57 protein-coding genes (2 of these 57 cut by a window edge) are annotated in these 56,874 nt (G+C 69.2%); 22 read left to right on the top strand and 35 right to left on the bottom strand.

The annotated features are described in order from the left end of the window. Window positions 1-118 carry the beginning of an SURF1 family protein gene (locus Microterr_RS02430; RefSeq protein WP_263796334.1) on the bottom strand. It extends 725 nt beyond the left edge of the window, so 118 of the gene's 843 nt are visible here — the first part of the coding sequence; it begins with the start codon at window positions 116-118; its stop codon lies beyond the left edge, outside the window. Next, window positions 115-1,233, bottom strand: a complete 1,119-nt coding sequence (locus tag Microterr_RS02425) for a GuaB3 family IMP dehydrogenase-related protein (RefSeq protein ID WP_263798845.1) — start codon at window positions 1,231-1,233, stop codon at window positions 115-117. The genes Microterr_RS02430 and Microterr_RS02425 overlap by 4 nt, the downstream gene beginning before the upstream one ends. A 111-nt stretch (window positions 1,234-1,344) precedes the next feature. Between Microterr_RS02425 and Microterr_RS02420 the strand changes: the two genes are divergently transcribed. Further along, entirely contained in the window at window positions 1,345-2,460 is a 1,116-nt protein-coding gene (locus Microterr_RS02420) for an FAD-dependent oxidoreductase (RefSeq protein WP_263796335.1), read from the top strand. A 25-nt stretch (window positions 2,461-2,485) separates the two neighbouring features. On the opposite strand, the gene guaB is transcribed toward Microterr_RS02420, so the two are convergent. Further along, the gene (gene guaB, locus Microterr_RS02415; protein ID WP_263796336.1) at window positions 2,486-3,991 is read right to left on the bottom strand and encodes an IMP dehydrogenase; all 1,506 of its coding nucleotides are present in this window, start codon (window positions 3,989-3,991) and stop codon (window positions 2,486-2,488) included. Between the two features lie 233 nt (window positions 3,992-4,224). On the opposite strand from guaB, the gene Microterr_RS02410 reads away from it, so the two are divergent. From Microterr_RS02410 to Microterr_RS02395, 4 genes are read left to right on the top strand one after another with little or no spacing between them, the layout of a single operon-like run. Beyond that, entirely contained in the window at window positions 4,225-5,493 is a 1,269-nt protein-coding gene (locus tag Microterr_RS02410) for an ABC transporter permease subunit (RefSeq protein WP_263796337.1), read from the top strand. Between the two features lie 5 nt (window positions 5,494-5,498). Then, window positions 5,499-6,479 (top strand): branched-chain amino acid ABC transporter permease, encoded by a 981-nt coding sequence (locus tag Microterr_RS02405; RefSeq protein ID WP_263796338.1) that lies wholly within the window; start codon window positions 5,499-5,501, stop codon window positions 6,477-6,479. Next, on the top strand, window positions 6,469-7,458 hold the full coding sequence (locus Microterr_RS02400) for an ABC transporter ATP-binding protein (RefSeq protein ID WP_263796339.1): 990 nt from the start codon (window positions 6,469-6,471) through the stop codon (window positions 7,456-7,458). The genes Microterr_RS02405 and Microterr_RS02400 overlap by 11 nt, the downstream gene beginning before the upstream one ends. Window positions 7,459-7,511: 53 nt before the next feature. Continuing rightward, on the top strand, window positions 7,512-8,222 hold the full coding sequence (locus Microterr_RS02395; protein ID WP_404810204.1) for an ABC transporter ATP-binding protein: 711 nt from the start codon (window positions 7,512-7,514) through the stop codon (window positions 8,220-8,222). Between the two features lie 281 nt (window positions 8,223-8,503). Here Microterr_RS02395 and Microterr_RS02390 read toward each other — a convergent pair whose 3' ends face one another. Then, a complete protein-coding gene (locus tag Microterr_RS02390) occupies window positions 8,504-9,853 on the bottom strand; it encodes an ABC transporter substrate-binding protein (protein ID WP_263796341.1) in 1,350 nt (449 codons plus the stop codon). A gap of 240 nt (window positions 9,854-10,093) precedes the next feature. Between Microterr_RS02390 and Microterr_RS02385 the strand changes: the two genes are divergently transcribed. The 3 genes from Microterr_RS02385 to Microterr_RS02375 are packed head-to-tail and all read left to right on the top strand — an operon-like array spanning window position 10,094 to window position 12,917. Further along, window positions 10,094-10,303, top strand: coding sequence for a heavy-metal-associated domain-containing protein (locus Microterr_RS02385; RefSeq protein ID WP_263796342.1), 210 nt, complete (start codon window positions 10,094-10,096; stop codon window positions 10,301-10,303). Further along, window positions 10,303-12,618, top strand: coding sequence for a heavy metal translocating P-type ATPase (locus Microterr_RS02380; protein ID WP_263796343.1), 2,316 nt, complete (start codon window positions 10,303-10,305; stop codon window positions 12,616-12,618). The genes Microterr_RS02385 and Microterr_RS02380 overlap by 1 nt, the downstream gene beginning before the upstream one ends. Further along, window positions 12,615-12,917, top strand: coding sequence for a metal-sensitive transcriptional regulator (locus Microterr_RS02375; RefSeq protein ID WP_263796344.1), 303 nt, complete (start codon window positions 12,615-12,617; stop codon window positions 12,915-12,917). Before Microterr_RS02380 ends, Microterr_RS02375 begins: the two co-directional genes overlap by 4 nt. 34 nt (window positions 12,918-12,951) lie before the next feature. Here Microterr_RS02375 and rarD read toward each other — a convergent pair whose 3' ends face one another. Both rarD and groES read right to left on the bottom strand, forming a co-directional pair. Further along, window positions 12,952-13,878 carry an EamA family transporter RarD gene (gene rarD / locus Microterr_RS02370; protein ID WP_263796345.1) on the bottom strand — a complete coding sequence of 309 codons (927 nt, stop codon included), beginning with the start codon at window positions 13,876-13,878 and terminating at the stop codon, window positions 12,952-12,954. A gap of 65 nt (window positions 13,879-13,943) precedes the next feature. Continuing rightward, window positions 13,944-14,240, bottom strand: coding sequence for a co-chaperone GroES (groES, locus tag Microterr_RS02365; protein WP_053548534.1), 297 nt, complete (start codon window positions 14,238-14,240; stop codon window positions 13,944-13,946). A 162-nt stretch (window positions 14,241-14,402) separates the two neighbouring features. On the opposite strand from groES, the gene Microterr_RS02360 reads away from it, so the two are divergent. Continuing rightward, window positions 14,403-15,605: a THUMP-like domain-containing protein gene (locus Microterr_RS02360; protein WP_263796346.1), complete on the top strand. Its 1,203-nt coding sequence runs from the start codon at window positions 14,403-14,405 to the stop codon at window positions 15,603-15,605. A 126-nt stretch (window positions 15,606-15,731) separates the two neighbouring features. On the opposite strand, the gene Microterr_RS02355 is transcribed toward Microterr_RS02360, so the two are convergent. The 4 genes from Microterr_RS02355 to tsaB are packed head-to-tail and all read right to left on the bottom strand — an operon-like array spanning window position 15,732 to window position 18,533. Beyond that, complete coding sequence (locus Microterr_RS02355; protein ID WP_263796347.1) at window positions 15,732-16,217, bottom strand: hypothetical protein; 486 nt, start codon at window positions 16,215-16,217, stop codon at window positions 15,732-15,734. After that, entirely contained in the window at window positions 16,214-17,341 is a 1,128-nt protein-coding gene (tsaD, locus tag Microterr_RS02350) for a tRNA (adenosine(37)-N6)-threonylcarbamoyltransferase complex transferase subunit TsaD (RefSeq protein WP_263796348.1), read from the bottom strand. The genes Microterr_RS02355 and tsaD overlap by 4 nt, the downstream gene beginning before the upstream one ends. Beyond that, the gene (gene rimI / locus Microterr_RS02345) at window positions 17,338-17,859 is read right to left on the bottom strand and encodes a ribosomal protein S18-alanine N-acetyltransferase (RefSeq protein ID WP_263796349.1); all 522 of its coding nucleotides are present in this window, start codon (window positions 17,857-17,859) and stop codon (window positions 17,338-17,340) included. The genes tsaD and rimI overlap by 4 nt, the downstream gene beginning before the upstream one ends. Beyond that, entirely contained in the window at window positions 17,856-18,533 is a 678-nt protein-coding gene (tsaB, locus tag Microterr_RS02340; RefSeq protein ID WP_263796350.1) for a tRNA (adenosine(37)-N6)-threonylcarbamoyltransferase complex dimerization subunit type 1 TsaB, read from the bottom strand. Before tsaB ends, rimI begins: the two co-directional genes overlap by 4 nt. Window positions 18,534-18,591: 58 nt before the next feature. Here tsaB and Microterr_RS02335 point away from each other — a divergent pair, with 58 nt between their 5' ends. Then, on the top strand, window positions 18,592-19,536 hold the full coding sequence (locus Microterr_RS02335; RefSeq protein ID WP_263796351.1) for an alpha/beta fold hydrolase: 945 nt from the start codon (window positions 18,592-18,594) through the stop codon (window positions 19,534-19,536). A gap of 141 nt (window positions 19,537-19,677) precedes the next feature. Here Microterr_RS02335 and Microterr_RS02330 read toward each other — a convergent pair whose 3' ends face one another. From Microterr_RS02330 to coaA, 10 genes are all read right to left on the bottom strand, one after another. Beyond that, the gene (locus Microterr_RS02330) at window positions 19,678-20,475 is read right to left on the bottom strand and encodes a hypothetical protein (RefSeq protein ID WP_263796352.1); all 798 of its coding nucleotides are present in this window, start codon (window positions 20,473-20,475) and stop codon (window positions 19,678-19,680) included. 56 nt (window positions 20,476-20,531) lie between these two features. Then, window positions 20,532-21,902: a sensor histidine kinase gene (locus tag Microterr_RS02325; RefSeq protein ID WP_263796353.1), complete on the bottom strand. Its 1,371-nt coding sequence runs from the start codon at window positions 21,900-21,902 to the stop codon at window positions 20,532-20,534. Next, a complete protein-coding gene (locus tag Microterr_RS02320) occupies window positions 21,892-22,569 on the bottom strand; it encodes a response regulator transcription factor (protein WP_263796354.1) in 678 nt (225 codons plus the stop codon). Before Microterr_RS02320 ends, Microterr_RS02325 begins: the two co-directional genes overlap by 11 nt. 208 nt (window positions 22,570-22,777) lie before the next feature. Next, the gene (gene tsaE, locus Microterr_RS02315; protein WP_404810205.1) at window positions 22,778-23,227 is read right to left on the bottom strand and encodes a tRNA (adenosine(37)-N6)-threonylcarbamoyltransferase complex ATPase subunit type 1 TsaE; all 450 of its coding nucleotides are present in this window, start codon (window positions 23,225-23,227) and stop codon (window positions 22,778-22,780) included. Window positions 23,228-23,277: 50 nt separating this feature from the next. Then, window positions 23,278-24,399, bottom strand: a complete 1,122-nt coding sequence (alr, locus tag Microterr_RS02310) for an alanine racemase (RefSeq protein WP_263796356.1) — start codon at window positions 24,397-24,399, stop codon at window positions 23,278-23,280. Next, window positions 24,396-24,782 (bottom strand): holo-ACP synthase, encoded by a 387-nt coding sequence (locus tag Microterr_RS02305; RefSeq protein WP_263796357.1) that lies wholly within the window; start codon window positions 24,780-24,782, stop codon window positions 24,396-24,398. The genes alr and Microterr_RS02305 overlap by 4 nt, the downstream gene beginning before the upstream one ends. 170 nt (window positions 24,783-24,952) lie before the next feature. Beyond that, window positions 24,953-25,453: an SRPBCC family protein gene (locus tag Microterr_RS02300; RefSeq protein ID WP_263796358.1), complete on the bottom strand. Its 501-nt coding sequence runs from the start codon at window positions 25,451-25,453 to the stop codon at window positions 24,953-24,955. Then, entirely contained in the window at window positions 25,450-25,806 is a 357-nt protein-coding gene (locus Microterr_RS02295) for an ArsR/SmtB family transcription factor (RefSeq protein ID WP_263796359.1), read from the bottom strand. Before Microterr_RS02295 ends, Microterr_RS02300 begins: the two co-directional genes overlap by 4 nt. A gap of 66 nt (window positions 25,807-25,872) precedes the next feature. Further along, the gene (gene glmS / locus Microterr_RS02290) at window positions 25,873-27,726 is read right to left on the bottom strand and encodes a glutamine--fructose-6-phosphate transaminase (isomerizing) (RefSeq protein WP_263796360.1); all 1,854 of its coding nucleotides are present in this window, start codon (window positions 27,724-27,726) and stop codon (window positions 25,873-25,875) included. Between the two features lie 156 nt (window positions 27,727-27,882). Continuing rightward, the gene (coaA, locus tag Microterr_RS02285; protein ID WP_263796361.1) at window positions 27,883-28,827 is read right to left on the bottom strand and encodes a type I pantothenate kinase; all 945 of its coding nucleotides are present in this window, start codon (window positions 28,825-28,827) and stop codon (window positions 27,883-27,885) included. 84 nt (window positions 28,828-28,911) lie between these two features. Here coaA and Microterr_RS02280 point away from each other — a divergent pair, with 84 nt between their 5' ends. After that, window positions 28,912-29,853, top strand: a complete 942-nt coding sequence (locus tag Microterr_RS02280) for a Ppx/GppA phosphatase family protein (protein WP_263796362.1) — start codon at window positions 28,912-28,914, stop codon at window positions 29,851-29,853. A 4-nt stretch (window positions 29,854-29,857) separates the two neighbouring features. Here the strand turns inward: Microterr_RS02280 and Microterr_RS02275 are convergent, their stop codons facing one another. From Microterr_RS02275 to Microterr_RS02245, 7 genes are all read right to left on the bottom strand, one after another. Then, complete coding sequence (locus Microterr_RS02275) at window positions 29,858-30,958, bottom strand: fatty acid desaturase family protein (protein ID WP_263796363.1); 1,101 nt, start codon at window positions 30,956-30,958, stop codon at window positions 29,858-29,860. Between the two features lie 159 nt (window positions 30,959-31,117). Beyond that, on the bottom strand, window positions 31,118-32,476 hold the full coding sequence (gene glmM / locus Microterr_RS02270) for a phosphoglucosamine mutase (protein WP_263796364.1): 1,359 nt from the start codon (window positions 32,474-32,476) through the stop codon (window positions 31,118-31,120). Window positions 32,477-32,484: 8 nt separating this feature from the next. Continuing rightward, entirely contained in the window at window positions 32,485-32,964 is a 480-nt protein-coding gene (rpsI, locus tag Microterr_RS02265) for a 30S ribosomal protein S9 (protein WP_281974240.1), read from the bottom strand. 27 nt (window positions 32,965-32,991) lie between these two features. Beyond that, window positions 32,992-33,438: a 50S ribosomal protein L13 gene (rplM, locus tag Microterr_RS02260; RefSeq protein ID WP_263796365.1), complete on the bottom strand. Its 447-nt coding sequence runs from the start codon at window positions 33,436-33,438 to the stop codon at window positions 32,992-32,994. A 236-nt stretch (window positions 33,439-33,674) separates the two neighbouring features. Beyond that, the gene (locus Microterr_RS02255) at window positions 33,675-34,376 is read right to left on the bottom strand and encodes a CPBP family glutamic-type intramembrane protease (protein WP_263796366.1); all 702 of its coding nucleotides are present in this window, start codon (window positions 34,374-34,376) and stop codon (window positions 33,675-33,677) included. 16 nt (window positions 34,377-34,392) lie between these two features. Beyond that, window positions 34,393-34,953, bottom strand: a complete 561-nt coding sequence (locus tag Microterr_RS02250; RefSeq protein WP_263796367.1) for a hypothetical protein — start codon at window positions 34,951-34,953, stop codon at window positions 34,393-34,395. Window positions 34,954-35,122: 169 nt separating this feature from the next. Then, window positions 35,123-35,803 carry a CPBP family intramembrane glutamic endopeptidase gene (locus Microterr_RS02245; RefSeq protein WP_263796368.1) on the bottom strand — a complete coding sequence of 227 codons (681 nt, stop codon included), beginning with the start codon at window positions 35,801-35,803 and terminating at the stop codon, window positions 35,123-35,125. A 239-nt stretch (window positions 35,804-36,042) separates the two neighbouring features. Between Microterr_RS02245 and Microterr_RS02240 the strand changes: the two genes are divergently transcribed. The 4 genes from Microterr_RS02240 to Microterr_RS02225 all read left to right on the top strand — a co-directional run bounded on the left by Microterr_RS02240 (window position 36,043) and on the right by Microterr_RS02225 (window position 40,996). Next, window positions 36,043-36,654 carry an arsenate reductase/protein-tyrosine-phosphatase family protein gene (locus Microterr_RS02240; RefSeq protein WP_263796369.1) on the top strand — a complete coding sequence of 204 codons (612 nt, stop codon included), beginning with the start codon at window positions 36,043-36,045 and terminating at the stop codon, window positions 36,652-36,654. 52 nt (window positions 36,655-36,706) lie between these two features. Then, the gene (locus tag Microterr_RS02235; RefSeq protein ID WP_263796370.1) at window positions 36,707-38,200 is read left to right on the top strand and encodes a tyrosine-protein kinase domain-containing protein; all 1,494 of its coding nucleotides are present in this window, start codon (window positions 36,707-36,709) and stop codon (window positions 38,198-38,200) included. A 5-nt stretch (window positions 38,201-38,205) separates the two neighbouring features. Next, window positions 38,206-39,153, top strand: coding sequence for a hypothetical protein (locus Microterr_RS02230; RefSeq protein WP_263796371.1), 948 nt, complete (start codon window positions 38,206-38,208; stop codon window positions 39,151-39,153). Window positions 39,154-39,463: 310 nt separating this feature from the next. Next, window positions 39,464-40,996, top strand: a complete 1,533-nt coding sequence (locus Microterr_RS02225; protein WP_404810206.1) for a sugar transferase — start codon at window positions 39,464-39,466, stop codon at window positions 40,994-40,996. A gap of 172 nt (window positions 40,997-41,168) precedes the next feature. Here the strand turns inward: Microterr_RS02225 and Microterr_RS02220 are convergent, their stop codons facing one another. From Microterr_RS02220 to Microterr_RS02190, 7 genes are all read right to left on the bottom strand, one after another. Then, complete coding sequence (locus Microterr_RS02220; RefSeq protein WP_263796373.1) at window positions 41,169-41,981, bottom strand: glycosyltransferase family 2 protein; 813 nt, start codon at window positions 41,979-41,981, stop codon at window positions 41,169-41,171. 16 nt (window positions 41,982-41,997) lie between these two features. Further along, window positions 41,998-43,464 carry a polysaccharide biosynthesis protein gene (locus tag Microterr_RS02215; protein ID WP_263796374.1) on the bottom strand — a complete coding sequence of 489 codons (1,467 nt, stop codon included), beginning with the start codon at window positions 43,462-43,464 and terminating at the stop codon, window positions 41,998-42,000. Next, a complete protein-coding gene (locus Microterr_RS15485) occupies window positions 43,461-43,745 on the bottom strand; it encodes an acyltransferase (protein WP_318528811.1) in 285 nt (94 codons plus the stop codon). Before Microterr_RS15485 ends, Microterr_RS02215 begins: the two co-directional genes overlap by 4 nt. Before the next feature lie 200 nt (window positions 43,746-43,945). Next, a complete protein-coding gene (locus Microterr_RS02205) occupies window positions 43,946-45,334 on the bottom strand; it encodes an O-antigen polysaccharide polymerase Wzy (RefSeq protein ID WP_263796375.1) in 1,389 nt (462 codons plus the stop codon). Between the two features lie 106 nt (window positions 45,335-45,440). Further along, on the bottom strand, window positions 45,441-46,493 hold the full coding sequence (locus Microterr_RS02200; RefSeq protein ID WP_263796376.1) for a glycosyltransferase: 1,053 nt from the start codon (window positions 46,491-46,493) through the stop codon (window positions 45,441-45,443). Window positions 46,494-46,534: 41 nt separating this feature from the next. Beyond that, window positions 46,535-47,653, bottom strand: a complete 1,119-nt coding sequence (locus Microterr_RS02195; protein ID WP_263796377.1) for a glycosyltransferase — start codon at window positions 47,651-47,653, stop codon at window positions 46,535-46,537. Then, complete coding sequence (locus Microterr_RS02190; RefSeq protein ID WP_263796378.1) at window positions 47,647-48,198, bottom strand: LbetaH domain-containing protein; 552 nt, start codon at window positions 48,196-48,198, stop codon at window positions 47,647-47,649. Before Microterr_RS02190 ends, Microterr_RS02195 begins: the two co-directional genes overlap by 7 nt. Window positions 48,199-48,247: 49 nt before the next feature. On the opposite strand from Microterr_RS02190, the gene Microterr_RS02185 reads away from it, so the two are divergent. From Microterr_RS02185 to Microterr_RS02165, 5 genes are all read left to right on the top strand, one after another. Beyond that, a complete protein-coding gene (locus tag Microterr_RS02185; protein ID WP_263796379.1) occupies window positions 48,248-49,534 on the top strand; it encodes a glycosyltransferase family 4 protein in 1,287 nt (428 codons plus the stop codon). Between the two features lie 13 nt (window positions 49,535-49,547). After that, window positions 49,548-50,576: a GDP-mannose 4,6-dehydratase gene (gene gmd / locus Microterr_RS02180; RefSeq protein ID WP_263796380.1), complete on the top strand. Its 1,029-nt coding sequence runs from the start codon at window positions 49,548-49,550 to the stop codon at window positions 50,574-50,576. Next, window positions 50,573-51,553 (top strand): GDP-L-fucose synthase family protein, encoded by a 981-nt coding sequence (locus tag Microterr_RS02175; protein ID WP_263796381.1) that lies wholly within the window; start codon window positions 50,573-50,575, stop codon window positions 51,551-51,553. Before gmd ends, Microterr_RS02175 begins: the two co-directional genes overlap by 4 nt. Window positions 51,554-51,960: 407 nt before the next feature. Then, a complete protein-coding gene (locus Microterr_RS02170) occupies window positions 51,961-53,313 on the top strand; it encodes a UDP-glucose dehydrogenase family protein (protein ID WP_263796382.1) in 1,353 nt (450 codons plus the stop codon). Window positions 53,314-53,369: 56 nt separating this feature from the next. Next, on the top strand, window positions 53,370-54,680 hold the full coding sequence (locus Microterr_RS02165) for a leucine-rich repeat domain-containing protein (protein WP_263796383.1): 1,311 nt from the start codon (window positions 53,370-53,372) through the stop codon (window positions 54,678-54,680). A 17-nt stretch (window positions 54,681-54,697) separates the two neighbouring features. On the opposite strand, the gene Microterr_RS02160 is transcribed toward Microterr_RS02165, so the two are convergent. Then, entirely contained in the window at window positions 54,698-55,171 is a 474-nt protein-coding gene (locus Microterr_RS02160; RefSeq protein WP_263796384.1) for a VanZ family protein, read from the bottom strand. 173 nt (window positions 55,172-55,344) lie between these two features. Here Microterr_RS02160 and Microterr_RS02155 point away from each other — a divergent pair, with 173 nt between their 5' ends. Both Microterr_RS02155 and Microterr_RS02150 read left to right on the top strand, forming a co-directional pair. Beyond that, window positions 55,345-56,271 (top strand): hypothetical protein, encoded by a 927-nt coding sequence (locus Microterr_RS02155; protein WP_263796385.1) that lies wholly within the window; start codon window positions 55,345-55,347, stop codon window positions 56,269-56,271. A 104-nt stretch (window positions 56,272-56,375) separates the two neighbouring features. Next, on the top strand, window positions 56,376-56,874 hold the 5' portion of the coding sequence (locus tag Microterr_RS02150) for a DUF7619 domain-containing protein (RefSeq protein ID WP_281974239.1). 4,736 nt of this gene lie beyond the right edge of the window; only the first 499 of its 5,235 coding nucleotides appear in the window; it begins with the start codon at window positions 56,376-56,378; its stop codon lies beyond the right edge, outside the window.

Below are 56,874 nucleotides of genomic sequence, written 5' to 3'. Positions count from 1 at the left end.
GCCACGCGAACACGCCGGCGACGATGAGGCACAGCCCCAGCATCCCGATCCACCACGGGCGCAGCATCACCTCGCGCAGGGTGGGAGGGAACACCTCGACCGGATCGGACTCGCTCATCCGCCGCTGTACGGCGCAAGCACCACCTCGACGCGCTGGAACTCCTTGAGGTCGGAGTACCCGGTCGTGGCCATCGACTTGCGCAGCGCGCCGATGAGGTTCGCGGTGCCGTCGGCGACCGGCGCGGGCCCGTACAGCACCGACTCGAGCGTGGTGACCTGGTCGACCTTCACCCGGTGTCCGCGGGGAAGCTTCACGTGGTGCGCCTCCGGACCCCAGTGGTAGCCGAGGCCGGGCGCGTCGGTGGCGCGGGCGAGCGCGACGCCGAGCATGACGGCATCCGCTCCCATCGCGAGCGCCTTGACGATGTCGCCCGAGGTGCCCACACCGCCGTCGGCGATGACGTGCACGTAGCGGCCGCCCGACTCGTCGAGGTAATCGCGGCGGGCGCCGGCGACGTCGGCGACCGCGGTCGCCATCGGCGCGTGGATGCCCAGCGTGGCCCGGGTGGTCGAGGCCGCTCCCCCGCCGAAGCCGACGAGCACGCCCGCCGCGCCGGTGCGCATGAGGTGCAGGGCCGCGGTGTACGTGGAGGCGCCGCCGACGATGACGGGCACGTCGAGGTCGTAGATGAACTTCTTGAGGTTCAGCGGGGCGTCGACGCTCGAGACGTGCTCGGCCGAGACGGTCGTGCCGCGGATGACGAACAGGTCGACGCCGGCGGCGACGACGGTCTCGTACAGGTCCTGGGTGCGCTGAGGGGTCAGCGCGCCGGCCACCGTGACGCCGGCTTCGCGGATCTCGGCCAGGCGGTCGCGCACGAGCTCCGGCTTGATCGGCACGGAGTAGAGCTCCTGCATGCGGCGGGTGGCCTCGGCATCCGGCATCGACGCGATCTCGGCGAGCAGCGGCGCCGGGTCGTCGTAGCGCGTCCACAGGCCCTCGAGGTCGAGCACGCCCAGGCCGCCGAGCTGGCCCAGCATGATCGCCGTCTGCGGGCTCATGACCGAGTCCATCGGGGCGCCGAGCACCGGGATGTCGAACTGGAACGCGTCGATCGACCAGCCCGTCGAGACGTCCTCGGGATTGCGGGTGCGGCGCGACGGCACCACTGCGATGTCATCGAACGCGTAGGCGCGGCGGGCGCGCTTGGCGCGGCCGAGCTCGATCTCCATGGTCACCCGCTCAGCCTACCGCGCCGCATGTTTCCGGCCTGCGGCGAGCGCGCGGCGGCGCGGATGCGCGCGGGAGAATGGATGCTGTCGCCACCCGCCGAGAGGACACCCATGGTCGAGCACACCAGGATCGCCGTCGTGGGCGGCGGCGTCATGGGCCTGTCCGCCGCCTGGGCGCTCACCCGGCGGGGCGAGCGCCCCCTCGTGCTCGAGCGGTTCGGCCGCGGCCATTCCCGCGGGGCGTCGCACGGCGAGACCCGCAACTTCAACAACGCGTACGCGGAGGAGCACTACCTCGATCTGCTCGCACTCGCCCGCGAAGGGTGGGATGCCCTCGGCGAGGTCGACGGCGAACCGCTCCTGCGACTGCACGGGCTCGTGTCGCACGGCGCGGGCGCAGCGCTCGGCAGCGCCGCGGGCGTCGGGCTGGCCGACGTCGAGCGGCGGCTGCACGAGCGCGGCCTCCCCGCCGAGCTGCTCGACGGCGCCGAGGCCGCCCGCCGCTGGCCGGGGATGCGCTTCGAGGACACCGTGCTCTACTCGCCGGATGCGGGCGTCGCGCGGGCCGCGGCGGCGCTGCGCGAGGTGGAGCGCCGGATCGCCGAGGGCGGCGGCGAGGTGCGCTGGCAGACGCCCGTCGATCGCATCGAGGAGGACGCAGACGGCGTCACCCTGCACACCGCCGGCGGCCCCGTGCGCGCCGACACGGTGATCGTCACGGTCGGGGCGTGGACGGCGGGGCTGCTCGCCAGCATCCCGCTCCCGCGCCTGCGCGTCACGGAGGAGAGCCCCGCGCACTTCGCTCCGCGCGACCCCGCGACGCCGTGGCCGTCGTTCAACCACTTCGTGACGCCCGGCACCTGGCCGGCGAACGTCTACGGCATGCCGACGCCGGGCGAGGGCGTCAAGGTCGGGTTCCACTGCGTGGGCGACGAGGTCGATCCGGATGCGCGGCCGTTCCGCACCGACGCGCACGCCGAGACGCTCGCCGCGTACGTGCGGGAGTGGTTCCCCGGACTGGATGCGGCGACCGCCGCCCCGATCAGCTGCACGTACACGTCGACCGCCGACGAGGCGTTCGTGCTCGACCGCGTCGGACGGGTCGTGGTGGGTGCGGGGTTCTCCGGTCAGGGCTTCAAGTTCGCCCCGGGCGTCGGGTCGACCCTCGCGGGCCTCGCGCTGGATCCGGCGGCTCTCGCCGCCCCCGCCTTCCGCCTGCGGCCCTGAGGCCGCACGCGGCGCACCGCGGAGCTCAGCGCTTGTAGTTGGGCGCCTCGACGACGATCTGCACGTCGTGCGGGTGCGACTCCTTCAGGCCCGCGGCGGTGATCCGCACGAACTTGCCCTTGGCCTTGAGCTCGTCGATCGTGCGCGCGCCGACGTAGAACATCGACTGCCGGAGGCCGCCGATCAGCTGATAGGCGACTGCGGAGACCGGCCCGCGGTAGGCGACCTGTCCCTCGATGCCCTCGGGGATCAGCTTGTCGTCCGACGGCACATCGGCCTGGAAGTAGCGGTCCTTGGAGTACGACGTCTTCTTGCCGCGGGTCTGCAGCGCGCCGAGCGATCCCATGCCGCGGTACAGCTTGAACTGCTTGCCGCCCTGGAACACGACCTCGCCGGGCGACTCGTCGGTGCCCGCCAGAAGCGAGCCGAGCATGACCGTGTCGGCACCCGCGACGAGCGCCTTGGCGATGTCGCCGGAGTACTGCAGTCCGCCGTCGGCGATGATCGGGATGCCGGCCTCGCGGGCGGCCTGGTACGACTCCCAGATGGCCGTGATCTGCGGCACTCCGACACCGGCGACGATGCGGGTGGTGCAGATCGATCCGGGGCCGACCCCGACCTTCACGGCGTCGACACCCGCATCGATGAGGGCCTGAGCCCCCTCACGGGTCGCGGCCTGACCGCCGATGACGTCGATGTGGTCGAACGTGGGGTCGGCCTTGATGCGCCGCACCATGTCGATCACGCCGCTGGAGTGCCCGTTCGCGGTGTCGACGACGAGCACGTCGACGCCCGCGTCGCGGAGCGCCTCTGCCCGCTCCCACGCGTCGCCGAAGAAGCCGATCGCCGCGCCCACACGAAGGCGGCCCTGCTCGTCCTTCGTCGCCAGCGGGTACTTCTCGCTCTTGTCGAAGTCCTTGATGGTGATGAGGCCGGCCAGCTTGCCGTCCGCGTCGAGCAGCGGCAGCTTCTCGACGCGGTGCTGCGCGAACAGGGCGATGACCTCGTTGGCGCCGATGCCGACCTTGCCGGTCACCAGACCCTCGGTCGTCATCACGTCGCGCACGTGGGTGGACTGGCGCTCGAAGGTCGAGACGAACCGCATGTCGCGGTTGGTGATGATGCCGACGAGAAGCCCGTCCTCATCGACGACGGGCAGGCCCGAGATGCGGTACTGCGCGCACAGCGCATCGACCTCGTCGATCGTGGCATCGGGCGTCGTCGTGATCGGGTCGGTGATCATGCCCGACTCACTGCGCTTCACGCGATCGACCATCGAGGCCTGCTCCGCGATGGAGAGGTTGCGATGGATGATGCCCAGACCGCCCTCGCGGGCGATGGCGATCGCCAGACGCGCCTCGGTGACGGTGTCCATCGCCGCCGACAGCAGCGGCGTCGCGACGGTGATGCGCCGGGTGACGCGCGAGGACGTGTCGGCCTCGCTGGGGATGACGTCGGTCGGCCCGGGCAGGAGCAGGACGTCGTCGTAAGTCAAACCGACGAAACCGAACGGGTCGTTGTACTCGCTCATCGCGCGCGCTCCTCTTGATGTCTTGATGATTCTAATCGGCGCGCGGCTCCCCCCATTCCCGCGTCGCAAGTTGCGGTTGCGAAACACAGAGGCAACAATCGCTGGATACGGTCAGGTGTCGCTGAGGCCACCAACGGGTGATTCTTGGCGCCGACCGATCTATAGAGGAGGTGCCAGTGGCGATCACCCGAACATCGCGCGCTGACCGTCGCCCGAGACGAACGCTCGCGGGCATGATCGCGGGTCTGTTCGCCATCGGCCTGGTCATGGGCCTCGCGGCGCCCGCCGCGGCCGACACGGACGACTCCGGCGACACGGCGGAGACGCCGTACACGATCGTCGTCAACGTCCGCTCGGGCGGCGAGCCCGTCGCGGGTGCGACGGTCACCGCCACCGGCGGCTCGTTCGAGACCGAGGGCGTCACCGACGAGGACGGACGCGCCCGCATCGGCGTGCCCGACAAGGAGACCACCTGGACGCTGGTGCTCGTCGAGACGAGCCTCCCGTCCGGAGTGGAGGCGCCTGAGGGCTTCGAGTTCACCCAGGAAGCCACGTTCGGCGCCGGCAGCACGGTCACGAAGAACTTCACGCTGGCCGCGGCGGAACGCTCCACGACGAGCTTCTGGGATCAGTTCCTGTCCCGCGCGGTCAACGGCCTCAACTTCGGCCTCATGCTCGCCCTGGCGGCGATCGGCCTCTCCCTCGTGTTCGGCACGACCGGCCTGTCGAACTTCGCCCACGGCGAGATGGTGACCTTCGGCGCCCTGATGGCGCTGCTGTTCACCGGCTTCGGCTGGTCGATCTGGCTGGCCATCCCGCTGGCGGTGATCGTGTCGGCGGGCTTCGGGCTCACGATGGACGCGGGCCTGTGGCGGCCGCTGCGGCGCCGGGGCATCGGGACCGTGCAGCTGATGATCGTCTCGATCGGCCTCTCGCTCGCGCTGCGGTACATCTACCAGATGTTCATCGGCGGCGGCACCGAGCAGCTCCCGGGCGCCGTGACGGCGCAGATCGCCGGGCTCGGCCCGATCCGCCTCACGATCACCGACGTGATCAGCATGGGCATCTCGATCGTCGTGATCGGCATCTTCGCCTGGTGGCTCATGCGCACCCGCATCGGCCGCGCCACGCGCGCCGTCTCCGACAACCCGTCGCTGGCCGCGGCGAGCGGCATCGACGTCGACGGGGTGGTGCGCATCGTCTGGGTCGTCGCCGCGGCCCTCGCCGGCCTGTCGGGCATCCTGTGGGCCTACTTCCGGCCGGGCATCAAGTGGGACATGGGCACCAGCATCCTGCTGCTCATCTTCGCCGCGGTGACGCTCGGCGGTCTGGGCACGGCGTTCGGCGCCCTGGTCGGATCGATCATCGTCGGACTGCTCGTCGAGGTCTCGACGCTGTGGATCCCCTCCGACCTCAAGTACGTCGGCGCGCTGGTCGTGCTGATCGTCATCCTCCTGTTCCGTCCGCAGGGCATCCTCGGACGCCGAGAGCGAATCGGGTAGGCGCCGTGAACTTCGTACAGATCCTCTCCAACACCTTCGCGCAGATCCTCGCTCCGGCGACGCTGGGCTACGTGCTGGCCGCCATCGGGCTCTCCGTGCACTTCGGCTTCGCCGGACTCCTCAACATGGGTGTCGCCGGCTTCATGGCCATCGGCGCCTACGGCTTCGCGATCTCGATCCTCACCTTCGGGATCGCCTGGCCGCTCGCTGCGGTGATCGGTCTGATCGCCGCCGTGATCTTCGCGCTCATCATGGGCATCCCGACCCTGCGTCTGCGTGGCGACTACCTCGCCATCGTGACGATCGCGGCGGCCGAGGTGCTCCGACTGCTCTTCCTCACCTCGGAGTACCGCAACTACACGGGCTCGGCCGACGGCCTCTCCGGCTTCCAGGCCGGGTTCCGCGCGAGCAACCCGCTGCCCGACGGCAAGTGGGGCTTCGGACCGTGGACGTACCAGTCCGACCAGTGGTGGGTCATCATCATCGGCGTGATCACGATCGCGATCGTGATGCTGGTCGTCTGGCTGCTGATGAGCAGCCCGTGGGGCCGGGTCATCCGCGGCATCCGCGAGGACGAGGATGCTGTCCGCTCGCTCGGCAAGAACGTGTTCGCGTTCAAGATGCAGGCGCTGATCTTTGGCGGCATCATCATCGCCGCCGGCGGCATCATCACCGCGATGGGCACCAACGTGAACCCCAACGTCTACGTCACCTCGCAGACGTTCTATGTCTGGACCGCACTGCTGCTCGGCGGCGCCGCGACCATCTTCGGCCCCGTGCTCGGCGCGGTGCTCTTCTGGATGGTCAGGGCGTTCCTCTCGAACCTGCTGCCGGCCCTCGTCAACATCGGGTGGCTGCCGTTCCTCACCGCCGAGCAGAGCCAGATGCTCGTGTTCGTGCTCGTCGGCGTGGCCCTGATGCTCCTGGTGATCTTCCGACCGCAGGGCATCCTCGGAAACAAGAAGGAGCTGACCTTTGTCCGCTGAGGTAGTTCCCCCGACCCCGCGCGCCAAGACGACGGGGCTGCACAAGGGCGAGATCCGGCCCGGTGTCGCCAAGGTCGACCCGATCATCGTGATCGACGGCGTGCGCCGCGTCTTCGGCGGTCTCACCGCCGTCGACGTGGAGCACCTCGAGATCCCGCGCAACGCCATCACCGCCCTCATCGGCCCGAACGGCGCGGGCAAGACCACGCTGTTCAACCTGCTCACGGGCTTCGACAAGCCCAACGAGGGCAACTGGTCGTTCGACGGGATGAACCTCGCGGGCATCCCCGCCTTCAAGACCGCCCGCATGGGTCAGGTCCGCACCTTCCAGCTGACCAAGTCGCTCGGCCTGCTCACCGTGCTCGAGAACATGAAGCTCGGCGCCACCAAGCAGACCGGCGAGCGCATCTGGGCGGGCATCCTGCCGTTCATCTGGCGCAAGCAGGAGGCCGAGATCGAGGTGAAGGCGCGCGACCTGCTCACGCGCTTCAAGCTCGACGCCAAGGAGAAGGACTTCGCCGCCTCGCTCTCGGGCGGTCAGCGCAAGCTCCTCGAGATGGCGCGCGCGCTCATGAGCGACCCGACCCTCGTCATGCTCGATGAGCCCATGGCCGGAGTGAACCCGGCGCTCACCCAGTCGCTGCTCGACCACATCCTCGATCTGAAGGATCTCGGCATGACCGTGCTGTTCGTCGAGCACGACATGCACATGGTCCGCCACATCGCCGACTGGGTCGTCGTGATGGCGGAGGGCAAGGTCGTGGCCGAGGGCCCGCCGGACAGCGTGATGCGCGAGCAGGCGGTCATCGACGCCTACCTCGGCGCCCACCAGGACGTCGACCTCGGCGTCGTGACCGGCCGCTACGAGGGTGAGCTGACCGCCGAGGCGCAGGCGCTGGTGGAAACGGCCCGCGAGCTCGACCAGGCCATCGAGGCCGACTCGACGCGTGCCGACGAGCAGACGGAGGACGACAAGTGAGCGACACGGTTTCGAGCACCGCCGAGGCGCCGGCCCCGGCTCCCTCGGATGTCGTGGTCGCGGTGAACAGCATCACCGCCGGCTACCTCCCCGGAGTGAACATCCTCACCCACGCGAGCCTGGTGGCCGCGAAGGGCGAGCTCATCGGCATCATCGGGCCGAACGGCGCGGGCAAGTCGACCATGCTGAAGGCGATCTTCGGCCAGGTGAAGATCCGCGAGGGCTCCGTCGTGCTCAACGGCGAGGACATCACGGGCCTGAAGGCCAACAAGCTCGTCGCCAAGGGCGTCGGCTTCGTACCGCAGACCAACAACGTGTTCCCGAGCCTCACGATCGCCGAGAACCTGCAGATGGGCTCGTACCAGCGCCCGAAGGGGCTCGCCGAGCGCATCGACTTCGTGACCTCGATCTTCCCCGACCTGGGCAAGCGACTGAACCAGCGGGCCGGGTCGCTCTCGGGCGGCGAGCGCCAGATGGTCGCGATGGGCCGGGCCCTCATGATGGACCCGCACGTGCTGCTGCTCGATGAGCCGTCGGCGGGACTCTCGCCCTCACGTCAGGACGAGGCCTTCCTGCGGGTGTCGGAGATCAACAAGGCCGGTGTGACGACCATCATGGTCGAGCAGAACGCCCGCCGCTGCCTGCAGATCTGCGACCGCGGCTACGTCCTCGACCAGGGCCGCGACGCCTACACCGGCTCCGGCCGCGACCTGCTGAACGACCCCAAGGTCATCGGCCTGTACCTGGGCACCCTCGGCGCCTGAGTCCTTCGAGAGAGCCCCCTGCCGTCCGGCAGGGGGCTCTCTCGTGCACGGGGCACCCGCATCCCGCTCCTCCCTCTCCCCTCGCCCCCTGCGCCGCGAGATCACGTGATCTCGGCGAGATCACCCGCTGTCGGTGACAACGACGTGTGGGCTCATCGAGATCACGTGATCTCGCGCAGGGTGATGGCAGCGGCAGCGGCAGCGGCAGCGGGCGCCGGCATCCCGGACACAGAGAAGCGGCCCCGGTCCGAAGACCGGGGCCGCTCCACCTCAGCTGAAGATCAGCCGAGGTTCAGGAACTCGTAGTTGTTGTCGTCCCCGTACTGGAAGACGCCGATCGTCGCCTCGGTCGGGTCGCCGACCTCGTTGAACGTGACCGGGCCCGACACGCCGTCGTAGTCCGCGACGCCACCATCGATGATGATGTCGGCGCACTCCTCGAACGTCGTGCACTTCGTGCCGTCACCGGTACCGCCCGACACCTGCTGGAGGTGCGCTGCGACGTCGGGGCCGGCCGTGGAGCCCGCCTCGAGAGCAGCGAGGGCGAGCAGGATCACGGCGTCGTACGACTCGGGAGCGTACGTGAAGTCCGCCAGCTCCTCGTTGCCCTCGCCCGTCCAGAACGCCTGCAGGTCGTCACGGTAGTCCGAGATCGCAGCCGGGTCGACAGCCGGGTAGGTGCCCTTGGCGCCCGCCAGCGTGCCCTCGTCGAACTCGTCGCCGAAGTTGGCCAGGTTGCCGTCCACGAAGTACAGCTTGTCGGCCGGGTACTCCGCGCCGATCAGCTCGGGGATGATCGTCTTGACCTCTTCGAACGTGACCAGTGCGATCGCGTCCGGGTCGGCCGCGAGGACATCCTCGACCTGCGACGAGAAGTTCGTGTCACCGGTGTTGTACAGCGACGCCGCGACGACCTCGCCGCCGGCAGCCTCGAACGCCTTCTTGGTGAAGCAGGCGAGGCCGGTGCCGTAGGAGTCGTTGAGGACGATCAGGCCGAGGGTCTCGTTGCCGTCTCCGGCGATGAGGTTGCCCAGGACTTCACCCTGCAGGACGTCCGACGGAGCGGTGCGCCAGTAGAGGCCGTTGTCCTCGTAGCCCGTGAAGGCAGCCGAGGTGTTGGCCGGCGAGAACTGGATCGCGTCGGCCGCGATGACCTGGTCGATGAACTGCAGCGACGTGCCCGAGGAGGCGGCGCCGATGACGGCGGTCGCACCCTCGCCCAGGAGGCGGGGGATCTCGGTCTCGTACGCCTTGTTGTCGGTGTCGCCCGAGTCGCCCTGGATGAGGTCGACGGTGATGCCCTTGTCCGCCGCGTTGACGACGGAGGCGGCGAACTCGGTGCCGCCGATCTCGGGCGGGCCGAGGAAGGCCAGGTTGCCCGTGACGGGCAGCGCGGTGCCGATCTTGTAGGTGAGGTCGGTGCCCGGTCCCTCCGACGTCGACTCGTAGGTCGGCGTGTACGACGCGGGCTCAGCCGCGTCGCAGTCGATCGGGAACTCGAACGCGCTGGCGTCGTCCGTCTCGGTGGGGGTGCTCGTACCGGAACAGCCGGCCAGGACGAGTGCGCTCGCGCCGACCAGGGCGATGCCGCCGAGGACCTTCGCGGTGCGCGAACGTGTCAGAACGCTCATATTGCTCCTTGTTATGGATGGACACAGAAACGGCTCGGGCGCCGCCTCGGGTTGGTCTCAACCTAGTAGGGACGGGGTCTCACGGATGTTGCCATTCGTTAACGATGCGAAACAAGGTCATCTCGTTTCTATAACGACGCATGCACCGAGCAGGAGGCGGGATACGTCGCCCCGGCCCGGGAATACCCCCACCGGGTATATCGTTGGTTCCGGAGAACCCCCGAGACGCAAGGAGAAGACATGACCGCGAACGAGTACCAGGTGACCGGCATGAGCTGTGGGCACTGCGAGGCCGCGGTGCGCCGCGAGGTCGGACAGCTCCCCGGCATCGAGACCGTCGAGGTCAGCGCGACGGACGGACGCCTCGTCGTCACCGCCGCCGGCGCGCTGGATGACGCCGCCGTCATCGCGGCGGTCGACGAGGCGGGCTACGCCGCCGTCCGCGCCTGATGTCAGCACCGACCGCCACCCGCATCGATCTCGAGATCGGCGGGATGACCTGCGCCTCCTGCGCCGCGCGCATCGAGAAGCGGCTCGATCGCATCGACGGGGTCACGGCATCCGTCAACTATGCGACCGAGAAGGCGGTCGTCACCGGCCCGGCCGGCCTCGACCCCGGCCTGCTCATCGCCGAGATCGAGAAGACGGGGTACACCGCCCAGGTGCCGGTGGCTGAGGAGCCGGTCGAGGACCGCGAGCTCACCGGTCTGCGCCGTCGCCTGATCGGGGCGATCGTGCTGAGTGTGCCGGTGATAGTCCTCGCGATGGTGCCCGCGCTGCAGTTCACCTACTGGCAGTGGGTCTCGCTCGCCCTGGCGACGCCGGTGGTCGTGTGGGGCGCCTGGCCGTTCCACCGCGCCGCGGCCGTCAATCTGCGCCACGGCGCCGCGACGATGGACACCCTGATCTCGATCGGCGTCTCGGCCGCGTACCTGTGGTCGCTCGTGGCCCTGTTCTTCGGCCACGCCGGCATGCCCGGGATGACGCACGGCTTCGAATGGACGGTGTCACCGGGCGACGGGCTCGGCAACGTGTACTTCGAGGTCGCGGCGGGCGTGACCATGTTCGTGCTGGCCGGGCGCTACTTCGAGGTCCGCTCGAAGCGCCGCGCCGGGCACGCGCTGCACGCGCTGCTGCGCCTCGGTGCGAAGGATGTCGCCGTGCTCCGCCCGCTTCGCGAGGAGAATCGGCGTTCTGAGGACGCGCGGCACGCAGATTCTCCTCGATTCGCCGATTCTCCTCACAAGACCGGCGAGAGCGCGCGGGCCGAGATGCGGATCCCGATCGCCGAGCTCCGCGTCGGCGACGAGTTCATCGTTCGCCCGGGCGAGAAGATCGCCACCGACGGCGTCGTCGTCGACGGCTCGTCCGCGGTCGACGCATCCCTCGTCACGGGCGAGTCGATGCCGGTCGAGGTCACCCCCGGCGATGCGGTGATCGGCGCGACCGTGAATGCCGGCGGTCGCCTCGTCGTGCGCGCGACGCGGGTCGGCGCCGACACCCAGCTGGCCCAGATCGCGCGGATGGTGGAGCAGGCCCAGTCGGGCAAGGCCGACGTGCAGCGACTCGCCGACCGCATCGCGGGCGTCTTCGTGCCGATCGTGCTCGTCATCGCCGCCGTGACCCTGGTGGCCTGGCTCCTCACCGGCGCCGACCCCGCCATGGCCTTCACCGCCGCAGTGGCCGTGCTCATCATCGCGTGCCCGTGCGCGCTGGGCCTCGCCACCCCGACCGCGCTCCTCGTCGGCACCGGCCGCGGCGCGCAGCTCGGCATCCTCATCACCGGCCCGGAGGTGCTCGAGTCCACCCGCCGGGTCGACACCGTCGTGCTCGACAAGACCGGCACCGTCACCACCGGCCGCATGGAGCTCGCCGGCGTGACCGCCACGGACGGTGACACCGCCGCACTGCTGCGTCTGGCCGGTGCGGTCGAGGATGCCTCCGAGCACCCGATCGCCCAGGCCATCGCGCGCGCCGCGGGCAAGGCCGGTCCGCTGCCCGCGGTCGAGTCGTTCCAGAGCACGCCCGGCCAGGGCGTCGTGGGCACCGTCGAGGGGCACGCGGTGCTCGTCGGCACGGAGCGCCTGCTCGCGGCGTGGTCGCAGCATCCGTCCCCTGCTCTGCTCACGACCGCTGCCGACGCCGCCCGTTCCGGCCGCACCGCCGTCTTCGTCGCCGTCGACGGAGAGGTGCGCGGCGTGCTCACCGTCGCCGACGGGGTCAAGCCCACGAGCGGCGAGGCGATCGCCCGGCTGCGCGGGCTGGGCCTCGATCCGGTTCTGCTGACCGGCGACCGCGAAGAGGTGGCCCGGCAGGTCGCGGCCGAGGTCGGGATCGACCGGGTCGTCGCGGGCGTGCTGCCGGCGGACAAGGTCGCCGTCATCCGGCAGCTGCAGGACGACGGCCGGATCGTCGCGATGGTCGGCGACGGTGTCAATGACGCCGCCGCCCTCGCGCAGGCCGACCTGGGCATCGCGATGGGCACGGGAGCGGATGCTGCCATCCAGGCATCCGACATCACTCTCGTCCGCGGCGACCTCCGTGGCGCGGCCGACGCGATCCGCCTCTCGCGCGCGACGCTCGGCACGATCAAGGTCAACCTGTTCTGGGCCTTCGCCTACAACGTCGCCGCGATCCCCCTCGCCGCTCTCGGCCTGCTCAATCCCATGATCGCCGGCGCGGCGATGGCCTTCTCGTCGGTGTTCGTCGTGGGCAACAGCCTGCGGCTGCGCCGCTTCCGTCCCCTGTCCGAGGAGCACTCATGACCGACACGACCACTCACGCGCACCACGGCTACATCACCGATCGCGACAAGTACCTCAACCGGCTCAAGCGCATCGAGGGCCAGGCGAGGGGCATCCGCGGCATGGTCGAGGACGAGAAGTACTGCATCGACATCCTCACGCAGATCAGCGCGATGACCTCCGCGCTCGAGGCCGTCGCCCTGGGTCTCCTCGACGACCACCTGCGGCACTGCGTGCTGGATGCCGCTCGCGCCGGCGGCGACGAGGCGGAGGCGAAGATCAGCGAGGCGACCCAGGCGATCGCGCGGCTGGTGCGCTGAGCCCCGGACGCTGAGCCGGGGTGCTGAGCCGGGGTCAGACCACCTCGGCGACAGCCGCCCGCGAGCGGCGCGCGGCGACGAGCGAGTCGACCGTCAGCACGATCAGGGCGACCCAGACCAGCGCGAAGCCGATCCAGCGCTCGAGCGGCATCGGCTCGCCGAGCAGCCACGCGCCGATGATGAACTGCATCACCGGCGTGAGGAACTGCAGCAGCCCCACGAGACTGAGCGGCGCCCGGCGCGTGCCGGCCGCGAAGAACAGCAGCGGCGTGGCGGTGACCACGCCCGCCAGGCAGAGCAGCACCGCGTGGCCGATGCCGGCGCTGCCCATCGTGATGCCCGTCGTCGCGGCGACGAGCGCGAGCTGCACCGCCGCGACCGGCGAGAGCCACAGCGTCTCGAGCGTGAGCCCGCTGACGGCGTCGACCGACGGCCCGATCTGCTTCTTCACCAGTCCGTAGAGGCCGAACGACGCCGCGAGCGAGAGGGCGATCCACGGGAAGGCGCCGTACCCCACGACGATCACCCCGACGGCGAGCGCGGCGATGCCGATCGCGACCCACTGGGTCACGCGCATGCGCTCGCGCAGCACGATGACGCCGAGCAGCACCGTGACGATCGGGTTGATGAAGTAGCCGAGGCTCGTCTCGATGACGTGGCCGGTGAGCGTCCCGATCAGGAACACCTGCCAGTTGACGTAGATCAGGATGCCGGCGACCGCCGTCAGCAGCATCAGCCGCGGCTGCCGCATGATCGCGACGAGCGCTCCCCACGTCCGCGTGACGGTCAGCAGGATGGCGCAGAAGACCAGCGAGAGCAGCACCCGCCAGGCGACGACCTCCCACGGCCCGGTCGGCGCCAGCAGCAGGAAGTAGAGGGGCATGAAGCCCCACAGGAAGTAGGCGATGAAGGCGTAGACCCCGCCCAGGACATGCTGCTGGGACGGATCGGTCTGCTTCACCTCCCCAGCCTAGGCGCACGAAAAAGCCCGGATGCCGCAGCATCCGGGCTCTTTCAGAGCTTTCGTCAGCGGACGACGACCGCCAGGACGTCGCGAGCCGAGAGCACGAGGAACTCGTCTGCACCGAACTTGACCTCGGTGCCGCCGTACTTGCTGTAGATCACGCGGTCGCCCACAGCGACGTCGAGCGGCACGCGGTTGCCGTTGTCGTCGATGCGACCGGGACCCACGGCCACGACCTCGCCCTCCTGGGGCTTCTCCTTGGCGGTGTCGGGGATGACCAGACCGCTGGACGTGGTCTGCTCGGCCTCGACCTGCTTGATGACGATGCGGTCCTCGAGCGGCTTGATGGAAACCGACACGGTCTACCTCTTTCTCAGAACTTCAAGACTCATTCGCACTCACACCGTGAGAGTGCTAACGCCAGTCTAGGCAGTTGCTGGCACTCATGCAACGCGAGTGCCAACCGTGTGACGGTGCCGGTCACCGACGTCGGGCGGCCGGCCGAACCGTAGGCTGGGCCGATGGACATGTCCGAGCTCACCGCGCTCCTCACCCCCGACGGGCTGCGGCTGCTCGACGAGGTCGGCCCGATCGCCTCGACCGACGAGGTGGCGCGGACGGTCTCGCGGCTGCGTGCGGCCGGTCACTCCCCCGACCTCGTGTCGGCCGTCGTGGGGCAGGCACGGCTGCGCGAGAAGGCGAAGGCGAAGTTCGGCGGCTTCGCCGAGCGGATGCTGTTCACCCGCGCCGGCCTGGAGCAGTCCACCCGCCTGTCGGTGGCGGCACGACACGCCGGACGGTTCCGCGATGCGGGGATCGGCTCTGTGGCCGACCTCGGCTGCGGCATCGGCGGCGACGCGCTCGGGTTCGCCGCGCTCGGGCTGCGGGTGCACGCGGTCGACGCCGACCCGGTGACCGCGGCCCTGGCCGCCTACAACCTCGCGCCGTTCGGCGATGCGGTGACCGTCAGCGGAGGGACCGCCGAGGAGTGGGTGGAGGCGACAGCATCCGCTCTCCCGGTCGAGGCGCTGTGGCTCGACCCGGCCCGTCGCACCTCGGGACACAGCGAGACGGCGCGCACGCGGCCGGAGGACTGGTCGCCGTCGCTGGACTGGGTGTTCGAGCTGATCGGCCGCGTCCCGGCCGGGGTGAAGCTCGGGCCGGGGCTCGACCGCGCGCTGATCCCTGACGGGGTCGAGGCGCAGTGGGTGAGCGCCGACGGCTCGACGATCGAGCTGGTCCTCTGGTCGGGCGCGCTCGCGCGACCGGGCGTGGGACGCGCAGCGCTGGTGACCCGGGGTGAGCAGACGTGGGAGCTGACCGGGGCGGCCGATGCGGAGGACGAGCCGGTGCGGGCGCTCGGGGAGTTCCTGCACGAGCCGGACGGCGCGGTGATCCGGGCGCGCCTGATCGGCGACGTCGCACGGTCGCTGGATGCGGGCATGCTCGACGAGCACATCGCGTACCTCACCTCGGATGCTGCGCTGACGAGCCCGTTCGTGCAGTCGTTCCGGGTGCGCGAGGTCCTGCCCGCGAAGCCGAAGGCGCTCAGCGCGGCCTTGCGCGCCGCCGACATCGGCACCCTCGAGATCAAGAAGCGCGGCGTCGACATCGACCCGGCCGCGTTCCGTCGGCAGCTGCATCTGCGCGGCTCGCAGTCGGCGACCCTGTTCCTCACACGAGTGGGCTCGTCACGCCTGGCAGTGCTCGCCGACCGCGTGTAGCTCGCTCCCGCTCTGCTGCCGAGATCACGTGATCTGGGCGAGACCACCCGTTGTTGACGCCCAGAACGTGTGCGCTCGCCGAGATCACGTGATCTCGCGGGGAATGCGGATGCGGATGCGGGGGGCTCAGCCGAACAGGTTGGTGCGGCTGGCGGCCCAGAGCAGCCAGCCGATGCTGAAGAGGATCGAGACGATCCCCAGCACGAGGGCCCAGATCGCGACGCCGCGCGGCTCCAGCGGGCGACGCAGGGCGATGATCGCCGACACCGCGCCCGCGAGCCCGATCGGGAACCCCCAGCCGACGAAGAACGAGACGACCAGCCCCGCGATCGAGAAGCCCAGCGCCCACGCGGCCATGCCGCGCCGCAGCGGCGCGGGCTCGGGCGCGTACCAGTCCATGTCCAGGTCGGCGGGGATCTCGAACCCCGGCAGGGCGATGTCGACCGGTCCGGTCGGCAGCCGCGAGAACCCGCCGCGGTGCTCCCCCGGCAGCCGCGTGGTGTCGGTCACGGGCTCGACGTCGCTCGACGGCGCCTCGATCTGCGGCGCGGACGCCCCGGCATCCTCTGTTCGCCCGCCGGCCGCGCCCGCGTCATCCGCGCCGGCGCTCATGCCGCGGCCCCCGCATCCGCCTCCGCGATCTGGATCTCCGTGACCGGCAGCGTCGAATCCGCTCCGAACGCGAGGGTCGAGGGTCGGCGGCCCGACATGATCAGCTCCGAGGCCAGCGCGGCGATCATCGCGCCGTTGTCGGTGCACAGCGACAGCGGCGGGATCCGCACTGTCACCCCCGCCGCCGCGGCGCGCTCGATCGCCACCTCGCGCAGGCGGCGATTGGCGATGACACCCCCGCCCAGCAGCAGTCGGGGCACGTCGTGGCGCGCGCAGGCGTCGAGCGCCTTGGTGACCAGCACGTCGACGACCGCTTCTCGGAAGGATGCGGCGACCTCCCCGACGGGCACGGTCCACTCGACATCCGGTTCCTGAGCCTGTCGAAGGGGCTGCTGCTCTATCCACCGCGCCACGGCGGTCTTCAGCCCCGAGAACGAGAAGTCGTAGCGGTGCTTCTCCATGTCGGATGCCCGGGACAGCCCCCGCGGGAACCGGATGGCGGTCGGGTCGGCGCCGACCGCCGCACGGTCGATCTCGGGCCCGCCCGGATACGGCAGCCCGAGGATGCGCGCCACCTTGTCGAACGCCTCGCCGGCGGCGTCGTCCATGGTCTCGCCGAGCAGCTCGACGTCGGTGGTGAGGTCGCGCACGAGCAGGAGCGAGGTGTGCCCGCCGCTGACCAGCAGCGCCACCGTCGGGTACTCGAGCGGACCGGCCTCGGCGTCGAGGATGTCGGCGGCGATGTGGCCGACCAGGTGGTTGACCGCGTAGAGCGGCTTGTCGAGCGAGACGGCCAGTGCCTTCGCGGCGCCGACGCCGACCATCAGCGCTCCGGCGAGGCCCGGGCCGCTGGTGACCGCGATCGCGTCGAGGTCGGTCAGCGCGAGGGGGCCGTCCAGGTCGAGCGCGGATCCGGCCTCGGCGAGCGCCGCCTCGATGCTGGGCTGCAGCGCCTCGAGGTGGGCGCGCGCGGCCACCTCGGGGACGACTCCGCCGTAGCGGGAGTGCTCGTCCATGCTGCTCGCGATGGTGTTGCTGAGCAGCGTGCGGCCGCGGACGATGCCGATGCCGGTCTCGTCGCAGCTGGTCTCGATGCCCAGCACCAGGGGTTCGTGCGCGCTCATGTGCATGCCCCCGCATCCGCCGCGGCGCCGCTCCCGGCCACGGAGCCCATCGACGTGCGCGCGGCCGCCCACGCGACCAGGTCGAGCTGCATGATGACCGCGTCGATGTCGTCCGGCTGGTAGTAGCGGGGGCGCCGGCCGATCTCGGCGAAGCCCTCCGAGGCGTACAGCGCCTGCGCGACCGGGTTGTCGGCCCGCACCTCCAGGAACAGGTCGCGCGCTCCGCGGTCGCGCGCGGTCGCGAGCAGCTCGCGAAGCAGGGTCCGCCCGCGACCCCTGCCTCTCGCGTGCTCGGCGATCGCGATCGTCTGGATGTCGGCGTCGGCAGCTCCCGAGACCGCGCGGACTCCGCCGTATCCGAGCATGCGTCCCGCCTCCTCGTCGACGACGTACCGCCCATGCGGCGAGGCGAGCTCGGCGCGCATCATCGCGTCCGACCAGGCATCGGTCGGGAACGACGCGCGCTCGAGCGCCATGATGGCGTCGAGATCGTCCGGCGTGGCCGTGCGCACCGTCACACGCCCACCTTCTTCGGTCCGGCCGGCATGGTGACATCCGGCGAGCGCAGGTAGAGGGCGTCGGCGGGGCCGGGCTCGCGGCCGGCGGTCAGCGCCCGCGCGGCGACGAGCGCGACCATCGCGGCGGAGATCCGGGTGACGTCACGGCGCTCGGCTCCGAGCTCGGCCAGCCGGGCATCGAGCTCGTCGCGCGGGATCAGCGCGGGCTCGACGGCCCGCACCGGCAGCCCGTCGTCGTCGAGGTCGTCGTACACCGTGTACGCGAACTCGCGGCGACGCGCGTCGGTCACGATCGCGAACCGGCGCAGCGGCTCCCCCGCGACCACCGACTCGATCAGATGCTCGAGCGCCGCCGCGTCGTGGCTCACCACCGGCAGCACCGGGATCCCCCGGCCGAGGGCGAACGCCCGCGCCGCGGCGATGCCGACACGCAGCCCGGTGAACGGGCCCGGCCCCATGCCGGCGGCGACGTACGCGATCTCCGCGCCGGCGTCGGGCGGCGGAGCGCCGTCGACAGCCGGATCGGATGCGGCGGCCACCGCCCGCTGCAGCAGCTCGCCGATCACCTCGGCGTGTCCGAGCGGGTTGTCGCTGCCGAGATCGGCACGCACCACCCCGTCGGCCTCGACGACGGCGACGGCCGTGCCGAGAGAGGTGTCGATGCCGAGAATCACCCCTTCAGGCTACCCGGGCGCGCGGAATCCGATCCGGGCCCCGCGACGAAGAACCGGGGTGAAGCCCTCCCGCTCTGCTCTGCGGCTGCGCACGGACGCCGCGGCCCTCGGGCTGCGACGCGTCGCCGTCACCAGTACGGCCGGCACCGTCGTCGCGCGCGTCGGGCGCGAGCGCGGCGGGCCTGCCACGGTGCTCCTGCACGGGGCTGCCGGAACGTGGACCACCTGGACACCGCTGGTGACCGCATCCGATCTGGCGGGAGAACCGCTCGCCGACGTCGTCGCGATCGACCTGCCCGGCTGGGGCGAGAGCGGCGCGCTCGACCGCGTACAGAGCGTCGCACAGCTCTCCGACGCGGTCGCCGAGGCGGTCCGCGCGCTCGGCTACGACGCCTGGCGGCTCGTCGGGCACTCGCTGGGCGGGTTCGTCGCCCTCGACATCGCCGCCCGGCACCCGGACGAGACCCTCGGCGTCACCGCGGTCTCGGCCAGCGGCGCGGGTGTGCTGGACGCGATCCGGCGCCCGCTGCGCGGCGGGCTCGCGACCCCCGGGTTCGCGGGGATGCTGCTCGTCATGCGGATGCTGTCCGCCCTCGGCCGCGCAGGCACCGGCTTCGTGCGGCTGCTGGGTCGGGTCGGCGCGCTGCGGGTGCTGACCGCTCCGCTGTTCGCGGGTCGCCCGCATCCCTCGGTGGTGGCGGCGTTCGGCGACGAGGTGCGTCTAGCGGCGTTCGCGCGCGCGGCGCGCCTCGCCGCCGAATACAACGAGCGGATCTGGTCCGCGATCACGTGCCCCGTGCGCGCGGTGCGCGGCCGCCGCGACGTGTTCGCCGGTCGGCGCGACACCGCCGCGTTCCGTGCCGCGATCGCCGACTTCCGCGAGATCCGCCTCGCCGACGCGGGCCACTTCGCCCAGGTGGAGCGCCCCGACGCCGTGCTCGCCGCGATGCTCGCCGCCCGCGCGGCCGCGCCGGTCGCCCCCGCGCCCGCCGTTCTCCGCTGAGCCCACCCTGTGCTGCCGAGCCCACCCTCCGTCGACTGTCTGCAAGCGGTGGGGTCGGCACGAAGCGGTGGGGTCGGCAATATCTGAAGCGCGAGGAAGGGGGAGAATGCCGCGGCATCCTCCCCCTCCGATCGCTCCGGGTCAGTCGTTGTCGATGTCGACATCGACCACCGAGAGGTCGTCGGCCAGCGCGACGTCGGCTTCGGCACCGTCGTCCAGGCGGACGGTCACGTCGTAGGCGTGCGAACCGTCGCCCTCGGTCTCGATCGCGGTGACCGTGCCGCCTCCGGCGGCCGTGACGGCGGCCACCACGATGTCGCCGATGCGCGCCGTATCGATGGCCGGGTCGGCGTCGCTGTCGCGGTGGTCGGCGCGCACGGTCTCGGTGCCGTCGGAGCCGACGCGCACATCGATCTCCGACCCGTCGGACAGCACGACATCGACCGACCAGCCGTTCGACTCGACCTCGACCGATGATGCGCCCGTACCCTCGGCGGCAGCGACCGCGCGGTCGATGGCGGCCGTGAACTGCTCGGCGGTGGCAGCGGCGTCGGTCGCGGCGCCAGAGCCCGAGCCAGAGTCCGCGTCCGCGTCCGCGTCGTCTGGCGCCGCGGTCGGCGACGGCGCCGGGGTCTCGACGTTCGTGACGGCGGTGGCGGGCACGTTCTGGAACTGGCCGCTCGACAGGGCGGACACAGCGCCGATGCCGATGCCGCCGATCAGCAGCACGCCGATCCCGGCTGCCGCGCCGATGAGGAGCGGGCGCATGGTGCCCCCGCGCCGCGCCGGCTCAGTAGCGACCGGTGCGGCTGCGGGAGCGTCCGCCGTCGGCTGCGACGCGGGCATCGGGGCCGTCTGGAAGGCGTCCTGATCCGCGGCGGGCGTCACGGCGTCCGACTCGTCGGGGCGGGGGGTCGTGGGGTTCTCGTCGCTGTTCATGACTTCACCTTCCCTTGCGACCGCTGAACCGGAACTGAACCGACCTGAACGGTCGTTCAGCCCTCCTCCGCGGGCAGCTCGATCACGAAGCGCGCGCCGCCGGCCGGGGCGTCGTCGATCCGCACGGTCCCGCCGTGGGCGAGCGCGATCTCGCGCACGAGCGCCAGCCCGAGCCCGGCGCCGCCGGCATCCCGCGACCGCGCCTCGTCGAGACGCACGAACCGCTCGAACACCCGCTCCCGCTCGGCGTGCGGCACGCCCGAGCCGTCGTCGTCGACCCAGAGCAGGGCGCGTCCATCGACGACCCGCACGCCGATCGCGACCCGCTCGCGCGCGTGCCGCAGCGCGTTGTCGACGAGGTTGGTCACGGCCCGGGCCAGGAGCCGCCGATCTCCGTCGACGCGAGCCGGCTCTATCGCGCGGGCGTCGACATGGACAGCGCTCGAGGCGCGCGCCCGTGCCGCGTGCTCGAGGGCGAGATCATCGAGGTCGACCGAGCCGGAGCCCCGCACGGCGTTCTCGTCGAGCCGGGCGAGCAGCAGCAGGCTCTCCAGGATCTGCTGCATCCGCGCACCCTCCTCCACGACGACCTCGGCCAGCTCGCCCGGCTGCGCCGCCTCGGGGTGCGCGCGCGTGAGCTCGGCGTACTGGCGCATGGTCGCCAACGGCGAGCGCAGCTCGTGCGAGGCGTCGCCGACGAAGCGCTGGCGCGCCCGATAGCCCTGCTCGACGCGGTCGAGCATCCGGTTCATCGTGCCGGCGAGCCGGTCGATCTCATCGCCCGAGCCATCGGCGGGCACCCTGCGGTCGAGGCCTTCCGCGTCGATCTCCTCGACCTGTCGGCGGATCCGCTCCACCGGCGCGAGCGCCCGCGTCGCGACCGCCCACACGACGAGCCCGATCAGCACGACCCCGAGCGGAACGCTCACCGCGAGCAGCGTCGTCGCTGTCGCCACCGCCGCCTCGGCCCCGGCGAGCGAGGCCCCGAGCAGCAGCATCCCATCGTCGACCTGCTCGGCGACGACGAGCATCGACTGCCCGTCGATCTCCGTCCGCACCGGCTCCTCGCCGGGAGGCGTCGGCAGCGCGAGGGCGTTCTCGTCATTCACGACAGTCGTCGTGCCGGATCGCCACGCGATGAGCACGTCGTCGTCGCGCTCCGCGATCCACGCCGACGCGACGAGGCCCTGCTCCAGCCCCTCCGCGATGCTCGTCAGCTCGGACTCCATGCGGGTCGCGACACCCGACTCGAGGCTGCGCGCCAGCAGGCCGACCACGACGACGGCTCCGATGCCGAGCACGGCCGCGACCACGAGGGTCGCCCAGATCGTGATGCGGACGCGGATCGAGGCACCGCCCCTTCGCCTCGTCGTCGACCCGCGCTCGCGCGCGCCCGGGCCCGGGCCCGACCGCACGTCAGACACCATCAGCCGCCAGTCGATACCCGGCGCCACGCACGGTCGCGATGGCGTCGTGCCCGAACGGCCGGTCGATCTTGCGGCGCAGACGTCCGATGTACACCTCGACGATGTTGGGGTCGCCCTCGAAGTCATCCGCCCACACGTTGTCGAGCACCTCGAGCTTCGTCACGACCTCGCCTCGGCGCCGCAGGAGGAACTCGAGCACGGCGATCTCGCGCGCCGTCAGGTCGATCTCGGTCTCCCCGCGCCACACCGTGCGGGCGGCGGGGTCGAGGCGCAGGTCGCCGGCCGAGAGCACAGCCGGGCGTTCGCGAGCCCCGCGCCGCACCAGGGCACGGAGGCGGGCGACGAGCACGGGGTACGAGAACGGCTTCGTGAGCCAGTCGTCGCCACCCGTGTCGAGGCCCTCGACCTCGTCCCACTCGCCGTCCTTCGCGGTGAGGAACAGAACGGGCGTCCAGATCCCCTCGGCGCGTAGCGTCGCGCACACCCGGTAGCCGCTCATGCCGGGCATCATGACGTCGAGCACGATGGCGTCGTAATCCTGCTCGCGCGCGCGCCATAGGCCGTCGACGCCGTTGTGGGCGACATCGACGGTCATCCCCTCGGCCTCGAGACCGCGCCGCACGCCCTCGGCAAGGCGCACTTCGTCGTCCACGAGCAGCACACGCATGCTCCGAGTCTGCCCTGCCCGCCCTGACTCCGCGCTGAACAGGGCCGCCCGGCGGCGCCCGGCCTTCCCGCGCTGCGTCGAGCCCACCCCGTGCTGCCGAGCCCACCTGATACGCGCCGTGCGTAGGCGGTGGGTTCGGCACGAAGCGGTGGGGTCGACGCCGGGGTGAGGGCCAGCGCGGGCAGGGCAGCACCCCGCTGCGTGGGCCCTACGGGCGGCGCGTGATCGTCACAGTGCGGGGAGTGTCGGCGTCGAGCTCCTCGGCCGCGCGCTCGTCCGTGCCGCAGGCCGTGTCGATGCCGCGGCCGTGCCACTGCCGGTCGAGCTCGACCTCCCACCACTGCTCGCGCAGCCCGTCGACCATGCCGCGGCCCCACTCGACGACGACGACCGAGCCGTCCAGGTCGACGTCGAGGTCGTCGAGCTCGGCAGCCGAGCCCAGGCGGTAGGCGTCCACGTGCACGAGCGGCGCACCGCCCACGAGCGACGGATGCGTCCGCGCGATCACGAACGTCGGGCTCTGCACGGGCCCGCGCACCCCGAGACCCTCGCCGATGCCGCGGGTGAGGGTGGTCTTGCCCGCGCCCAGCGGGCCGGTGAGCACGACCATGTCGCCGGCGCGCAGCATCCCGCCGATCCGACGGCCGAGGTCTTCCATGGCCTCGGGCGTCTCGATGACCCGCTCTCCGGCGAGCGGGTCGAGCCCGCTCACGACGACACCTGCCGGCGCGGCACCCGTGGCCCGATCCGGGTCACGATCTCGTAGTTGATGGTGCCCGCGGCGTCGCCCCACTCCGCCGCGGAGGGCACGCCAAGCGTGGGGTCGCCGAACAGCGTCACCTCGTCGCCGACCCGCACTTCGGCGTCGCCGACATCCACGACGAACTGGTCCATCGCGATGCGCCCGGCGACGGTGAACCGCCGGCCGCCGATCGACACCGGTCCCCGCCCCGACGCCTGCCGCGGCACCCCGTCGGCGTAGCCGAGCGGCACGAGCGCGAGGGTGGTGTCGGCCGAGGTGCGGTGGTCGTAGCCGTACGAGACGCCCTGCCCCGCGGGCACCCGGCGCACCGCGGCGACGGGGGCGCGGAGCGTCATCGCCGGTCGCAGTCCGAGGTCGGCCGAGGTGCGGTCGTCGAACGGCGACAGCCCGTAGATGCCGATGCCGAGCCGCACGCAGTCCAGCCGCGACTCGGGCAGCGCGATGGCGGCGTGGGTCGCGGCGATGTGGCGCAGCTGCGGGGCCAGGCCGAGCGCGGCGGCGACGCCGAGTCCCTCCTGGAACCGTGCGAGCGCCGCACGGTCCTCGTCGGCCGAGGCGTTGGAGAGGTGGCTGAACAGCCCGATCACCCGCACCTTGCCGATGCGCTCGAGCCGCGCCGCCTCGGCGAGCACGACCCGCCAGTCGCCGGGGGCGATGCCGTTGCGGCCGAGTCCGGTCTCGAGCTTGAGGTGCACGCCGACCGGGCGATCCATGGATGCTGCGGCCCCCGCGGCCAGCAGCTGGTCGAAGTTCGAGATCCCGAGCTCGATGCCGTGGCCCGCGGCCTCGGTGAAGTCGGTGCCCGGCGCGTGCAGCCAGGCGAGGATCGGGGCGTCGATGCCGGCGCGGCGGAGCGCGAGGGCCTCCCCGATGTCGGCGACGCCCAGGCGGCTCGCCCCGCCCTCGAGGGCGGCCGCGGCAGCGCGGCCCGCGCCGTGCCCGTATCCGTCGGCCTTGACGACGGCGAGCACCTCGGTGCCGGTCAGCCGGCGCAGGTGTCGCACGTTGTCGGCGATGGCGCCGACGTCGATGGTGGCCTCGCGCAGCGCGCCGTGGAAGCCGCTCACGCGTCGGCCTCCGCGGGGGGCACGACCAGGGCCTCGGAGTCGGCGACGACGTACGCGGTCGCGAAACCGCCGTCGTGCGACATCGAGAGGTGCACCGTGGCGATGCCCTTGGCGGCGACGGCCTCGGCGGTCGACCCGGCCAGGGTGAACCAGGGCCGGCCGGACGGCTCCGACGTGATCTCGATCTCGGTCCAGTGCAGGCCGTCGGATCCGCCGAGCGCCTTGATGAGCGCCTCCTTGGCGGCGTAGCGCGCGGCCAGCGAGCGCGCCGGAAGGACCCGCTCGGCCGGCGCGAAGAGGCGCTCCACCAGTCGCGGCGTGCGCTCGAGGGTGCGCTCGAAGCGGGCGATGTCGACGAGGTCGACGCCGATTCCGACGATCACGGGGGCTCCCTGCCTGCTGCGGGCGCAGCATCCGACAGACTACCGGGCGCGGTCACGTCAGGTCCGGGACGCCGTCCATAACTCAGGCTGAATGGGCGGCTGAGCGTGTGAACAGCCCTCGCTACCCCGCACAGCCTGAATACTGAACCCGCGGCGCCGAAGACACTCGGCTACAGCGCGCCGAACCGCTCCTGGTACTCGGGCTTCAGCTCGGCGAACCGGCGCTGCCACGCATCCTCGCCGCCGAGGTCGGCGGCCGGATCCACCACATACCCGGCCAGCCGCTCCAGGTAGGTCTGCCAGCCTGCGCCGTAGAAGATCGACTGCACGCCGGCGTGCTCGAGCACCAGCCGCGTCCCGCCCTCGACCGGCTCGAGGCGCACGACGAGCTCGGTCGGCTCCTCGCCGGTGGCCTGCCAGGTCGTGGTGAACTCGTGCGGCGGGTCGCAGGCGGTCACGGTGCCGCGGCCCCACGGGCCGTCGTCGTCGCTCGCCACCTCCCACTGGCCGCCGAGGCGCAGGTCGCCGGAGTAGTCGGCCATCCACCGCGCGAGCCGCTCCGGCTGCGTCACCGCGGCCCACAGGTCGTCGATGTCGGTGGTGTAGACCTCCTCGTACACCAGCCGGTAGCGGCCGTCGCGCTTCTCGATGACGGGGCTGTCGATGCTCATGATGCCTCCACTGCGTCGGATGAGGGATGCGGTGCCGCACGCCGGCCGCGCGCGATCTCGGTGTGCAGCGCGTCGAGCCGCTGACGGAACGGTGCGCGCAGTCGCGCCAGCGCGGCGTCGGCCGCATCCAGCCCAGAGGAGTCGAGCGCGTAGATGCGCCGGGGACCGTCCGCGCGCACGGTCGCGAAGCCCTCGTCCCGCAGCACGCGCAGGTGCTGCGACACGGCGGGCTGCGAGATGCCGAACTCCTCGCCGATGACGGCGGCGAGCTCGCCGGCCGGCCGCTCGCCGTGAGCGAGCACTTCCAGGATGCGGCGCCTCACCGCATCCGCCACCACCTCGAGCGCGTGCACCCGGCCACTGTATAAGTGAAAACTTATACAGTCAAGGCCCCGGCTCGCGCCCGACCCGCCGAACCCCTACTCGACCGTGACCGACTTCGCGAGGTTGCGCGGCTGGTCGACGTCGAGCCCCTTCGCGGTCGACAGGCCCATCGCGAAGATGTGCAGCGGCACCACCGCGAGCAGCGGCTCGAACATCGGACCGGCGAGCGGGATCCGCAGCACCTCATCGGCGAAGGGCAGCACGGCGGCATCCCCCTCCTCCGCGACCACGATCACGCGCGCACCGCGTGCGCGGATCTCCTGGATGTTCGACACGACCTTCGCGTGCAGGAGCGCCGACTCGCGGGGCGAGGGCACGATCACGAACACGGGCTGACCTGGCTCGATCAGCGCGATGGGGCCGTGCTTCAGCTCGCCCGCCGCGAAGCCCTCCGCGTGGATGTAGGCGAGCTCCTTGAGCTTGAGCGCACCCTCGAGCGCGATCGGGTAGCCGACGTGGCGGCCGAGGAACAGCACGGAGCGGGTGTCGGCCATCCAGTGCGCGAACTGCTCGATGCGCGACTGCTCGGTCTCGAGGATGCGCGAGATCTTCGCCGGCACCGACTCGAGCTCACGCGCGAGCTCCTCCGCGGTCGCCGCCGACACCGTGCCGCGGACGCGCCCGACGTGCAGCGCGAGCAGGTACAGCGCCGTGATCTGCGCGACGAACGCCTTGGTCGACGCGACCGCGACCTCGGGGCCGGCGTGCGTGTAGACGATCGCATCCGACTCGCGCGGGATGGTGGCGCCCTGCGTGTTGCAGATCGACACCGTCTTCGCACCCTGCTCGCGGGCGTACTTGACGGCCATGAGCGTGTCCATCGTCTCGCCGGACTGCGAGATCGAGACAACCAGCGTCGACGCGCCGATCACCGGGTCGCGGTAGCGGAACTCGTGCGCCAGCTCGACGTCGACGGGCAGCCGCGTCCACTGCTCGAGCGCGTACTTGCCGACCATGCCGGCGTACGCCGCGGTGCCGCAGGCGATGACGATGACCCGGTCGATGCCGAGGAACAGCTCGTCGAGCCCGTCCAGCTCGGGGATCCGGATGACGCCGTCGTGGATGCGGCCGCGCAGCGTGTTGGCGACAGCCTCTGGCTCTTCCGAGACCTCCTTGGCCATGAACGAGGGCCAGCCGCCCTTGTCGGCGGCAGCGGCATCCCACAGCACTTCGAACGGCTCGACCTCGACGGCGTTGCCCTCGAAGTCGGTGACCGAGACGCCCGACGGCGTGATGGCGACGATCTGGTCCTGCCCGATCGCGAGGGCGCTGCGGGTGTGCTCGACGAATGCGGCGACGTCCGACCCGAGGAAGTTCTCGCCCTCGCCGAGCCCGATCACGAGCGGCGAGTTGCGGCGGGCGCCGACGACGAGGCCGGGGTGCTCCTCGTGCATCGCCAGGAGGGTGAAGGCCCCCTCGAGGCGGTCGGCGACGGCACGGAACGCGGCGACCAGGTCGGCGTCGTGCGTGCGGTACTCGCGGCCGAGCAGCACGGCGGCGACCTCGGTGTCGGTCTCGCTGCGGAAGGTGTAGCCCTCAGCCACGAGCTCGGCCTTGATGTCCGCGAAGTTCTCGATGATGCCGTTGTGGATGACGGCGAGCTTGTCGTCGTCGGCCAGGTGCGGGTGGGCGTTGACGTCGGTCGGGCCGCCGTGGGTGGCCCAGCGCGTGTGGCCGATGCCGGTGGTGCCGTCGCGCAGCGGATGGGCGACGAGGTCGTCGCGCAGGACGCTGAGCTTTCCGGCCCGCTTCCGCATGCCGAGGTCGCCGTCACCATCGATCACCGCGACGCCCGCCGAGTCGTACCCGCGGTACTCCAGACGTGCGAGTCCGGCGAGAAGAATGGCCTGGCTGTCGCGAGGGCCTACGTATCCGACGATTCCACACATGCCGTCAATGGTAGGCGCGGGGGTTTGAGAGATGCCCGAACAAACGTGGGAGCGGATGCTGCCCCTCACCGTTTACGGTCGCGACGCGCCGCTTCGGTCGGAGCCGCCACGGCGTGTCCCGTCCGTAATCGGGCCGGGGCCGAGACGCCAGCCACCTCAGAGCTTGCGCAGCAGCACCCTGTCGACGGCGTGGTCGGCGGCCTTGCGCAGCACGAGCGTCGCGCGGTGCTTGGTGGGCTGCACGTTCTCGATGAGGTTCGGCAGGTTGATGTCGTTCCAGAAGCCGAGGGCCATCTGCACGGCCTCCTCGTCGGTGATGTCGGCGAACACCCGGAAGAACGAGTTCGGGTTCGTGAACGCCCCCTGGCGCAGCGCCAGGAACCGGTCCACGAACCACTGGGCGATGTGCTCCGGGTCGGCGTCGACGTAGATGGAGAAGTCGATCAGGTCGCTGACGGCCACGTCGTGCGGCACCGGCGGCGGGTGCAGCACGTTGAGGCCCTCGACGATCACGACATCCGGCCGCCGGACCGTGATCTGCGCGTCGGGCACGATGTCGTACCGCATGTGCGAGTAGTAGGGAGCGCGCACCTCGGGGGCCCCGCTCTTCACGTCGGAGAGGAACTGTACGAGCGCCCGCCGGTCGTACGACTCCGGGAAGCCCTTGCGCTCCATGAGCCCCCGGCGCTCGAGCTCGGCGTTCGGGTAGAGGAACCCGTCGGTGGTCACCAGCTCCACCCGGGGCGTGCCGGGCCAGCGCGACACGAGCTCGCGCAGCAGGCGGGCGATCGTCGACTTGCCGACCGCCACCGACCCGGCCACCGCGATCACGAAGGGCGTGGTCGTGTCCGGCTCCCCGAGGAACTCGGCCGTCTCGGCACCGAGTCGCTTGGTCGCGGTGGCGTAGCGGCTGAGGAGCTGGCTCAGCGGCAGGTACACATCGCGCACCTCGGCGATGTCGAGCCGGTCGCCGAGTCCGCGCAGCTGCACAATCTCGGTCTCGGTCAGCGGCTGGGCAGACCCCGCAGCCAGCCGCGCCCAGTCGTCACGGTCGATCCGGCGATACAGCTCGGCATCGAGCGGGGTCTCATCTGCGGACATCCCGCCCATCGTATCTGGGCAGTCGCGCTCGTCCCGCACGTCTTTCCCTGACGGATGCGGTCGCCGGCACGATAGCCTCGACCCGTGCGCCTGGGAGTCCTCGACATCGGGTCGAACACCGTCCACCTGCTTGTCGCCGACATGAGGCCGGGAGGTCGCCCGCTCGCGCAGTCCAGCCAGCGCAGCGTTCTGCGCCTGATGCGCTACCTCGAGCCGGACGGCTCGATCAGCGAGGAGGGCGTGCAGGCGCTCGAGCAGGCCGTGACGACGGCCCGCGAGGTCGTCGCCAAGGAGAACGTCGACGAGCTTCTGGCGACCGCGACCAGCGCAGTGCGCGAGGCGAAGAACGGCGCCGAGGTGATCGCGCGCATCGAAGCGGCCCTCGGGCAGAGCCTGCAGGTGCTCGGCGGCGAGACCGAGGCACGGTTCACGTTCCTCGCGGTGCGCCGCTGGTTCGGCTGGTCGGCCGGCCAGATCCTGTTGTTCGACATCGGCGGAGGGTCGCTCGAGATCGCGGCCGGTGCCGACGAGCTGCCGGAGGCCGCAGCATCCGTCCCGCTCGGCGCGGGCCGCTCGACGATCGAGTACCTGCCGGACGACCCGCCCGGCGAGGAAGCCGTGGGGCGACTCCGTGAGCACGCGCGCGAAGTGCTGGCCCCGGTCGCCGCGTCGTTCGGCGCGCTGGCCCGGCCCGACCATGTGGCCGGCTCCAGCAAGGCGATCCGCTCGCTCGCGAAGCTCGTCGGCTACAACGCCCCCGGCTGGTCCGGATCGGACCGGATGCTGCTGCCGCGCGCGGCGCTCGGCTCGTGGATTCCGCGGCTCGCCCGCCTGCCCGCCTCAGCGCGGCAGGAGCTGCCGGGGATCACCGCCGACCGGACCTTCCAGATCGTCGCCGCGGCCGTCGTGCTGCACACCGCGATGGAGACGCTGGAGGTCGAGGAGCTCGAGGTGAGCCCGTGGGCGCTGCGTGAAGGCGTCCTGCTGCGCTACAGCGAATCGCTCGCCTGGCAGGCGGACGCCTGAGGACTCAGACCCGGCGCAGCTGACCCGCGGCGGGGCAGTCGAACGGGTCGCGCGCGGCCAGGCCGACGCGGTTCAGGTACCTGATCACGATGCCGTACGACTGCACGAGCGTGGTCTCGGTGTAAGGAACGTTCAGGGTGCGGCAGTGCTCGCGCACGATCTCGCGGGCCTTGGCCAGGTGCGGTCGCGGCATGTTCGGGAACAGGTGGTGCTCGACCTGGTAGTTGAGCCCGCCCATGAGCCACGTGGCCCACCAGCCGCCGGAGATGTTGCGCGAGGTGCGCACCTGCTTGGTGAAGAAGTCGAGCTTGGCGTCGTGCGCGATGATCGGCATGCCCTTGTGGTTTGGGGCGAACGATGCACCCATGTAGACGCCGAAGACGGCCATCTGCACGCCGATGAATGCGAAGGCCATGCCCAGGGGCAGCAGCCAGAACACCGCGCCGAACAGCACGGTGAAGTGGAGGGCGATGAGTCCGAGCTCGAGCCAGCGGCCCTTGACCTTGCCGCGCGAGAACAGGTGCTTGAGACCGAGTGCGTGCAGGTTGAGGCCCTCGAGGGTGAGCAGGGGGAAGAACAGCCAGCCCTGACGCTCGGTGATCAGCCGCATCGGCCCCTTCACCTTCGCGGCGTCCTCTTCGAGGAAGCGGATCGTGTCGACCTCGATGTCGGGGTCCTTGCCGACCGCGTTCGGGTTCGCGTGGTGTCGGGAGTGCTTCGCGTTCCACCACGACAGGCTGATGCCCACCACGCCGGCGGCGAGGATGCGACCCAGCCGCTCGTTCGCGGGCCCGGTGGAGAGGATCTGCTTGTGGGCCGCCTCATGGGCGAGGAACGCCGCCTGCGTGAGGATCAGTCCGAGAGCGCCGGCCATCAGCAGCTGGTACCAGGTGTCGCCCAGCAGGATGAACCCGGTGACCGCGCCGCCGAACGCGAGTGCCAGCGCGATGCCGACGAAGACGTAGAACATCCGCGCGCGGTTCAGCAGCCCGGACTCCTTCACCACCTGCGACACCTCGGTGTACGCCTTGGTCATGTGCGGGAAGCTGTCGGTCCGCGCATACGTCTGGCGCACGGCGCCGAGGGTGGAAGTGGCTGTCGACATCCGAACACCAGGCCGTTCCATCACGCCCGTCAGGGCGGAGGTGAAGCCAAAGGCGGATGCCGATCGCTGTTGTCGTCAGCGTATGCCCTACCCCATGCCCGGCACGGAATGCACCGGGTTCTCCCTGACACCTCCCAGCCGATGCCGGGTTCCGGCGCGCTACAGCGCGAGGCGCTCCCGCACGACGGCGGCGAGTTCGTCGGCGACACGCTGCGCCTCCGCGGACGACACCGCCTCGACCATCACGCGCACGACCGGCTCGGTGCCCGAGGGGCGCAGCAGCACCCGACCGGAGTCGCCGAGGGCGGCCTCGGCCGCAGCCACGGCCGCGAGCACACCCTCATCGGTCGACGCGCGGTCGCGGTCGACATCGGGCACGTTCAGGAGCACCTGCGGATACACGGTCATGACCGACGCGAGCTCGGCCAGCGTCTTGCGCCGGCGGGCCATCTCTGCGGCCAGGTGCAGTCCGGTGAGCACGCCGTCGCCTGTGGTGGCGAAGCGTGACATGATGACGTGGCCCGACTGCTCACCGCCGAGCGAGTAGCCGCCCTCGTTCATCGCCTCGAGCACGTACCGGTCGCCGACGGCGGTCTGCAGCAGGCGGATGCCGGCAGCATCCATCGCCCTGTGCAGGCCGAGGTTGCTCATCACAGTCGCGACGAGCGTGTCGTCGACGAGCTCTCCGCGCGACTTCATCGCGATCGCGAGGATGGCCATGATCTGGTCGCCGTCGACGACGGTGCCGGACGCATCCACCGCGAGGCAGCGGTCGGCGTCGCCGTCGTGGGCGATGCCGAGGTCGGCCCCGACCGCCACGACCGTGGCCGCGAGCGTGTCGAGGTGCGTCGAGCCGACGCCGTCGTTGATGTTGAGTCCGTCCGGGTCGGCGCCGATGACGGTGACCTTGGCCCCGGCGTCCTTGAACGTCTCCGGCGAGACGCCGGATGCTGCGCCGTTCGCGCAGTCGAGCACCACATGCAGCCCGTCGAGACGGTGGGGCAGGGAGCCCAGCAGGTGCACGACGTACCGGTCTTCGGCATCCGCGAAACGGCGGATGCGTCCCACGTCGCCGCCGGTGGGCTGGAGCTTGGGCCGGTCGAGCGCCGCTTCGATGCGCTGCTCGACCACGTCGGGGAGCTTGACGCCGCCCCGGGCGAAGATCTTGATGCCGTTGTCGGGCGCCGGGTTGTGCGAGGCCGAGATCATCACGCCGAAGTCGGCGTCGACGTCGGCCACGAGGAACGCGGCTGCGGGCGTCGGGATGGTGCCGGCATCGAGCACGTCGACGCCGGAGGAGGCCAGGCCCGCCTCGACCGCGGCCGAGAGGAAGTGCCCCGAGATGCGGGGGTCGCGGGCGACGACGGCGGTGAGCCGCCTGCCTGCGGCGCGACGAGCCTCCGCAGTACGGCCCTGGCCCAGGACGACAGCAGTCGCCTGGGCCAGGGTGAGCGCGAGATCGGCGGTGAGTGAGCCATTTGCGAGGCCCCGCACACCGTCCGTTCCGAACAGCGCCATTGAAGCGTTTAGCGCTTCGAGTACTGAGGAGCCTTGCGGGCCTTCTTGAGACCGGCCTTCTTGCGCTCCTTGATGCGCGCGTCGCGCGAGAGGAAGCCGGCCTTCTTCAGGGTCGGACGGTTGTTCTCCTCGTCGATGCCGTTCAGCGAGCGGGCGATGCCCAGACGCAGTGCACCGGCCTGGCCCGAGGGGCCACCGCCCGAGATGCGCGCGATCACGTCGTACGCACCGGTCAGGTTGAGGATGGTGAAGGGGTCGGTCACGAGCTGCTGGTGCAGCTTGTTCGGGAAGTAGTCCTCGAACGTGCGGCCGTTGATGGTGATGACGCCGGTGCCGGGGACGAGGCGCACGCGGGCGATCGCCTCCTTGCGGCGGCCGACAGCTGCACCGGGAACCGAGAGCACGGGGCGCTCGGCGGCCACGGCGGTCTCAGCGGCCGGGGTCTCGGTGGAGTAGTTCTGGGGAGCGGTTTCTTCGATGTTCGCCACGAGTATGTCCTTAAGTCAGTCCGGCGCTTACTGGGCGACCTGGTCGAGGGTGTACGTCTTGGGCTGCTGCGCGGCGTGCGGGTGCTCGGCACCGGCGTACACCTTGAGCTTCGTCAGCTGCTGGCGGCCCAGGCTGTTCTTGGGGAGCATGCCGCGGACGGCCTTCTCGACGGCGCGAGCCGGGTTCTTGTCGAGGAACTCGGAGTAGGTGACCGACTTGAGGCCGCCCGGGTAACCCGAGTGGCGGTAGGCCTTCTTCTGCTCGAGCTTCTGGCCCGTCAGCGCGACCTTGCCGGCGTTGACGATGATGACGAAGTCACCGCTGTCGAGGTGGTTCGCGAAGGTGGCCTTGTGCTTGCCGCGGAGGAGTGCTGCCGCGTGCGAGGCGAGACGGCCCAGGACGACGTCGGTCGCGTCGATGATGAGCCACTCGCGCTGGGCTTCGCCAGCCTTGGGGGAGTAAGTGCGCGTCACAGTAGTGCTGCTTTCTTGATCGAACGGAGAGGTTCGTGAATCCCACTCCGGGGTGGTTGTCTTCGATCACGCCGTCTCCCGCCGCTCGTTGAGCGAGCGAAGCGAGACGAAACGGATCGAGCCAACACGCCAGTGGAGGGCTCACGTTCGCGGTGCCGGGTCAGCTGAGCCGGACACCAAAGATCAAGTCTACGTCATCGGGATGCTGCGGCCAAACCGCTCGGGACGGCATCCGCTCACCAGATGAGCAGCGCGATGCCGGCCGCGTTGAAGAGGACGTGCGCGACGATCGCTCCGCCGAGGCGTCCGGTGACGGCGGTGAGCACCCCGCAGCCGATGCCGACGGCCAGCGTCGCGGCGATCACGCCGAGGCCCGCTCCCCCGGCGAGCACGTGCAGGAGCACGAATGCACCGGTCGAGACCGCGATCGCGACGGCGGATGCTGCCACCCGCCCCGCCCGGCCCAGCCCGTCCGCGAGCGCCCGCTGCACGAGCCCGCGGAAGAACAGCTCCTCGACGACCGGAGAGACGACGACCGCCGCGACGGCGGCGATCACGACAGGGGCCGTCGGCGCAAACCCGCCGCCGAGCGACCCGCTCGTGGGCGCGATGAGCTCGACCAGCGCCCGCGCGATCAGTGCGACGGCGATGCCGAGCAGCAGGTCGCTTCCGCGCCAGGCGCGCAGACCGACGGCGCGCACCCAGTCGTGGACGCGCTCCGGTCCCCTGGGCTCGCCGCCGCCGGCGATGACCCCGGCTGCGATGACCGCGACCAGCAGCGGCACGGTCATGATGACGAGGTCGATGAGCACGGTCGCCAGGGGAGCGAGGCCCCACGACGCCATGACGCCCTCAAGGCCGCCGACCAGGAGGAGTACGCCCACGAGCGCCGACCCGGCGATTCCGAGGGCGACCCAGGGTCGTGAGTACGCGGTCACTCCCCGAGAGCAGACGTCAGCGGTGAGAGCGACGGCGGCGGGCGACAGCGGCGTAGACCGCGATCGCGCCGAGGCCGACCGCACCGACGCCGATCCAGAGCGCCTCGGTCGGCACGGTGCCACCGGTGCTGGGCAGCGCGGCCCCGGCGTCCGGGCCGGCATCTGCGGCCTGGGTCACGGTGATCGGGACTTCGAGCAGGACTTCGGTCTCGTCGCTCCAGGACACGCTGATCGGGTACACCCGCTCGGCGGGACCGGTGAACGTCACGGCCGCCGTCCGGCCCGCGATGGGTGCGGTGGCGCTCGAGCTGCCCTTTTCCGAAGCGAACACGAGCGACGAGAGGGTGTCGTCGCGCACGGCGGGGCCCTGCGTCGAGAACGTCACGGTGCGTCCGTCGAGTTCGTCGTCCACCCACACGCACGTGATGGTCGAGGTCTCGCCCACCGCGATCGTGGTCGGCACCGCCTCGCACACGGGCGGTGCGGCCGGATAGCCGGATGCGGCGGTCGCCGCACTCGCCCCGGTCAGCGTCAGCGCAGCCGCGACGGCGGCCGCGGCGAAGGCCTTCTTCAGCATGTCCATCCCCAAGTCCCCAAGAGTGCCGGGTCGGGGTGCATTTCGGGTGCGGCCCCTGCCGGCATCGCTCATCATATCGGCGCGGGAACCCGGCATCCGGGAACGTCCGCGAGGCGTCCGCAAAAGCGGCGCAAGACCTGCGCAAGCCGGCCGCAAGACGGCCGTCGGGCTATCCGGCGAACGTGCCGACCAGGCCCAGCAGGAGATACATCGAGTTGTAGACGACGTGGACGATGACAGCGGCCCAGATGCGCCCGGTGAGCAGCACGAGCGCCGCGCAGGTGAGGCCCACGGCGCCCAGCGAGACCACCGCGTCGATGCCGAGGGTTCCGCTGACGGTGTGCAGCACGACGAAGAGGGCGGTGGAGACCAGCGCCGCCGCGAGACCGGCGGTCATCTTGCCGAATCCGCGTCGCAGCACGGTGTACATCGCCACCAGGATCACCGCGCGGAAGAAGAACTCCTCGATCACCGGGGCGATCACGCCGGCGGGCAGGGCCTCGCGCCAGAACCACGAGCTCGGCAGTGCGCCGTCCATCGTGGCGAACGTGGGGAAGGGCGCTCCGCCGTCGGCCATCGTCGCGACCCATCCCTGGAACAGGCGCAGGAACACGCCGAGCGCGACGCCATAGAGAAGGTCGAGCGGCCGCAGGCGCAGGAGGCCGACCGGGCGCGACCGGCTGAACGCCATCACGATGGGGACCAGCATCCCGATCCAGAGGGCGAGCGTGCTCGCCAGAGACGACCAGGATGCTGCCGGCCACAGCCAGCGGATCGTGAACCCGGCGAGCACTCCGGCTCCGAGGCTGAACAGCGCCCAGGCGATCAGCAGCTCGCGCCACCCGCGCACCGTGCGTCCGCCGAGCCGCCAGTCCGTCCGCCCCGCCCCACGGACCGTTGAGCGAGCGAAGCGAGACGAAACGCCGCGAGCCTCCTTGTCAGCAGACCGCCCCGCACGCAGCCCTGCGCGAGACGAAACGTCCTGAGCCCCCGTACCGGAGGCATCGCTAGGCTGATCTGGCACGGCCCCACGTTACCCGGCCGTGCGCGCTCCGATCCCCGCCCTGATCCCCCGCCCCGAGGTGCGCTGTGCTCGAGATCCTGACCGTCTGCACCGGCAACATCTGCCGGTCGCCGCTGGCCGCGGTCATCCTGCGTGCGCGCCTGGCCGACCTCGGCGTCGACGTCCGGAGCGCGGGAACCCGGGGGCTCCCGTCGGCCCCGATGACTCCGGAGGCTGTCGATCTCGCGCTCGCCCGCGGCATCGATCCCGCCGAGACCGGAGCGCACCTCTCCCGGTACCTGACCGAGGCGCACCTCTCCACCCCCGACCTGATCCTCGCGATGACGCGCGAGCACCGCCGCGCCATCGCCGAGCTCGCGCCGTCGCGGCTGCGGTCGACCTTCACGATCCGCGAGTTCGCGCGGCTCTCGCGCGCGACCAGCGACGACGAGATCGTCGCCGCTGCCCGCCCGCACGACACCGACGAAGAACGGGTGCGCGCAGCATCCGCTCTCCTGGCGGGCAAGCGCGGCCTCGTCGAGCCGGCCGCCGACCCGGCGGACGACGACGTGATCGACCCGTACGGCCGTTCGTGGAAGACGTATCAGGTGTCGGCATCGCAGCTGGATCCGGCGCTCGATGAGGTCGTGCGCGTGGTGCGCCTGGCCGTGGCGGCCAACCCCGCTGTGGCAGACTGATCGCGACCCCGTCACGCCACGCCCCCGGGCGCCCGATGCACCGAGAGAGAGCATGGAGCTCAGCGATTACATCCGCATCCTGCGCAAGAACTGGGTGATCATCCTCGTGGTGACTCTCCTGGGTCTCGGAGCCTCTGCGGCGTACTCTCTCACCCGCACGCCGATCTACGAATCGTCGAGCACGGTGTTCGTCTCGACTCAGACGAGCGGCTCGGTCGCCGAGCTGCAGCAGGGCTCGAGCTTCACCCAGGCACGCATCAACACGTATGTCGGGCTGGTGACCACGCCCATCGTGATGAACCCGGTGATCGCCGAGCTCGGCCTCGGCACCACCGCGAGCGAGCTGGCCGAGTCGGTCACCGCGTCGGCCGCGCTCAACACGACGCTCATCACGATCACGGTGTCCGACCCCGACCCGGTGCTCGCGGCCGACATCGCGAACGCGCTGGCGGCGAGTCTCACCGACACCGTCGAGGCAATCGAGCCGACCAGCGACAACGGCATCAGCCCGGTCAAGCTGTCGCGGGTGAAGGACGCGCAGCCGGCGCTCGCGCCCTCCAGCCCCAACGTGCCGCTCAACCTCGCGCTCGGCGGTCTCATCGGCCTCGCGCTCGGCATCGGCATCGCGGTGCTGCGCACCGTGCTCGACACCCGCGTGCGCAACGGCCGCGACGTCGAGCAGGTCACCAAGGCGCCGCTCATCGGCGCGATCGCGTTCGACCCGAAGGCCAAAGAGCGCCCGCTCATCGTGCACGCCGATCCGCTCAGCCCGCGTGCCGAGTCGTTCCGCGCGCTGCGCACGAACCTGCAGTTCCTCGACATGGGCGGCCGGTCGAGCTTCGTGATCACGAGCTCGGTCCCGAGCGAGGGCAAGTCGACCACGACCATCAACCTGGCGATCGCGCTGGCCGACGCGGGCAAGCGCGTCGCCCTGCTCGACTGCGATCTGCGCAAGCCCAAGGTGGCCGAGTACCTCGGCATCGAGGGCGGCGCCGGTCTCACCGACGTGCTGATCGGCCGTGCGCGCGTGGGCGACGTGATGCTGCCGTGGGGCGGCCGCAGCCTGTACGTGCTGCCCGCGGGCAAGATCCCGCCGAACCCGAGCGAGCTGCTCGGCTCGAAGCAGATGCAGACGCTGCTCGACGTGCTCGAGCGCGACTTCGACATGGTGCTGTGCGACGCTCCCCCGCTTCTTCCCGTGACGGATGGCGCGATCCTCGCCCGTGCGACCAGTGGCGCCATCCTGGCGGTCTCGGCCGGCCGCACCACCCGTCACCAGCTGACCGGTGCGGTTGACGCACTCGCGACGGTGGGCGCGAAGCTCGCCGGCATCGCGCTCACGATGGTGCCCACCCGCGGCCCGGATTCGTACTACGGCGGCTACGGCTACGGCGGGTACGGCGGCTACGGGTACATCCAGAAGGAGACCGCGCAGAAGGCCGCGTCCGGCCGCAAGCGCAAGGCGCCGGTCGCGACGCCGCCCGTAGCGCCCACGCTCGAGCAACTGGGCTTCCGCACGAACCGCCCCACCTCCGGCGCCGAGTAACGCCGGTGGCACGCCTTTCGGGTGGGCCCTCGCGCGCCGGCCGCGTGATCGCGGTCATCGCGGTGATCGCTCTCGCCGCGCTCGTCGTCGTGCTCTGCGTCCTCGCCCTCCAGCGCACCGCGGTCGTTGAGCGAGCGCAGCGAGACGAAACGCCCGCACCCATCACGACCCCGGTGGGCGGTGACGAGACCCCGAGTCCCGCGCCCGTGAAGACGTCGCCGACCGCCACTCCGTCTGCTGACCCTTCGACCTCGCTCCCCGAGCCCGTCGCCGCGTCCGCCGAGCGCTACCTCTCCATCGGATCCGGAGGCATGTGGCGCGCCACCGCCGGCGAGTGCGAAGGTGACTCCCCGACCGTCGAGAAGTCGACCGACGGCGGTTCCACCTGGGTCGACGTCACACCCACATACAAGGGCATCCAGCAGGTGCGCGGCATCGAGACGTTCGCGCAGACAGAGGCCGAACTGCTCGCCGACATGGGCGACGACTGCGAGACGCAGCTCCTGCGCACCTTCACCCAGGGCCGCTTCTGGGACTCATACCCCGAGATCCTCGCGTACTGGACCTACCCGTCGTCGGCCGACGCCACCGTGATCGTCACGCCGGACGGCGAGGTCGACGCCCCGTGCGACGACCCGCGCTCCGTCCGCGCGTCGAACGGCGCAGTCGCCCTCGTCTGCGACGGCACCGCCTACGTTCTGAGCGACGGCGAATGGGATCCGCTGAAGGCCTCGGATGCAGTCGCGCTCGCGATCTCCGACGGGATCGTCGTCGCGCACACCGATGAGTCGTGCCCCGAGGGGCTCGCCGTCACGCGCTTCGCGGATGGCGGCGACCCTGCGTCCCTGGGCTGCGTCGAAGGAGCGGATGCTGCCCGCCCGACCGCGATCGCCGCCAGCGGCGACACGGTCCTGGTCTGGTCCGGCAAGAAGCTCCTCTCCCCCGCCGCCTGAGCCCCACCCGCTCCCTGAGCCTGTCGAAGGGTTGAGCGAGCCGAGCGAGACGAAACGCCGGCCGCTGCTCCCACCGCCGGTCGTTGAGCGAGCGAAGCGAGACGAAACGCCCACTGCGCGCGGGTTGGGGAGCGAGCGAAGCGAGACGAAACGCGCCCCCTCCAAAGCCCCTAAACTGTCCAAGGCGTCCCGTCCCCCTGCTGGCGTCACAGTCCCGACACATTCGACTGATACTGTCGCGCCTGGGGGGCAATCAAGACCCGTGGAGTAGATAAACGTGACGTCGAACCAAACACTCGACGCGGCGAACATGACGCACCAGAACCCAGTCCAAGAGCAGGCGACGCCCGTCCCGGGCGTCATCGTGACGCCCGGCGCGACCGGTTCGCCCCCCACCCCCGTGAAGCCTGACCGCTGGCGCGAGCGGTACGCCCGCCGGCTATGGGTCAGCGATCTGCTCGTGCTCGTCTGGGTGGTGTTCGGCGCTCAGATCGCGTGGTTCGGGCTCGGCAACGCCCAGGTCGTTATGCGCGAAGACACGCGCATCTCGGACGTCTCGTATTGGGCCTTCTCGATCGTCCTGATCCTGCTCTGGATGTGGGCGCTCGGTCTTATCGATTCCCGTGATTATCGGGTGATCGGTTCGGGAAACACCGAGTACGTTCGGGTCACGCGGGCAAGCTTCACACTCTTCGGCGCCATCGCGATCGTCGCGTTCCTCGCCCGAGTCGATGTCGCGCGCGGCTTCCTCGTCCTCAGCCTCCCCCTCGGCATTCTCGTGCTCGTCTTCGAGCGGTGGCTCTGGCGTCAGTGGCTCGTCGCCCAGCGGTCGTCTGGAGAGTATTCGGCGCGGGTCCTCCTGGTCGGCTCTCGCGAGTCGGTGAGCCAGATCGCTCGCGAACTGGAACGGAACCGCAGCACGGGGTACAAGGTGGTGGGTGCCTGTGTGCCCTCCGGGGCTGTCGCCGACGTGATCGAGGGCACCAGCGTCCCGATCATGGGCAACGTCAACGCCGTGGAGAGGGCGATCACGGCAACACGCGCCGACACCGTCGCTGTCACCAGCACGGACGACCTTCCCCCTTACAAGGTCAAGCAGATCTCGTGGGCACTCGAGGCCGGGCGCCAGCATCTCGTCCTGGCGCCCAGCATCCTCGACGTCGCCGGCCCCCGTATCCACACGCGGCCGGTCAACGGGCTGCCGCTTATTCATGTCGAGACGCCGAAGTTCAGTCGTGGTCAGCGAGTGGTCAAGCGGACTATGGATCTCACCCTCGCGGGCATCGGCGGAATCCTGATCAGCCCGTTCTTGCTGCTCCTTGCCTTCATCGTGAAGGTCTCGAGCCCAGGGCCGGTGCTCTACAAGCAGGTGCGGGTGGGTCGCAGCGGTCGCGAGTTCGAGATGCTCAAGTTCCGCTCGATGGTCGTGAACGCAGAGTCGATGCTCGACGATTTGCGCTCCCAACAGGATGCAGGCAACGAAGTCCTCTTCAAGATGACCAATGATCCGCGTGTGACGCCAGTGGGCCGGTTCATGCGCCGCTTCAGCCTCGACGAGCTGCCGCAGATCGCCAACGTGATCTCCGGCTCGATGTCCCTCGTCGGCCCTCGTCCACCCCTGCCTTCTGAAGTCGAGCACTACGCGGAGCACGTCCATCGGCGTTTCCTGGCGAAGCCGGGGATCACGGGGCTCTGGCAGGTGAGCGGCCGCTCAGCGCTGTCATGGGATGAGTCGGTTCGACTCGACCTTTCGTACGTCGAGAACTGGTCACTGGTCGCCGACTTCGTCATCCTGCTCCGCACTGCGCGAGCCGCATTGGCACCTCACGGCACGGCGCACTAGGTCGAGCTCTGTCACCCGGAGCGGATCCGAGCCGTGGAGCGAGTCAGATCCTGAACTTCTGCTGCAAAGCGGTCGAGCGTCCTTCCAAGAGCTTCCCTTGGCCGAGGTCTGTGGGTGCCTCGGAACACAAAGTCTCGACTCCGGCCCAGAGCGATCCCAACGGTCCGGTGCGCTACCTCAGGACGTACACGAGGCGGGCCAACAGCGCCTTCGCCATGTAGAACGGAAACAATACTCGAGTCCCGTGTCGCCAGACGAAATGCGCATACGGCCGGATTCCAAATATGGGGCCGAATGATTGCGCCCAGCGTTCTCGTCGCGGGCGGGCCGCGAGTCGCTCGGTCAGAGTTGGGCCCTTGGCGCAGACTCCAAGGGGATCGGAAAAGACTTCGACGCTGGCGCCGAGATCGCGTGCACGCAAACCAAGATCGAGGTCTCCGAGCGCATGCGTGTACACCGGGTCGAGGCCACCGAGCCGTTCCATCAGTTCCCCCGGGACCAGTACAAAGTTGCCGTTGACGGTGTCAACCTGAGTCGAAATGCCGGTGAGAGATGCCGTATCGAGACGTAATGGGCGCAGGCGAGTTGGCCGATTGAATCCGGAGTACGTAATGTGAGCGTGGTCCTCGGACGTGAATGCCCCCGCCAGAAGCGTCTCGCGATTGCGGCGGAAGTACTCGAAGAATGGTCGGATGTCGCCGCTCAACTGAATGTCGTCATTCATTAGAAGGTAGGCGTCGTAGGGGCCTGCTTTTCTTGCCTCGGCGAATGCGAGACACATTCCTCTATTCCAGTACAGCGAGCCGCTCCCAAGAATCACGTGCATCGCCGGGTAGGCGCGCGCCACTGCCGCTCCTGTACCGTCGGTCGAACCGTCGTCGACCAGAAAAACGTCGGCCACCACTTCCGGTACATCAGTGAGCGCCGAGTGGAGGCCATCCAGCCCCCGGAGCGTCGTCTGAACGCGGTTGAAGGTTGTGATCAATACTGCGACACGCAATTTATTCATCCTTTCGCCGGGCCTTCCATAGGGAGTGCGTAGCCGCTGCTACGAGGGCGAGAGCCGCGACACAACCCACAACAACGATCGGGCCCTCGGCTAGGCCGCCGCTCAGAGCCGCACGAATCGCCGTGTAGATCGCCGCACCCCCGGCAATCGGGGCGAGCCAAACGAGCCCAATTTCGACCGCGGAAAGTGGCACTGGAAGAAGCAGCCGACATGCGAAGCCGCCTATCGCAAATGCCAGCGCATATGCACCCACTACTGTTGGCGGACTGGTTATCATCACGCCTACCGCGCCTGCGCCGCCGTTGACGGCCGCCATCGAAGCTTGAATGGCGAGTAGGGGGGCAATTGCTCCACTGGTCAACTGGAACGTGTAGCCCGACAATCCAGCGATATTCAGCGATCCGCCGATCGCGAGAAGTATGAAGAACATCACGAAGTCTTCATCGAGGCCGCCGAGCCCAGCCAAGCTAATCGCAGGCGCCGCAAGAAATTGCGCCAGTGCGAGGATCAGGCTAGCGGGGGCGATTAGGTTGTGGCTCTTACGAAATGTTCGTTGCGCCGCCTCGTCGGCCTCGCCGGGCCGCCGAGCCCCGAGCGCGACGAGGGGCTGCATTGCAGCCTGCACCGTAACGCGAATCTGAGTGCTCACGCGCAGGGCAAGCTCAAAGGAGGCAATCGCCGGGAGGGGGGCCACGAGACTCAGCAGCACCTTGGTCAGCGGCTCGAAAGTCAGCCGAATTATCGCGACCAGGCTCAACTGTGCGTTCTCACGCCACAGGGCGCGTATATGGTCGCGAATACGGATCGTGTCGCGAAAACGCCGTCGAGCGCTTTCCCTGATCAGAACCGTCAACGCCCCCACAAGCTGGGCCCCAGCCATGAGGACATACACAAGTCCAATCGCTGCTGGGCCGATCGGCCACAGGAGCGGAACTCCGACGCACGTCGCGATGATGTTCGCGACGATTATCACGCGACTCTTGGCGTTCAAAAGGAATGCGCCCTCAACTACCGCTAAGAGCACCGAAGCAAAACTCGAAAGCACTGCAGCGACAACTGCTAACAGAATCAACGTGTGAAGTGACGAGACATTTAGGGCGCCCCCGTACATCTCGGTCATGAACAGACCGACGGGAACCGCGATGATCCCCGCAAGAATGGACGCCGGGAGCGAGGCGATGATTGATGCCGCCAGGCCGATACGAAGGATCGGCGCTCTGCCCGCCGTCCGATACCTTCTCGCGACCTCCCGGGTGATGTTGGCTGCCGCGCCTGAGTCGGCTATCCGAGCAATCAGCATCATGCCCTGAATCAGCGACCAGGCCCCGAGCCATTCGAATCCGACGACCTCACCGGCGATGCGAAAGACAGCAAAAAGTGATACTGCGGAAAGAAGGGAAGCGACTACGCTCAGCCCGACGTTGCGCCGGAAATACCCTCTGGTGGCTGTCGAGTTCATTGAAGCGCACGGATTGCCCGCGCAGGTACACCTGCCACCAGGGTGCCGGGGGGGACATCTTTGAGCACAACGGAGCCGGCGCCGATGACTGCGTTGTCTCCAACTGTGACCCCAGGGCCGATGACAACGTTGGATGCAATCCAAACGTTCCGACCAATCACCACGCGAGCGTTCGCCGCTGTTTCTCGATAAAGCGAGCCAGCCGCCAATGCGTCGATGTCGTGTGATTGCGAGGAAATGACGGAATGCGCCGCAATCAACGTATCGTCACCGATCTCCACGCCGCCCGCACCCCAGATGTGGACAAAGTCATTCAGAACACATCGAGCTCCGATCGAGACGTAGCGCGGAGCCCGGATTCTCACCGTGGACGCGAGGCGTGACCCCGTCCCGACTCCGTCCGTGCGCAGTCGCCAGTACGAGCGGCGAATCCCGTCCACGAGACGATCCATAAGGAGCAATGCCTTGCCTATCGCTGCCCTCATGAGTCACTCCTACCGGAAACGAGATCGAGTCGCCGTGCCCGACGAGGGATCGCAGCGACCGCTGCCACACCGAATGCCAAGAGAAGGCCATACTGCTGCACGATCGAGACGATGAACGTCCATGCCAGCGTGCCCTGTCTGAAGAAATGGAAAGCGATCACGACCGCCACCGCATAGAACATCGTGCGCGCGATGGACCACTCGGCGACATGCAGGGAGCGATCTACGCGGGCCGTCACCATTCCGAACACGAACATCACGGCGATCACTCCGAGCACCCCTCCCACGATGTAGGAAGTGCCGATCGCCGTCGACGCGTACCCGACCGTTGGGTCCTCGAAGGGCGTCGCGCCTAACGCTGCACTCACGCCGTATGAGACGTCATAGAAAACGGCTGGCTTGCCTGGCCAGATCGAACGCGGGATCGAGTAGAGAAACGGCACGAGATTCGTCGTAATGAACGCGGATGCCGATCCACCGAACAGGCTCGCAATGTTCGTCGCGTCGCGGATCGCAACTGAGATCATTTCGACTGTCGAAAACTCCAGCGAGTAGAAGTAGAAGGCCAGAGCAGATCCATCAGCATATTTAATCTGGTTCAGATCGATAGCCACCCCCGCGGCGGCGGCGGGAAGGAAGATCCTCGCGAAGAGGGTCGAAAGACCAGCGACAAGAATTAGTCCGAAGGCAAGCGGAAGTAGCCGGACAGTGATCGGGCGCACATAGTTGTGAACGGCAACGGCGACGCAGACCAGGGGCAGGATCAGCAGCAGTCGTTTGCCGATGGTGAAGTAACTCATCGCGAGGACTGCGACGAAGACGATCGTCCAGGGAAAGACTCTGCGTCTGTCGCGGAGGCCTTGCACCAGCCCCCAGGTCGCCGCGCCATCAGCGACTCCTGAGAGCGTTCGCAGTCCAATCTCGTCGGCACCGAACTCTTCAACGTTGGCTGCGACGCTGGCGAAGGACGACAACCGAATGAGGGCGTTCTCGACCCCACCCCCGCCCAACACGAGGGCGACCTTCATGGCCACGCCCACCAGGACCATCAGTACAAGCAAAACTTCGGAGGTGTGAGCAGTTAGTCGGCTCTCAGGAGTCTCGGTCAGTCGGTTGCGTCCTCGAGCAAGAACGTTGCCCACAATGAACGCCACCAACGCAATCAGCGAGACGCCGAGAGTCGCCGCGAGCAACTGCTCCGAGTAGTAACCGGTTGCCCACGTATAGTCGCCGGCGATGAGTATCAACGTCGCTGGAAACGGAATGTAGATGGCGAACGCGAGCAGGACCGTTGAATACGCCGAGAACAGTGGCCTGGTGCCCCGCGAGTCGGATGGCGCCCAACTGTACCCGAGGAGCAGGACCACGATGATGATGACCAGCAACAAGAGCGCCAACCGTCACCTGCTTCACATTTCCTGGGTGGTCGGCACACTGCGCGCCAAGCCAAATCCTACTAAGCGCTGAGACCGCGGACGAACGGACGAACTCTCAGGTGTCGAGCATTCGACAGACTCCCGTCGCGAAGTTCCGAACCATCTCGTCGAGGGTCGGAAACGCCCACCGGGCCGCCTTTGGATCGCTTCGCCCCCAGTCCCATGACATGGCTTGGGCAAACGCGTCAACGTCGTTCGCGAGTACATGCACAGACTCGCCGGGGGTTAAGTACTCGAACTCAGGTGCGTGATAGGGCCAGTCCACAGTGAGAATGGGTAGCCCCATGGCGAGCGCGTGGACCGCGACGAGGCCGATCCTTCCCGGCATGACGATTGCCGAAGCGGCCGCCGCCAGCTGGGCGAGCAGCCGGTCATCGGCGTACCCCACCATGATTACCTGACCACGCTCAATCGCCCTTCGAAGAAGAGATTCCTGGTCACCACGGCCAGCGACGAGGAGCACGACTGATCGGTCACGCGTCCAAAGGCGATCGAGCGACTGGGCGAGAAAATCGATCCGTTTGCTCTGGTCCAGGCCGCCGATATAGGCAAGGTAGCGGCGCCCCGGGACCACCCCGCCGAGTGCGAGCGCACCGCCCTCGCTCAGCCGCTGGATTTCGACCAGTAGACCGGAAGTGTCCACCGAGTTCATTACCGTGGTGACCCGACCCGCCTCAGCGCCCTGTTCGCGCGCGAACTCCGCGCCGCTCGGCGTATAAGCGAAGACCTGATCCGCTGTTCGGAGCATCATCCGCTCGAGGTGCATGTCAAGCGCGTTCGGTGGCGCGACATATGAAGCGACGTGACCCCAGACCCCAAGGCGTGCGCCGCCCAGGCGGCGCCGCAGCATAGCCATATAGGGGTGCAGCTGGGATCCAACGAGCCCAACAATTACGCCGTTCGAATCGAAGAAGTCTGCTGGGACCCGGGGAGCTGAAATGACGCGGCCAAACAGCGACAGCTCCCGCGAGTCGATGCGTCGTTCCCACGGGTTGGTTGAACTGGCATCCTTTCGGGCCGCCTGCGACGAAGGCGGCCCGCCAGCAAATACGCGCAACTCGATCTCGTCCCCCCGAAGCCGCTCGACGAGGCCGTCGAAGAACGGCACGCGATAGTTGGGGACGTACGGCTGGAGAACACTTACCCGCCTCACATCGCCACCGCCTGACCGTATATCTGCTCGAGGTTCTCGCCCAAGCGGTCGAGTCCCCACCCGGCGGCAACAATGCGAGCGCCGTGAGCTTTCGCGCGTTCCCGCAGTGCTCGGTCATCGACTGCACTGCGGATCGTCGCTGACAGATCCTCGGCAGAACCATCGAACAGGCGCGCGACACCCGCGTTTTGAAGTTCGCGTCCGAGCGGCGAGCTCGTGTCCGCCACGACCGGGGTGCCCTGCGCCACTGCCTCTAGGAGCGTGAGCCCAAACGGCTCATCGCGCGCAGGCAAGACATAGAGCGCTGCCGAAGCCATTGCCCGACCTACGTCTCCACTCGTAGCGGGTCCCAGCCAGTGGAGATCGACATCGGGGTTTGCCTCCGCCATCGCGCGGATCCGTGCCGCCTCCCCCTCGTCGGGGCCGATTAGCAAATACCTGGCGACAAGACCCTCTCGACGCGAGATGATCGCCGCCCGCGCAAACACTTCGGGGCGCTTGCGCTCGTGGAGCCGTGCCAAGTAAAGGATGGTCGGTGGGTCGTCGTCCTTCCTGACCTCGGGTTTGACGGCCACAGCATTGGTCACTACGCAGGCGGCGATTCCAATGAAGTCGTTGCGCAACTGGGAGAGTTCCAGCGGATTCAGCGCCATCACCATCCGCGCGCGGGCGACGAGTCGCCGGGTGACCAGCTTGTCAAAAGCGGCATGGGATAGCGACCGTCGGGTGAGCATCCCGTGAGGCTGCACAACCATTGGAGCCTTGAGGGCCGCCGCCGCGCGAGTCGTGACGAAGTCTCGCGCAAGGTGAACATGGGATATATCGAAAGCTTGCGAGTTCCGCCTGACCCACGTCCGAAGCCCTGGCGCAGTTCGATGGGCGAAAGACCGAGTCACGGTCGGCACGGAGGGGAAGAGAACCGCGGAGATACCATCAATTTCCGTTCGGCCGAGCTCGTACCCTTCCGAGCCCGCGACGATCGTTACTTCATGTCCTCGGGAGCGCAGGGCCGTTGCCTGCGCGATCGCCACCGAGTTCGGCCCGCCATACCTTCGCGCGGGAGAGACGTGCCCCACGATGTGCAATATGCGCAGTGGGCGACCGTCATTCACCATCTGGGTCCCCGTTGCAGGAATGGATCGCCGCCCCATCGCTCGCCCGCGCCGACTACACCTCGCACCACTGACATCGGCTCGACGACCGCCGATCTGCCAACGACCGCGCCCCCCAGCACCATGCACCGCGCCGTGATCCACGCGCCCGACTCGACACGAATTGGCCGGGTAATCAGCGCCATGTCACGCCGATGCGCGTGACTCCCCGTCGTCAAGAACGTTTCCTGCGAGATCACGACATCGTGCCCCACATAGATGTGGTCCTGGTTGTGGAACCAGACGCCCTCGCCGATCCAGGAGCGATCGCCGATGTGCAGCTTCCACGGGAACTTCACCCGCGTGCGCGGCCGGAAGATCACGCCGCGACCGATCTCGGCGCCAAATGCGCGAAGCACGCGTATCCGCAGTCCGGAGCTGATCTGCCAGGGGTTCGTGACGAACAACAGCTCGCAGATCCCCCAGAGATACACCTGCCACGACGGACGATCCCACGCGGCGCGCTCACCGGGTGCCTTCGAGAGATCGATGATCGGCACGTCGTCCACGTCGTCTCCTCAGGTAATTCGGCCCAACCACCCAGGGTAGCCTTGGGCTGTGTCGCGTCAGTCACGCCGAGTGCTCGTGCTCGGGCTCAACTATCCCCCGGAACAGACCGGTATTTCGCCGTACACCGGCGCGATGGCCCGGGGGATCGTCGGTCGCGGCTATGAGACTCGGGCGCTGACTGCGCACCCCCATTATCCGGAATGGGAGGTGAGACAAGGCTACGGGCAATGGGCGCGCACGGAGGGCGTCGACGGTGTGCGCGTCACCCGCCTTCGTCACTATGTACCCTCCCGCCCATCGGGCCTTCGCCGCGCCTTCTCCGAACTCACTTTCGGCGTGCGTCAGGCGACACGCCGCTGGGGAGGTCCGGACGCTGTCGTCGCGGTGTCACCGGCACTGATCTCCACGTTGGTCGCACAAGTGCGCGCGCGCCTGCTCCATCGCAATACTCCCTTCGTCGTGTGGGTGCAGGATCTTTACAGCCTCGGCCTCAAGGAGACTGGTCAGCCCGATGGGCTGACCGTGCGGATGATGGTGCGACTCGAGGGTCTGGTCTTGCGCCGGGCAACGCGTGTGGTCGTCATTCACGACCGCTTCGCTCGCCGGGTTCACGAGGACTTCGGTGTGCCGCTCGATCGGATCGACGTCGTCCGCAACTGGACGCATCTGCCCTCGACGGCACCCGTCGAACGCATCGAGGCGCGTGCCGCGCTCGGGTGGTCGGTCGACGAGACGATCGTCCTCCACGCGGGCAACATGGGCGTGAAGCAGGGGCTCGGCAACGTCGTCGAGGCTGCCAGGCTCGCTCACGAGCAGAAACACGCGATGCGATTCGTGTTCCTCGGCGGCGGTTCAGAGCGCGAGCATCTCATCGCTCAGGCGGGGGACCTCGGCACCGTAACGTTCCTCGACGCGCTGTCCGACACCGAGTTCGCGTCGGCGCTGCAGGCCGCGGACGTCCTGCTCGTGAACGAAAAGCCGGGCGTCGCCGAGATGGCAGTGCCCAGCAAGCTCACCTCCTACTTCGCCGCCGGCCGGCCCGTGCTGGCGGCCACCGACCGGTCCGGGATTACCGCCGAAGAGATCGGGCGCTCCTGTGCCGGAGTGGTGGTGCCTGCCGGAGACCCGCAGGCTCTTCTGGACGGTGCCCTCCAAATCGCGTTCGACTCCGCCGCCGCAGACGCCATGGGCGCGGCCGGCCGTCGTTTCCGCGATACGGTACTGGACGAGGAAACGGCGATCGATGCATTCGACGCGCTGCTGACTCGCGTCATCGATGGCGATGATCTGCTCAGCCGAGTTCCCGAACCGGCCAATCGCGACCACGCTCACTGAACACGGAGACTCGATGACCAAGCGCGCTCTCATCACCGGAATCACCGGACAGGACGGCTCCTATCTCGCAGAGCTGCTGCTCGCGAAGGGATATGAAGTGCACGGCCTGATCCGCCGCGCCTCGACGTTCAACACCGCGCGCATCGATCACCTCTATGTCGACCCGCATGACCCTGAGGCCAAGCTCTTCCTGCACTACGGCGACCTGAGTGACGGCGCACGTATGGTCACGATGCTGTCTGAGATCAACCCCGACGAGGTCTACAACCTCGCTGCACAGTCGCACGTGCGCGTCTCGTTCGACGAGCCTGAGCACACGGCCGACACGACCGGAACCGGCACGATCCGCCTGCTCGAGGCCGTGCGCCTGTCCGGCATCCACACGCGCTTCTATCAGGCGTCGACCTCCGAGCTCTACGGAGCGACCCCACCCCCACAGAACGAGGAGACGCCGTTCTACCCGCGGTCGCCGTACGCCGCGGCGAAGCTGTACAGCTACTGGATCACGAAGAACTACCGCGAGGCGTACGACATGTTCGCGGTCAACGGCATCCTCTTCAATCACGAGTCCCCGCGCCGCGGCGAGACCTTCGTGACGCGCAAGATCACGCGCGCTGTGGCGCGCATCAAGGCGGGTACCCAGAAGGACCTGTATCTCGGCAACCTCGACTCGATCCGCGACTGGGGCTACGCCGCAGAGTACGTCGAGGGCATGTGGAAGATGCTGCAGGTCGACGAGCCGGAAGACTTTGTGCTCGCGACGGGTGTCGGCTACACGATCAGAGACTTCCTCGAGACCTCGTTCGGGCATGTCGGACTCGACTGGCAGGAGTTCGTGAAGTTCGACGAGCGCTACCTGCGGCCGACCGAGGTCGACGCGCTGATCGGCGACCCGGCGAAGGCCGCAGACAAGCTCGGGTGGGTGCCGACCATCCACGGCGACGAGCTTGCCCGACTCATGGTCGACGCTGACATCACCGCTCTGGCCGAAGGTCACCAGTGGATCGACACGGTGAAGCTCCCCTCGTGGGGAACGGTATGACCGCGAGCGACGGCCTCGACTACACGCCGGACGAACTCGACCGCGACGCCACCTTCTACGTCGCGGGGCACCGAGGACTCGTCGGCTCGGCAATCGTGCGCAAGCTCGAGGCTTCGGGGTTCGAGAACATCGTCGGCAAGAGCTCGGCGGAACTCGACCTGAAGGATCGCGATGCGGTCTTCGCGTACCTGTCCGAGATCAAGCCGAAGTACGTGGTGCTCGCCGCGGCAAAGGTCGGCGGCATCCTCGCCAACAGCACGTTCCCGGTGGACTTCCTGAGCGACAACATCCGCATCCAGACGAATGTGCTCGACGCGGCGCTCGCGAACGACGTGGAGCGCGTCGCGTTCCTCGGTTCGTCGTGCATCTACCCGAAGTTCGCCGAGCAGCCGATCCGCGAGGACTCGCTGCTGACCGGACATCTCGAGCCCACAAACGATGCCTATGCGATTGCGAAGATCGCCGGCATCCTGCAGACGCAGGCCGTGCGTCGCCAGTATGGGCTGCCCTGGATCTCGGCGATGCCGACGAACCTATACGGGCCGAACGACAACTTCTCACCGAAGGGCTCGCACGTGCTACCGGCGCTGATCCGGCGCTACGACGAGGCCGCAGCATCCGACGCCCCATCTGTCACGAACTGGGGAACCGGGACGCCGCGACGTGAGTTCCTTCACTCCGACGACATGGCCGATGCTGTGCTGCACCTGATGGAGCACTACGACGGACCGGAGCAGGTGAACGTCGGCACGGGGTCTGATGTGACTATCCGGGAGATTGCCGAGACCATCGCGGATGTCGTCGGCTTCGACGGCAAGACCGAGTGGGACACCACAAAGCCCGACGGCACGCCGCAGAAGCTGCTCGATGTCTCCAAGCTCGCGGCTGCCGGCTGGACGGCGCAGATCAGCCTCGAAGAGGGCCTCGACCGCACAGTCGCCTGGTACCGCGACCACGTCGGCACTATCCGGGAGTAGACCCGTTCCGATCGCCTAAGCCAAGGCCAGTTGCCCGTCCGAGTCCTGCATCTCGTGCAGCGGCGAACAGTACGGATGCGTCCCTCGCCAGACGGCGGCGTGCGCAGGAAGTGCGGCGCCGCACTCCTCACATGTCACGTGACCGGCCCCCCAGACGGCACGGTCGAAACGCTCGAAAATACTCATGAGCATCGTTCTCCCCAGAACAGTAGCTCTCCGCCTCGCGGCGGACCCCCGGACGATGAACGTCCTTTGGGTGAACGCTACGTGATGGGTCGATCATGGTCAAGCAACCGCGCCCGTCTCACGGGCTGTGGGCAGGAGCCGTTCTGATAGGAATAGAGGCGAGCCTGCGCCGATGGCCCGACGGCGCGAGCCGGACCCGACCACCAACCCCTGGGAGCGCCATGCGTCTGTCTGTCATCGGCTGCGGCTACCTCGGAGCAGTTCACGCGGCCGCGATGGCCTCGATCGGCCACGACGTGGTCGGCATCGACGTCGATGAGCGCAAGATCGAGTCGCTGTCGAAGGGCGAGGCGCCCTTCTTCGAGCCGGGCCTCCCCGAGATCCTGGCCGAGGGCATCGCGTCGGGGCGTCTGCGCTTCACGACCGACATGGCCGAGGCGCGGGGCGCCAAGGTCCACTTCGTCGGGGTGGGCACACCTCAGCAGCGGGACAGCTACGCGGCGGACCTCACGTACGTGAACGCGGCCATCGACGGGCTGCTCCCGTACCTCGAGCCGGGCGACCTCGTCGCCGGCAAGTCGACGGTGCCGGTGGGTACCGCAGCAGACCTCGCCGAGCGCGTCGCGCCGACCGGAGCGACGTTGGTCTGGAACCCGGAGTTCCTGCGCGAAGGCTTCGCCGTGAAGGACACCGTCGACCCCGACCGTCTCGTGGTCGGAGTGCCCACTTCGACAGGCTCAGTGAGCGGGAGCGGCTCAACGACCGACAGCGTCGACGAAGGCGAGCGCGCGGCTCAGATCCTCCGCGAGGTGTATCACCCGTCGGTGGCCAAGGGCACGCCTTTCATCGTGACCGACTACGCCACCGCCGAGCTCGTGAAGGTCTCGGCCAACGCGTTCCTGGCGACCAAGATCAGCTTCATCAACGCGATGGCCGAGATCGCCGAGGTCACCGGCGCCGACGTCACCACCCTGGCCGACGCCATCGGTCACGATGTTCGTATCGGCCGCCGCTTCCTCGGCGCCGGCATCGGCTTTGGGGGCGGCTGCCTGCCGAAGGACATCCGCGCCTTCTCGGCACGCGCCGAAGAGCTCGGGCGCGGCGAGTCCGTCGCGTTCCTGCGCGAGGTCGACGCGATCAACCTCCGTCGTCGCGACCGCGCCGTCGACCTCGTCGTCGCCGGCCTCGGCGGCGCGGTGTTCAAGAAGAACATCACCGTGCTCGGAGCCGCCTTCAAGCCGCACTCCGACGACATCCGCGACTCCCCTGCCCTGGATGTCGCGGTGCGCCTGCACGGCCTCGGCGCCTGGGTGACGATCACGGATCCGGCCGCGATCGAGAACGCCCAGCGCCTGCACCCTCAGCTGAACTACGTCGCCGATCGCGACGAGGCGCTGCGTGGCGCGGATGCTGTCATCGTCGTCACCGAATGGGACGAGTACCGTCGCGAACTCTCGCCGGAGCACGCAGCATCCCTCGCGACCGGCCGAGTCGTGGTCGACGGCCGCAACTGCCTCGATGCCGCGGCCTGGCGCGCCGCCGGCTGGGAGTACTACGGGATGGGTCGGCCGTAGACCTCGGCGCCGAAAATCGCGTGACCAAGGCGCATTCGCGCTGCTATCTTGCACGCATGCTCAACCCGAAGCAGTCCCTCCTTCGTCGCGCCCTGCCTGCGATGCTCGCGGCAGCACTCGTGCTGGCCGGCGCCGTGTCGCCCGCGAGCGCCTTGGTGCCCTCCGTCACCGCACCGATCGCGGCGAGCTTCAAGTCCGGCATCAAGGTCGGCTCGTTCACCTACGAGATCGACACGGTCGCGCGCACCGCGACACTCACCGGCTGGAACGGCAAGCGCAAGACGACGATCACCGTCCCGGCGACGATCAAGGCGGGCGACAAGACCTACAAGGTGACCAGGATCGGATATGGCGCGTTCGCCGGTCCGGTCTGGTATGTGCTGCCAGGCCCGTCCCCTGTCCCCGCCACCAAGGCGGTGATTCCATCCGGCGTCAAGTGGATCGACGACTACGCGTTCTATGGGAACCACATCACGTCATTCTCGATTCCGGGGAGCGTGGACTACATCGGCACGAGCGCCCTGGATCAGGACGAGATCGGACACTCCGGCTGGCTGCGAAAAGTGACGTTCCGCGGCGATGCGCCGACCATGTCCGAGCTCGGCGAGCACATCTGCTCACCAGGAGGCTGCGAGTACAACGGCGCGGCGCCGCTGGGCATCGGCAACGGCCTCATCGTCTACTACAAGACGGGGGCCGAGGGGTTCACGACACCGATCTGGGCGGGCTACCTGACCGCCCGTGGAGGCACCAAGGCGGTTCCGACCGGCTACGGACCTCGCGCCCAGGAGCTCATGGTTTCCCTCGATCGCGATGCCGTCAGTGGTGCACAGCTGACCGCAAGACTGCGGGCCTGGGCCGTGGGCGGCAAGCTCGCACCGCAGCCCACGAAGCTCACGTTCCTGTGGCAGTTGCGACAGGACGACGGAACATGGAAGAAAATCGGCAGCGGCAAGACGGCAACGGTGCCGACGGGCAGTGCCGGCAAGCCGCTGCGCATCCTGACGATCGCGAAGGGCCCGGGAACGCGCGAGTCGGTTCTCCAACTCGGCCTCTATAGCGTGCGCTTCACCTTCACCACGAAGCCGAAACCGAAGATCACGCTGCCGACTGGAGTGACGACCGCGAAGGTCGGCACGAAGCTGACCGCAACCGGCGCAAGCGCCAAGAGCTGGTCGCCCGACGCAGACAACGTCAGCTATCGCTGGTACCGCAATGGCACGGCGATCACGAAGGGCGGCGGATCGAAGACCTACACGGTGACGTCCGCCGACCTCGGCAAGAAGCTCACCGTCCGCGCGACGGCCACCAAGGACGGCTACGCCAAGTCGACACGACTCTCAGACGCGCTCACTGCGCCGAAGTAGGTCGAGGACCACGAGCTTCAGGGCGCGCGAAACCGCTCGATCACCAGAACGAGCCCGAGCCCTATCGCCGCGCCTGCCGTGTTCGCGACGACATCGAGCAGGCTCGGCGTGCGCTCGCTCAGCAGCACGGCCTGACCGAGCTCGATCACGACGGATGCGGCAAGGCCGATCGGCACGACGAACGCACGCAGGCGCGGCGCGGCGAGCGCAAGAAGCACTCCGAAGGGCACGAAGAGCAGGACGTTCGCGCTGAACTCGATCACCTCGTAGCTCAGCCATGGCAGCGCGCGCGTCACCGCCTGGAGCACATCCGACAGATCGCGGTCGACGGGCTGCGGCCAGAACGCGATGAGCGCAAGGGCCAGCAGGTACACGGCGATGAGCACCCGTGCGACTCGGCGCCGCGTCGGGCGGGCAGCATCCCTCGTCCGCAGGGTCGGCACGGTGGACGTCTCCGTCGACACAGACGGCTGCGTGCGGGTATCGGTCATGTCGCTCCCGGTGGTCGGGGCGGCGACGGTGCCGCGAGGGTTCCGCCGATTCTACTGCCGGGGCGTCCACCTGCACGGGGTGGGGTGAGGCGGCGACGGCGACGCCACCGCGCCGTCCGCGGGGCGTAGCATGCTGGGCACCGCACACGGCCGCGCGCACCCGGGGAGATCAGATGACCGAAGACCTGGTCGCCGCCGCCACCACCGGCCATCGCACTCATCGCTACCTGCGGCTCTCGCTCGCGCTCGTCGTCTTCGCATTGCTCGCGGCGGTGTTCATCGAGTCGATCCGCATCGGCGACGTGCTCCCTTCGATCAGCCACTACTTCTACACGCCCGCGCGCAACGTGTTCGTGGGAGCGCTGGTCGCAGTATCCCTCGCGCTCCTCGCCCTGTCCGGCCGCGACCGTGCGACCGTCCTGCTCGACATCGCCGCCGTGTTCGCGCCGCTCATCGCGCTCGTGCCCACCAGCGCGCTCCCGGCCGGACCGCTGATCGGCGGACTGGAGGGCCCACAGCCCTCCGAGGGCGTGCCGCCCGCGTACATGCCGGACATCTACAACGGCATCATCACGTACGCGGTCGTCGTGGCGGCGATCATCCTCGTCACGGTGGTCATCCACAGCGAGAACCTGTGGACATGGGGCATCGTCCTGCCCAGTGCGATCGCGGTGGTCACGGCCGTGCTCCTCCTGCTGCTCGCGTTCCTTCCTGCGTGGAACGACGGCTTCCCCTTCAATGCGTGGCCGATCCCCAGCATCCACTACACCGCCGCGCTGCTGTTCTTCGGGGCGTTCGCCGCCGTCGCGATCCTGAACGCCTTCTGGCGCGAGACCGACGACGGCCCGGAGCCGACGCCGGGGCAACGCCTCACATACGCGGTCATCGGCGTGCTGATGATCCTCGACATGGTGCTGCTGATCGTCGCGGGGATGCTGCGCCCCGACCCCGAGGGCTTCCCCTGGATCTTCGTGGGCGAAGCCATCGCACTCATGCTGTTCGCCGTCTTCTGGGTGGTGCAGACGGTGCAGCGCTGGGATGACCCGGATCAGCCCTCTGTTGCGGAGCCTCTTGCAGCATCTGACTCGCCTACGCCATGATCTGAGCCAGCAGCGCTCTCAGTGGGGAGAGAGCACGCGCTCTCATTTGGGGCAGAGCGCACGCTCGCTGCTCTGGGTCTGGGGAGGCTCCGGTGGGGAAGAGCATGCGTGCGTTCGTGGCGTTCGCCGTCACATGGGCAGTGGTCGTCGCAGGGGTCGCACCAGCAGCGATGGCCTCGACACCCGAACCGATCTCGTCGGCCGAGTCCACACCGGCCCCGACGCCGAGTCCCGATCCCACACGGGATGCGTCGACACCGCCGAAGCCGGCCGCGAGCGCGTCGAGCGCCGCCCCGACGCCCGCTCCGTCCCGGACGCCCGCCGCGCGCGACCGCTCCCGCACCACGTCGCCCTCGACCACCGACGAAGTCGCCGAGTGCGTGCCGACCACACTCGCCACCTGGAACGCCGCTCTGCCGGCCCAGGGCAGCCTCTCCGACGACGGCCCGGGTCACTGCTACGACCTGGCGATCACCCAGACCGACGACTACCTCGTGCGGCTCGGGGCGCCGGAGACCGTCGCGATGACCCTCAACATCGCCGACGGCGGCACGGCCGTCGGCACGATCTACTCGAGCTCGCCGGAGCCGCTCACGCGCACGC

Origin of the sequence: Microbacterium terricola (genome assembly GCF_027943945.1) — a bacterium.
Classification (GTDB): Bacteria; Actinomycetota; Actinomycetes; order Actinomycetales; family Microbacteriaceae; genus Microbacterium; species Microbacterium terricola.
This window is presented reverse-complemented; position numbering and strand designations above follow the sequence as displayed.

Coding starts and splice junctions, on each gene's coding strand:
- Microterr_RS02170 (WP_263796382.1), top strand. CDS start 51,961: ATGCGTCTGTCTGTCATCGGCTGCGGCTACCTCGGAGCAGTTCACGCG.
- Microterr_RS02215 (WP_263796374.1), bottom strand. CDS start 43,464: ATGAACTCGACAGCCACCAGAGGGTATTTCCGGCGCAACGTCGGGCTG.
- coaA (WP_263796361.1), bottom strand. CDS start 28,827: ATGTCCGCAGATGAGACCCCGCTCGATGCCGAGCTGTATCGCCGGATC.
- tsaD (WP_263796348.1), bottom strand. CDS start 17,341: ATGAGCGCGCACGAACCCCTGGTGCTGGGCATCGAGACCAGCTGCGAC.
- Microterr_RS02165 (WP_263796383.1), top strand. CDS start 53,370: ATGCTCAACCCGAAGCAGTCCCTCCTTCGTCGCGCCCTGCCTGCGATG.
- guaB (WP_263796336.1), bottom strand. CDS start 3,991: ATGAGCGAGTACAACGACCCGTTCGGTTTCGTCGGTTTGACTTACGAC.
- Microterr_RS02155 (WP_263796385.1), top strand. CDS start 55,345: ATGACCGAAGACCTGGTCGCCGCCGCCACCACCGGCCATCGCACTCAT.
- Microterr_RS02320 (WP_263796354.1), bottom strand. CDS start 22,569: ATGCGTGTGCTGCTCGTGGACGACGAAGTGCGCCTTGCCGAGGGCGTG.
- Microterr_RS02250 (WP_263796367.1), bottom strand. CDS start 34,953: ATGCTGAAGAAGGCCTTCGCCGCGGCCGCCGTCGCGGCTGCGCTGACG.
- Microterr_RS02425 (WP_263798845.1), bottom strand. CDS start 1,233: ATGGAGATCGAGCTCGGCCGCGCCAAGCGCGCCCGCCGCGCCTACGCG.
- Microterr_RS02390 (WP_263796341.1), bottom strand. CDS start 9,853: ATGAGCGTTCTGACACGTTCGCGCACCGCGAAGGTCCTCGGCGGCATC.
- Microterr_RS02235 (WP_263796370.1), top strand. CDS start 36,707: ATGGAGCTCAGCGATTACATCCGCATCCTGCGCAAGAACTGGGTGATC.
- Microterr_RS02380 (WP_263796343.1), top strand. CDS start 10,303: ATGTCAGCACCGACCGCCACCCGCATCGATCTCGAGATCGGCGGGATG.
- Microterr_RS02375 (WP_263796344.1), top strand. CDS start 12,615: ATGACCGACACGACCACTCACGCGCACCACGGCTACATCACCGATCGC.
- Microterr_RS02275 (WP_263796363.1), bottom strand. CDS start 30,958: ATGTCGACAGCCACTTCCACCCTCGGCGCCGTGCGCCAGACGTATGCG.
- Microterr_RS02160 (WP_263796384.1), bottom strand. CDS start 55,171: ATGACCGATACCCGCACGCAGCCGTCTGTGTCGACGGAGACGTCCACC.
- glmM (WP_263796364.1), bottom strand. CDS start 32,476: ATGGCGCTGTTCGGAACGGACGGTGTGCGGGGCCTCGCAAATGGCTCA.
- Microterr_RS02330 (WP_263796352.1), bottom strand. CDS start 20,475: ATGAACAGCGACGAGAACCCCACGACCCCCCGCCCCGACGAGTCGGAC.
- Microterr_RS02325 (WP_263796353.1), bottom strand. CDS start 21,902: ATGGTGTCTGACGTGCGGTCGGGCCCGGGCCCGGGCGCGCGCGAGCGC.
- Microterr_RS02195 (WP_263796377.1), bottom strand. CDS start 47,653: ATGGTGAATGACGGTCGCCCACTGCGCATATTGCACATCGTGGGGCAC.
- Microterr_RS02410 (WP_263796337.1), top strand. CDS start 4,225: ATGATCGCGGGTCTGTTCGCCATCGGCCTGGTCATGGGCCTCGCGGCG.
- Microterr_RS02225 (WP_404810206.1), top strand. CDS start 39,464: ATGACGCACCAGAACCCAGTCCAAGAGCAGGCGACGCCCGTCCCGGGC.
- Microterr_RS02175 (WP_263796381.1), top strand. CDS start 50,573: ATGACCGCGAGCGACGGCCTCGACTACACGCCGGACGAACTCGACCGC.
- tsaE (WP_404810205.1), bottom strand. CDS start 23,227: ATGGAAGACCTCGGCCGTCGGATCGGCGGGATGCTGCGCGCCGGCGAC.
- gmd (WP_263796380.1), top strand. CDS start 49,548: ATGACCAAGCGCGCTCTCATCACCGGAATCACCGGACAGGACGGCTCC.
- Microterr_RS02355 (WP_263796347.1), bottom strand. CDS start 16,217: ATGAGCGCCGGCGCGGATGACGCGGGCGCGGCCGGCGGGCGAACAGAG.
- Microterr_RS02300 (WP_263796358.1), bottom strand. CDS start 25,453: ATGAGCATCGACAGCCCCGTCATCGAGAAGCGCGACGGCCGCTACCGG.
- glmS (WP_263796360.1), bottom strand. CDS start 27,726: ATGTGTGGAATCGTCGGATACGTAGGCCCTCGCGACAGCCAGGCCATT.
- Microterr_RS02360 (WP_263796346.1), top strand. CDS start 14,403: ATGGACATGTCCGAGCTCACCGCGCTCCTCACCCCCGACGGGCTGCGG.
- Microterr_RS02420 (WP_263796335.1), top strand. CDS start 1,345: ATGGTCGAGCACACCAGGATCGCCGTCGTGGGCGGCGGCGTCATGGGC.
- Microterr_RS02385 (WP_263796342.1), top strand. CDS start 10,094: ATGACCGCGAACGAGTACCAGGTGACCGGCATGAGCTGTGGGCACTGC.